This window comes from Streptomyces sp. NPDC058274, assembly GCF_042881375.1.
Lineage (GTDB): Bacteria > Actinomycetota > Actinomycetes > Streptomycetales > Streptomycetaceae > Streptomyces.
Window position 1 is genome coordinate 358,680 of sequence record NZ_JBHVXW010000006.1, and the last position, 56,667, is coordinate 415,346.

The window sequence follows — 56,667 nt, forward strand, 5'->3', positions numbered from 1 at the left end:
AGCAGTACTGGATGGGCCCGCGCGAGGGCCAGCCGCACGGCGGTGTCGACCTGTACGTCGGCGGCGCCGAGCACGCCGTGCTGCACCTGCTGTACGCGCGCTTCTGGTCGAAGGTGCTGTTCGACCTGGGGCACGTCTCCTCGGTGGAGCCGTTCCACAAGCTGTTCAACCAGGGCATGATCCAGGCCTTCGTGTACCGCGACAGCCGTGGCATCGCGGTGCCCGCCGCCGAGGTGGAGGAGCGCGACGGCGCGTACTACTACCAGGGCGAGAAGGTCTCCCGGCTGCTGGGCAAGATGGGCAAGTCCCTGAAGAACGCGGTGACTCCGGACGAGATCTGCGCCGAGTACGGCGCGGACACCCTGCGCCTGTACGAGATGGCGATGGGTCCCCTGGACGTGTCGCGGCCGTGGGACACGCGCGCGGTGGTGGGCCAGTACCGGCTGCTGCAGCGGCTGTGGCGCAATGTCGTCGACGAGACGACGGGTGCCCCGACGGTGGTCGACACCGAGCCGGACGAGGACACGCTGCGGGCCCTGCACAAGGCCATCGACGGCGTGCGCCAGGACCTGGAGGGCCTGCGCTTCAACACCGCCATCGCCAAGGTCACCGAGCTGAACAACCACCTGACCAAGGCGGGCGGCCCGGTCTCGCGCACGGTGGCCGATTCCCTGGTGCTGCTGGTCGCGCCGCTGGCCCCGCACATCGCCGAGGAGCTGTGGCGCCGGCTGGGGCACACCGACTCCGTCGTCCACCGGGACTTCCCGGTCGCCGATCCCGCGTACGTCGTGGACGAGGCCGTGACCTGCGTCGTGCAGATCAAGGGCAAGGTCAAGGCGCGCCTCGAGGTCTCGCCGTCCATCTCCGACGACGAGCTGGAGAAGGTGGCGCTGGCCGACGAGAAGGTCGTCGCCGCGCTGGGCGGCGCCGGAATCCGCAAGGTGATCGTGCGGGCGCCGAAGCTGGTGAACATCGTTCCGGCGTAGCGGTTCGCGCAGGGTCGGGCGCCGGTTCACGCCAGTTCGAGGGTCGGTCCGGCCCGGTACGGGTGCTCGGGGTAGTCCCCTACGGGCAGGTTCGGGGTTTTTCTGGAACTCCGAACCTGCCCTTTGCGTTTACCGTGGAAGAGCCGCGGCAACTCGCCGCGCCCGGCCGAGGAGGAGCGTGTGGACGTCGTGATCGCAGTGATGGCCCTGCTCTTCCTGCTCTTCGTGACCCTGGGGGTGTACGCCACGGTGAAGGTGATCGGCGCGGCCAAGCGCGGTGTGGACCGCACCATCTCCCAGGCGCGCCGGACGGTCGAGGACACCACCCTGCGCGCCAGGACCTTCGCCCAGCCGGGCCCGACCGGCGAGCTGGCCCAGCTCCGGCTGAAGCTGCGCACGTCGATGCGAGCCACCCAGGACGCACTGCACGCGGGCGTGCCGGAGGACGAGTCCCTCAAGGAGTCGCTGAGCCTGTTCGAGCGGCTCAGCGTGCACGGCCACGAACTCGACTACGAGCTCAAGCGTCTGGAGACCGAGCCCGACCGGAGCACCCTCGTCTCGCGGCTGCCCGGCCTGCGCGAGCGCACCGAGCGCATCACGCAGTCGGCGGACTCGCTGCGCTGGGCCGCACGCGACCGTGCCCGCCGGTTCGCGGACGACGACCTCGACTCGCTCAGCCAACAGATAGACGTGGAAGCGGGCGCCCTGCGGCACTGGACGACGACGGAGCCGGTGGCCACCCCGTCCTGGCCCGAAGCGCCGGCCTCCGAGGCCGCCGGCGGGCAGACCTGGCCGGAGACACCCGAGGCCCGTACGGCCGAGGAGCCGAGCCGCCCCGCCATCACCCCGCCGGGCCCGCGGCCCGTCTACCGTTGGCAGAAGAAGCCCCGCCCCGAGAGCACGACTTGATCCGGCCGCTCCGGCCGCAGGTGAGAGGGGCCGGGCTGCCGCTGACCCGCCCCGGCAGGTAACCTCCAGCTCATGTCCCGCCATGTCGCTATCGTCACCGATTCAACGGCCTACCTGCCGCCGCGGACGATGGAGCGGCACGGCATCACGGCGGTGCCGTTGACCGTGGTCCTCGGCGACCAGGCACTCGAAGAGGGCACCGAGATCTCGGCCCGCTCCCTCGCTCAGGCGCTGCAGAAGCGACGGTCCGTCACCACGTCCCGGCCCAGCCCCGAGGTCTTCGCCCAGACCTACCGCAAGGTCGCCGAGTCGGGCGCCGAGGGCATCGTCTCGCTTCATCTGTCCGCGGAGTTCTCGGGCACCTACGACGCCGCTGTCCTCGCCGCGCGCGAGGCGCCGGTGCCGGTCCGGGTGGTGGACACCGGGATGGTCGCGATGGCACTCGGCTTCTGCGCGCTGGCCGCGGCCGAGTCCGCGGAGGCGGGCGGCACGATCGACGATGCGGTCACGGCCGCGGAGAAACGGGCCGCGGGGACCTCCGCCTACTTCTACGTCGACACCCTCGACTATCTGCGCCGGGGCGGCCGGATCGGCGCCACGCAGGCACTGCTGGGGTCCGCCCTGGCCGTGAAGCCGCTGCTTCAGCTGGACGGCGGGCGTATCGAACTCCTGGAGAAGGTACGGACGGCGTCCAAGGCGATCGCCCGCCTGGAGGAGATCGTGGCCGATCGCGCCGGCAGCGCGCAGGTCGACATCGCTGTCCACCATCTCGCCGCTCCCGAGCGGGCGTCGGCCCTCGCGGACCGCCTGCGGGCGAGGGTCCCGGGCCTCGCGGACCTGCATGTGAGTGAGGTCGGCGCGGTGATCGGGGCGCATACGGGTCCGGGGTTGCTGGGAGTGGTTGTCTCTCCTCGGTGAGGCGGGTTGGTTGTCTTCGCACTGGCAAGGCTTGTTGCGCCCGTCTCGGTGAGGCTGGGGGAGCCTGTCGAGGGCGCTGCGTCGCATGTGACTCGTGTGGGTGACCGAGTTATCCACAACCAGGCGGTAATCCCCGGGAATTGAGCAAGATCATCGCGAGAGCGGTGGATTGCCCCATCCTCGCCGCATGGCACTTCGATCACCTTCACGCACAGCCGCCGCGACGAGCGGCCCGGGCCGCGGACCCGTCTCCGACGGGCGTACCCGCCATCGTCATGACCGCTTCCGCAGCCGCGCCGGACGCCGCCGCCAGGCTTCGGCTGAGGTCCTGCGCCGACGCGCGGAGGCGCTGTTCGCCGAACGCATCAAAGAACGGCGCGAGTTGGGGAACGGGCCGCCAGGGGTGGACCGGGAAGCGGAAGATCCGAGGGGCGCTCCGGATATGGGCTGGGGTGCGGTCGACGTGGGGCGACCCGTCAGGGGCGGGTCCGGTGGTGCCGATGCGAATGCGGATGCGGGTGAGGGCCCTGGTCCGGGTGCGGGCGGTGACCCGGGCGCGGGCGGTGGCGGTGGCCGTGGCGGTCGTGCTCGTACGGGGCTCGGGGGCGGTGGAAGCGCACCGGTGACGGAAGGGCCGCCCGTGGTGGCGGCGCGTGGCGTCGACCACGGACTCGGGCACGGGCTTGGGCGCGAGCTTGGGCGCAGAGGTCCTGTCAGGGCCACGGAACTTGGCGTCGCCGCTGCCCGGGTGGGCGCGCGCCACGAGCTCGGACCGTCGCTCGCGGACGCGGACACCCGTGTCGGTGTTCCCGTCGGCGATGCAGAGCGGCGCCATGACCTGCGTGTGGGCGCGACACCGGATGACGACGGTGCCGTGGGAAGGGCGCTGGGGACGTGGCGGGAGCGGGCGGGACTTGCGGTACGGGAGCGGATGCCGCTGTGGCTGCAGTCGCGGTGTGGGCTGGAGCGCCGAAGCGTGGCCGCGCTCACCGTCCTGCTCGTCGTGGCCGCGGTCTTCGCCGCGCAGCACTTCTGGTCCGGCCGTACCCAGCCGGTGCGGGCACCCGAAGTGGTGCGGGCGTCGACTCCGTACGGCGGACAGGGCGGGCGAGAGGCCGCGGGATCGGGCGGTTCGGGGGATACGCCGGTGTCGTCGAGTGCTACCGCGGCCGCCGTCGTCGTGGACGTCAGTGGCAAGGTCCGCAGCCCGGGGCTCCAGCGGCTGCCGGCCGGTTCGCGGGTGGCGGACGCCCTGCGGGCGGCGGGCGGAGTGCGTCCGGGCACCAGCACGGAGGGCCTCAACCGCGCCCGCCTCCTCGTGGACGGCGAACAGGTGGTCGTCGGCGGGCCCGCACCGGCGGCCGGCCCAGGCCCCGGCGCCGCGGGGAGTTCCGGCGCCGCCGGGTCCGCCGGCGGAGCCGCTCCCACCGCGCCGGTCTCGCTCAACGCGGCCACACCGGACCAGCTCGACGCGCTGCCCGGCGTCGGCCCCGTCCTGGCCCAGCACATCCTCGACTACCGCACTCAGCACGGCGGCTTCCGCTCGGTCGACGAGCTTCGTGAGGTCAACGGCATCGGCGACCGCCGCTTCGCCGATCTACGGAATCTCGTACGGCCATGAACGGGGCGGGGAGCAGGGGGACGCGCACCGCAGGAGCCGGAAATCCTGACCGCCGGTCCGTGCACGTGGCCTCCGGCCGGCGGCTGGGGGCAGCGAACCCACGCCAGGAAGGGCCGACGGATCTCCGGTTGGTCCCGCCCGCTCTGGCGGCCTGGGCGACGGCGGCGTTGACGGTGGACGCCTCCCCTGGGTGGGTCACGGGCGTGGTGGTGGTCTGCCTGGTCGTGGCGGGTGGACTGTTGGCGGTGCGCCGGAGGCCGGCGGGGGGACGGGGGCGTGCCGCATGGCCGCGGGTCTCCGTCGCCGCCGTGCTGCTCTGCGTGGCCGCGGCGGCCATGTCCGCCGGGGTGCACGGAGCGGACCTGCGCCGGGGCCCGGTCCCCGCTCTGGCACGCCAGTACGCGCACGTGACCGCCGAAGTGGAGGTCACCTCCGATCCACGGCTCACCCGTCCCCGCATCAGAGGAGATCACGCCAATCCGGCTGCCGTGCTGATGGACGCGGAGGTGCGGCGGCTGAGGAAGTCGGACGGGACGGTCGTGGCGACCCGTACGCCGGTGCTCGTGATCGTCGACGCGAGTGCGCTGAAGGAGCCGGGCGGGCCGGGGCATTCGCCGTGGCTGGAGCTGCTGCCCTCCACGCGCGTGCGGGTGTCCGCACAGCTCGTCCCCGCGCTGACCGGCGGGGACCGGGTCGCGGGCGTCCTGCGGGTGCGGAGCGGTGCGCCGCCCGAAGTGGTGGGCGAGGCGTCAGGGGTGCAGCGGTTCGCGGGGCGACTGCGTGGGGGATTGCGGGAGGCGACGGAGGGGCTGGCCCCGGACGCGCGGGCGCTGCTTCCAGGACTGGTGGTGGGGGACACCTCGCGAGTGACGCCCGAGCTGGACGCCGCTTTCAAGGAGACCGACCTCACGCATCTGCTCGCGGTCAGCGGAGGCAACCTCGCGATTCTGCTCGTCCTGTTCATCGGACCACCCGGACTGGCCCAGCGCGTCGAGCGGCGCGGTCTCGCGGCCCGGCTCGGCATCTCCTTGCGGGCAACCGCACTGATCGGCGGCGTACTGACGCTCGGTTTCGTGATCGTGTGCCGACCGGACCCGAGTGTGCTGCGGGCCGCGGCCTGCGGGGCGATCGTGCTGCTCGCCATCGCGACGGGCCGTCGCCGATCCCTGATTCCCGCGCTGGCCACCGCCGTGCTGGTGCTGGTGCTCTACGACCCCTGGCTGGCGCGGAGTTACGGCTTCCTGCTCTCCGTGCTGGCGACCGGGGCACTGCTCACCGTTGCCCCACGGTGGAGCGCCGCGCTCCGGCGGCGCGGGGTCCCGCCGCGGATGGCCGAGGCACTCGCGGCCGCGGCCGCCGCGCAGGCTCTGTGCGCACCGGTCGTCGCCGTGCTGTCGGCCCGGGTGAGCCTGGTCGCGGTGCCGTGCAATCTGCTCGCGGAGTTCGCTGTCGCGCCGGCCACGGTGCTGGGCTTCGCGGCCCTGGCGACGGCGCCGTTGGCGATGCCGGTCGCCAAGGTCCTTTCGTGGTGCGCGAGTTGGCCGGCCGGCTGGATCGCGGACATCGCCCGTACCGGCGCGGCGCTGCCCGGCGGGGGAGTGGACTGGCCGGGCAGCTGGACGGGTGCCTTGTTGCTGGCCCTGGTGACGGCGGTCGTCGTGCTCGTGGGCCGAAGGGTGGTGAGGTACCCGTGGTTGTGCGGTGCGTGTGTCGTGGTGTTCCTGCTGGTCGTGGTCCAGCCGCCGCCGCTGGCCAGGGTGATCACGGGCTGGCCGCCGCCCGGCTGGCGGTTCGCGATGTGTGACGTCGGACAGGGCGACGCGACGGTGCTCGCAGCGGGTGACGGTACGGGGGTGGTGGTGGACGCGGGGCCCGACCCGGTGCTGGTGGACCGGTGCCTGAGCGCGCTCGGCATCACCCGGATTCCGCTCGTCGTGCTGACGCACTTCCACGCCGATCATGTGGCGGGACTGCCGGGTGTACTGCGTGGGCGTTCGGTGGGCGCGATCGAGACGACGGGCTTGGAGGAACCGCCGGAGCAGGCGGAATTCGTGCGGGCCCAGGCCGCCGCGCGGAACATTCCGGTGACCCGGGCCCTGGCGGGGGAGCGGCGGCGCACGGGAACGCTCGACTGGCGGGTGCTGTGGCCGGCGCCGGGTCCGCTGCCGACGCCGGACGGTCCGAACGACGCCAGCGTCGCCCTGCTCGTACGGTCGGCCGGGCTGTCCCTGCTCCTGCTCGGAGACCTGGAACCGCCCGCCCAGCAGGCGCTGTTGAGATCACCTGCCGCGGCGGAGCTGGGTCCCGTGGACGTGCTCAAGGTCGCTCACCACGGATCGGCGTACCAGGATCCGGAACTCATACGCAGGGTGACTCCACGGCTCGCGCTGATTTCCTGCGGCGAGGACAACCCCTACGGTCACCCGGCACCGAGCACGGTCGCGGCGCTGAGGGCCGGGGGAGCCGTGGTGATGCGCACGGACGAGGACGGGGCGATCGCGGTCGCCGGTACGGGCAGAGGTCTTCGGGTGGCGGCGGACTGAGACGGAGGCGGGCGGGTGACGCGTGTGTGGGGGTGGGACGCGCGATGGGGGCGTGTGTGGGGGTGGGACTCGTGATGGGGGCGTGGTGTGGGGGTGGGACGCGCAATGCGGGCGTGTGTGGGGGTGGGACGCGCAATGCGGGCGGGTCTGGGGATGGGACGCGCGATGCGGGCGGGTCCGGGGGTGGGACGCGCGATGCGGGCGGGTCCGGGGGTGGGACTCGTGATGCGGGCGGGTGAGGACCTGAGCTGCCGGCGGGCGGGAGACTGGGGGGATGAACTCCGCACAGGTTGATGCCTATCTCCGTCGTATCGGGGTCGAGCACCCCGCGTGGCCCACTGCCGATGTACTGCGTGAGCTCCACCTCCACCATCTGCGGGCCGTGCCGTTCGAGAACCTGTCGATTCACCTCGGTGACGAGATCGTGCTGGAGGAGAAGCGGCTGCTGGACAAGGTGGTGGGGGCCCGCAGGGGCGGCTTCTGCTACGAACTGAACGGGGCATTCGGCACGTTGCTGGCAGCCCTCGGCTTCGATGTGACGCTGCTGGCGGGCCGGGTGTACGGGGAGGAGGGACGGCTCGGGATTCCGTACGACCATCTCGCCCTGCGGGTGCGGACGGTGGATGGGGGTGACTGGCTGGCCGACGTCGGCTTCGGGGCGCACAGTCACTGGCCGTTGGCCTTCGGGGAGCGGGGTGAGCAGGTGGATCCGGGGGGCACGTTCCGGGTGATCGAGGCGGGTGACCCGAGCGGGAGCGGCTTCTCGGAGTACGGGGACCTCGATGTGCTGCGGAACGGGAAGCCCGAGTACCGGCTGGAGGCGCGAGGGCGTCTGCTCGGGGACTTCGCCGCGGGCACCTGGTGGCACAGCACCTCTCCGGCGTCGCACTTCACGCAGTCGCTGGTGTGTTCGCGGGTCACCGAGGAGGGCGGGAGGATCACGCTGAGCGGCCGCAGCCTCACGGTGACTTCCCCCGACGGGACGAAGGAGGTGTCGGAGCTGGGCACGGACGAGGAGGTGCTGGGGGCGTATCGGGAGCGGTTCGGGATCGAGTTGGACCGGGTTCCGGTGGTGCGGGGAGCTTGAGGTGGCCGTGACAGAGGTTGTCCGGGAGCCGGCCTCGGGCCCTGAGCGGCTGGGGCGCTCGGGTTGAGGGTCTCGGCGGGCGGGGCCCACCCTGTCGTCGGCCGTGTCGGGCGTAGCGGAAAATGTCTCCGTGAGTGATGTGAGACATGTGCTGGTGCTGCCCGACCGTGATGCCGCCGAAGAGGCGGTGGAGGCGCTCGGGGAGCGGTTCGGGCTGGCCGAGGAGCCGCAGCTCGTACGGGATGCGCTGGCCGGCGAGGACGATGCCGAGGACGCGCAGTGGCTGGTCGTACTGCTGGACACCGAGAAGCGGCTCGACCCCAGGGAACTGGACGAGTTCGCGGGCGAGTGGGACGGCTGGCGCGAGGAGCCGTAGGCGGGTGCGGGGAGCTGTCGAGAGGGCGCCGGCGCCGTCTGGGACAGCGGTGCCCTGTCCCTGGGAGTGAGCCGACCGTGTGGGGGTACTGGCGCCCCGTTCCGGGAGCGCGCGGTTTGGGGTACCGGCGCCCCGTTCCGGGAGCACGCCGTCTGGGTACCGGCGCCTTGTGCAGGGAGCCGATCCCGGCTCGGGCGCCTGCGCCTCGTCCTGCGAGCCGATCCCGTCTCGGCCCAACACGTCCCGGGAGCGGCCCAGTCCGGGGCACCGGCGCCCGTCCCGATGACCGCCCCCGTCTCCGGCACAACAGATCCGCGCCCCCGGCCCGGCTGAGGCCTCGCGCAGGTATGCCCGGTACTCCCGTGCCCCGGGAGTCCGGCTGCTCCGGTGCCCCTTCCCCGGTGCGCCCCGGCCCCGCCCGCTCCCGCCGCTGGAAGCCGGGGTGTCAGTGGCGCGTGGGATGCTTGGCGCGATGGCCAGGAAGAGTGCACAAGACGACCCGCTTGCCCCCGTGACGATTGCCGTGGGTCAGGAGGATCTGCTGCTCGACCGTGCTGTGCGGGAGGTGGTGACCGCTGCCCGGGCGGCCGACGCCGACACGGATGTACGGGATCTGACCCCGGACAAGTTGCAGCCGGGCACGCTGGCCGAGCTGACGAGCCCGTCGCTCTTCGCCGAGCGCAAGGTAGTGGTCGTACGCGACGCGCATGATCTGTCGGCGGACACGATCAAGGATGTGAAGGCGTACTTCGGGGCGCCGGCCGAGGAGATCACCCTGGTGCTGTTGCACGCGGGTGGGGCCAAGGGCAAGGGGCTGCTCGATGCCGCGCGCAAGGTGGGGGCGCGGGAGGTGGCGTGCCCCAAGATGACGAAGCCGGCGGACCGGCTGGCGTTTGTGCGTGGTGAGTTCCGGACGCTGGGGAGGTCGGCCACGCCCGAGGCGTGCCAGGCGCTGGTGGACTCCATCGGGAGCGATCTGCGGGAGCTGGCGTCCGCGGTGTCCCAGCTGACGGCGGATGTCGAGGGGACGATCGACGAGGCCGTGGTCGGGCGGTACTACACCGGGCGGGCCGAGGCGTCGAGCTTCACCGTGGCCGACCGGGCGGTGGAGGGGCGGGCCGCGGAGGCGTTGGAGGCGTTGCGGTGGTCCCTGTCGACCGGGGTGGCTCCGGTGTTGATCACGAGTGCGCTGGCGCAGGGTGTGCGGGCCATCGGCAAGTTGTCCTCCGCGCGTGGGGGGCGGCCCGCCGATCTCGCGCGTGAGCTGGGGATGCCTCCCTGGAAGATCGACCGGGTCCGGCAGCAGATGCGGGGGTGGACTCCGGACGGGGTGGCGTTTGCCCTGCGGGCGGTTGCCGAGGCCGACGCCGGGGTGAAGGGCGGCGGCGACGACCCTGAGTACGCGCTGGAGAAGGCTGTCGTCGCGATTGCTCGGGCGGCTCGGTCCGGACGGGGCTAGGGGTTCTGCCAACGCACTTCACGCCAAAAACCCCGTCCCTCCTGGGGAAGGAGGGAGCGGGGCTCTGGATGAAGAGGGTGGGCCCGTGCCCGCGTGGCGAACGCAGGTCGTGCACGGATCCGGGGTGTCGGTCGGGAGCGGGTAGAGGGACCGCTTGGTCCCGTCCGACGGTCAAGTCAGGGCATGAGCCCGCAGGGGCTCAGCCGACTCAGCCCTTGAGGCCGGCGACCTTCGAAGCAAGCGCCGACTTCTTGTTGGCGGCCTGGTTCTTGTGGATGACGCCCTTCGAGACAGCCTTGTCGAGCGCGCGCGACGCGTCGCGCGTGTACTCGGTGGCCTTCTCGACGTCACCCGCGGCAGCGGCCTCGCGGGCCTTGCGGATCGCGGTCTTGAGGGAGGACTTCACGGCCTTGTTGCGCAGCCGAGCCTTCTCGTTGGTCTTGATCCGCTTGATCTGGGACTTGATGTTCGCCACGAATGAGCCTTTTCAGGTTCAGGCACGCGAGGGCAAGCCGCACGCGCCGGTGATTGATCTTCGAGTAACCCGCCGGTGAACCGGCGTAGTCGTTGCCCCTCCGGTCACCCGGTGAGGCCGATGCCCCGCTGGTCTCCCGGCGAAGCCGACGCTCCTCCGGTGACCCGGGGAAGCCGCGTGCCTCCTGCAGAGAGGGCATGAGACACAGCCACCCAGGCTACCAGCCGTCGTCCGACCGGCCCAATCCGGTCCCCGCCCCTTGCCGACCCCCTCGAACCAGCCTTCCGAGGGCCCGCGCCCGGCGTCCGTGAGCGGGCCACCGAAGCCCGCCCTTGCAGGCCCGCGCCCCGCGTCCGAAGCCCGCCCCCCGAAGCCCGCGCCCCGCGTCCGGCACCGGGCCGCCGAAGCCCGCCCCCGAAGCCCGCGCCCCGCGTCCGGCACCGGGCCCCCGAAACCCGCCCCCGAAGGCCCGCGCCCCGCGACCGGCACCGGGCCACCGAAGCCCGCCCCCGAAGGCCCCCAGCGCCCCCGCCGAAGCCCAAACCGGTCGCAGTCCCCCGCCCGTGGGACCATGGAGCCTACGTATCGATCCGACCCGAGGCGACAGGCGCCTCAAGAGACAGGACCCTGCGTGCCCGCGACCCCTAACCATGTGCCCGAGCCGAGCCGTACCGACCCGGCGCTGCTCCGCAATTTCTGCATCATCGCGCACATCGACCACGGCAAGTCCACGCTCGCCGACCGCATGCTCCAGCTGACCGGGGTGGTGGACCAGCGGCAGATGCGTGCTCAGTACCTCGACCGTATGGACATCGAGCGCGAGCGTGGCATCACGATCAAGTCCCAGGCGGTCCGGCTGCCCTGGGCGCCCAGCGAGGACCCGGGCAACACCCACATCCTCAACATGATCGACACCCCTGGGCACGTCGACTTCACGTATGAGGTGTCGCGGTCCCTCGCGGCCTGTGAGGGCACGGTCCTTCTCGTGGACGCCGCCCAGGGCATCGAGGCGCAGACCCTCGCCAATCTCTACCTGGCGATGGAGAACGACCTCAAGATCATCCCCGTACTGAACAAGATCGACCTGCCGGCCGCCCAGCCGGAGAAGTTCTCCGAGGAGCTGGCCAATCTCATCGGCTGCGACCCCGAGGACGTGCTGAAGGTCTCCGCCAAGACCGGTGTCGGGGTCGAGGCGCTGCTCGACCGGGTCGTCAGGGAGGTCCCGGCGCCGGTGGGTGTCGCCGACGCCCCGGCCCGCGCGATGATCTTCGACTCGGTCTACGACTCCTACCGCGGTGTCGTGACGTACGTCCGTGTCATCGACGGTCAGCTCAACAGGCGTGAGCGGATCCGGATGATGTCCACCAACGCGACCCATGAACTGCTGGAGATCGGCGTCTCGTCCCCCGAGATGACGCCGGCCGACGGACTGGGCGTCGGTGAGGTGGGCTACATCATCACCGGTGTGAAGGACGTCCGGCAGTCCAAGGTGGGTGACACGATCACCACGCTGAACAAGGGTGCGACCGAGGCGCTCGGCGGGTACAAGGACCCCAAGCCCATGGTCTTCTCGGGCCTGTATCCGCTGGACGGGTCCGACTACCCGGAGCTGCGCGACGCGCTGGACAAGCTCCAGCTCAACGACGCCGCGCTCGTCTACGAGCCGGAGACCTCGGCCGCGCTGGGCTTCGGCTTCCGCGTCGGCTTCCTGGGGCTGCTGCACCTGGACGTCATCCGTGAGCGGCTGGAGCGCGAGTTCGGACTCGACCTCATCGCCACCGCTCCGAACGTGGTGTACCGGGTCCTGATGGAGGACGGCGCCGAGCACACGGTCACCAATCCGAGCGAGTTCCCCGAGGGGAAGCTCAGTGAGGTGTACGAGCCCGTCGTCCGCGCGACGATCCTCGCGCCGTCGGAGTTCATCGGCTCGATCATGGAGCTGTGCCAGACCCGGCGCGGCACCCTGCTCGGCATGGACTACCTGTCCGAGGACCGGGTCGAGATCCGCTACACGCTGCCGCTCGCGGAGATCGTCTTCGACTTCTTCGACCAGCTGAAGTCCAAGACCAGGGGCTATGCCTCGCTGGACTACGAGCCCACCGGCGAGCAGGCCTCCAGCCTGGTGAAGGTCGACATCCTGCTGCACGGCGACAAGGTGGACGCGTTCTCGGCGATCACGCACAAGGACGCGGCGTACGCGTACGGCGTGCGGCTGGTCGCCAAGCTGCGCGAGCTCATCCCGCGGCAGGCCTTCGAGGTGCCCATCCAGGCGGCCATCGGCTCCCGGGTCATCGCCCGCGAGACCATCCGCGCCATCCGCAAGGACGTCCTCGCCAAGTGCTACGGCGGTGACATCTCGCGTAAGCGCAAGCTGCTGGAGAAGCAGAAGGAAGGCAAGAAGCGGATGAAGATGGTGGGCTCTGTGGAGGTTCCGCAAGAGGCCTTCATCGCCGTCCTGTCCAGTGACGACAGCGGTGGCTCGGCCAAGGGCAAGAAGTAGCGGCCCGGACCGAAAGATAGCTGCCCGATACACGGACAACGCCCGGAAATCACCTGGGCGACAGGGGCCCGTCCCGCTCGCGCGAGGCGGGTCCCTGCGCATGCGTACGGTTGCGCTCTGTAGGAAGTGACAGGCCGCCGCCTCTTACGTACCGGACGGTCGGGCCTTACTCTGATCTCTGCTCGACTAGTTACTCGCGAGTTAAACAAGGTCGCCTGAGTGACGAAAACACAGCCGCAACCAGCCAGCCGCACAGCAGTCGATCGAGCCAGTCGCACGCACTGCCGCGGGCCCCGGAGGATGTCGTGAGCGACACACAGACCCTGATCGAGAACCGTCCGCCGTCCGTGGCGGCCCTCTTCCTGGAGCGCGTGGCGGCCACGCCGGACGCCGAGGCCTACCGTTACCCCGTACCACCGGCCGCCGGTGAGGGCCCCGACCAGTGGAAGTCGCTGAGCTGGGCGGAGGCGGCCGAGCGGGTCTTCGCCATCGCGGCCGGCCTGATCGAGCTGGGTGTGCAGCCGGAGCAGCGCGTCGCCCTCGCCTCCTCCACCCGGGTCGAGTGGATCCTGGCCGACCTGGGCATCCTGTGCGCGGGCGCGGCCACGACGACCGTGTATCCGCAGACGAACGCCGAGGAGTCCGCGTTCATCCTTTCGGACTCGGAGAGCCGGATCCTGATCGCGGAGGACGCGGCCCAGCTCGCCAAGGCGCGCGAGAAGCGGGCCGAGCTGCCCGAGCTGAGCCACGTCGTGGTCATCGACGCCACAGGAGTCGAGTCCGCGGAGGGCGAGGGTGACTGGGTGCTCTCGCTCGCCGAGCTGGAGACCCGCGGCGCCGCGTACCTGGAGAAGAACCCCCACCTGATCAAGGAGAAGGTCGGCGCGATCACCGCCGACCAGCTCGCCACGCTCATCTACACCTCCGGTACCACCGGCCGCCCCAAGGGTGTCCGTCTCCCGCACGACAACTGGTCGTACATGGCGAAGGCCATCGCCGCGACCGGTCTGGTCAGTGGTGACGACGTCCAGTACCTGTGGCTGCCGCTCGCGCACGTCTTCGGCAAGGTGCTCACCTCCGGCCAGATCGAGGTCGGGCACGTCACCGCCGTCGACGGCAGGGTGGACAAGATCATCGAGAATCTGCCGGTGGTGCAGCCGACGTACATGGCCGCCGTGCCGCGCATCTTCGAGAAGGTCTACAACGGGGTCGCGGCCAAGGCACGGGCCGGCGGCGGCGCCAAGTACAAGATCTTCCAGTGGGCGGCCGAGGTCGCGCGCGAGTACGCGAAGGTCAGCCAGGACAACTTCCGCCGCACCGGCAACGCGTCCGTGCCCTTCGGGCTCGGCGCCAAGCACAAGGTCGCGGACGCACTCGTCTTCGCCAAGATCCGCGAGGCCTTCGGCGGCAACCTGCGCGCCTGCGTCTCCGGCAGCGCGGCGCTCGCCCCCGAGATCGGTTACTTCTTCGCGGGAGCCGGCATCCACATCCTGGAGGGGTACGGCCTGACGGAGACCTCCGCGGCCTCCTTCGTGAACCCCGGCGAGGCCTACCGCACCGGCACGGTCGGCAAGCCGCTGCCCGGCTGCGAGGTGCGCATCGCGGACGACGGCGAGATCCTGCTGCGCGGCCCCGGCGTCATGGAGGGCTACCACGGGCTGCCCGAGAAGACCGCCGAGGTCCTGGAGGCGGACGGCTGGTTCCACACCGGTGACATCGGTGAGCTCTCGCCCGACGGCTATCTGCGGATCACGGACCGCAAGAAGGACCTCATCAAAACGTCCGGCGGCAAGTACATCGCGCCCGCCGAGGTCGAGGGCCAGTTCAAGGCCGTGTGCCCGTACGTCTCCAACATCCTCGTGCACGGAGCCGACCGGAACTTCTGCACCGCCCTGATCGCCCTCGACGAGCCGTCCATCCTGGACTGGGCGAAGGACAACGGCCTGGAGGGCAGGTCGTACGCCGAGGTCGTCGCGGCCCCGGCCACGGTCGCCCTGGTCGAGGGCTACGTCAAGGAGCTCAACCAGGGCCTCCAGCGCTGGCAGACCATCAAGAAGTTCCGGCTGCTGCCGCGCGACCTCGACATCGAGCACGGCGAGATCACGCCCAGCCTGAAGCTGAAGCGCCCGGTGGTCGAGCGCGAGTACCGCCACCTGATCGACGAGATGTACGCGGGGACGCGCGAGGGCTGACCCGACGGCGCGGGCCGGCCGGGGCATCCCGGCCGGCGTACGGGGCGGTGTACGGCAGGGCTCGCGGCAGAGCTCTACAGGCCCCGCCCCCGGCGCATCTCCTTGAGCAGCTCCTCCATCTGCCGTACCTGGTGGCGCAGTTCGAGGACGTCCTGAGGGGTGGCTGCCGCCAGCTGGGTCTCGATCTTCCTGAGGCGCGCGGCGAGGTCGTCGAACCGCTCCTGCTCGCGGGCGAGCACCTGCTCCAACTGCCGGTTCTTGCGGTGCAGATCGAGGAAGACGGCCACCTTGGCGCGCAGCACCCAGGGGTCGAAGGGTTTCGTCAGATAGTCGGCGGCCCCGGTCGCGTACCCGCGGAACGCGTAGCCGGCGTCGGCGTCCGTGCCGGTCAGGAAGATGATCGGGACGTCCTTGGTCTGGTCGAGCCGCTTGATGTTCGCGGCGGTCTCGAAGCCGTCCATGCCCGGCATCCGGATGTCGAGCAGCACGACGGCAAACCGCTGCCGTAACAGCGCCTTCATCGCCTCCTCGCCCGAACGCGCGCGCACCAGTGGCTCGTTGAGGGACCCCAGGACGGCCTCCAGGGCGACCAGGTTGTCCTCCATGTCGTCGACAAGGAGGATGCCGGCGCGCTCGTCGGTCGTTGCCTCAGCGCTCATGGTGACGATTGCCTCTCCAACTCCCGGCGGACACGCTGCACTTCCGAGTTGAAGTGCAGATTGCGGTCCATGATCTGGTTGAAGACCGTGCCCAGCTCGGCGGCCAACCCGTCCGATGTCTCGGGCACCTTGGTGAAGTTGCCGTCCCGCGCGGCGGTCATCGCGGCGAGCAGCGGACGCAGATCCGATGCTCGAATCCGTCCGTCTTCGAGCACACGCGTAGCACTGTTCTCACTCATGGCGGCCCACTTCGGTAACTCGGCGCTTATGGGCGCGGCCAGTCTGTCAGCCTGTCCGCATTGACCGAGGCCTATTCGTCCGAACTGCTCAGGGAGTGGCAAGTGGGGGCCATACCGACGCAACGGGAGACCGCGTCGCGTGCTCGCGGCGCGCCCACGCGCCAGGGTGCGGGGCGGCGACCGGTGGCCCGCACGAGGCTGCCCGGCAGCCCTCTGGCACCCGGCGCCGCCCGCCGTTTCGTGCGGGCAGCGCTCGCGGAGTGGACCGACCGCGCGCTGCCCGGCGCCGCGTCCCTCACCGACCGGCTCGCCGACGACGCCGCGGTGGTCGTCAGCGAGTTGGTCACCAATGCCGTGGTGCACGCCGGCACGGACATCGAGCTGCTGTGCCGTATGGATCACGCCGGCACGGACCATTCCGGCACGGATGATCACGCCGGTGCGGATCACGCCGGCACGGACCACCCCGGCACGGACCCCGCGGTCGCCGCCGGGGATGACCCCGTGAGCCGTAATGGGGATGACCCCGTGAGCCGCAACGGGGACGGCTCCACGAGCCGCACCGCGGACGGTGGGGAGGCGACGCGCCTCGGGGCGGCCCTCGCCGGGGCGGACGTGTCGAACGGCACCGGAGCGACCGCCTCCACCGGTCCCATTGCGCCGGTCTCCACCGGACCCGTGGCGGACCCGCCCGCCGACGCCGACGCGTACCCGCCCGCCGACGCCGAATCGGACCCGCCCGCCGGCCTCGTCGTCGAGGTCTCCGACCACCACCCCTCCCGTGGCGTGCGCGAGGGCGGCTCCGAACTCCCTTACGGAACCCCGGAGTACGGGCGCGGACTGCGGCTCGTCTCCGCGCTGTCCACCGAGTGGGGAGTCACGTACCGCACCGGCGTCAAGACCGTCTGGGCGCGGCTGCCCGTCGACGGGGCAGTGGCCGCCGAGCAGACGACCGAGACGTACGCCGGTGAGCCCGCCCTCGAGCACGGCGCCACGGTCGCCGAACTGTTCGCCCCCGAACCGCGGCGGAGCCTCCCGCAGGACCACGACTGGGTGGGCCGCGGTGCCCTCTCCTTCCTCGCCGAGGCCTCCGACCTGCTCGCCGGACAGCTCGACGAGGACCTGGTCGCCGCGCTCGCCGGCCAGCTCCTCGTCCCCCGGATCGCCGACTGGTGCGCGGTCTGGCTGGAGGACGAGGCCAGCGGCTGGCGCGGGTCCGAGCGGGCGGGCAGCGCCGCGGGCCCACGCCTCGCCCGCGTCTGGCACGGCAGCGAGAACCGCATCGAGGAGCTGCGCCGAGCCCTGGAGAAGGACCCGCCGCGGCTGCCCGACTCGGTGCGCTCCCGGGCCGTGCCCGTGCCCTGGCCCGGGGAGGCGCTGGGCGCGCACGGGGCGAGCGGGGCGGCACTCGCGTACCGGCTGATCGCCGGCGGGCGGCCGCTGGGCACCCTGGTCATCGGACGGGCCGGGCTGCCGGCCTTCTCGGACGAGGTCAGCGGGCTCGTCGAGGACCTCAGCCGGCGCGTGGCCCTCGCCATCGGCGCGGCCCGTCAGTACGCGCGCCAGGCCACCATCAGTCAGGTCCTCCAGCGCGGTCTGCTGCCCGGAGCCGTCGCCGAGATCCCCAAGGTGCGCAGCGCGCTCGTGTACGAGCCGTGCGACAAGGGCGGACCGAGCGGCGACTTCTACGACCTGTTCCCGGCCGGCGACGGGCGCTGGTGCTTCGCGGTCGGCGACGTCCAGGGCAAGGGGCCCGAGGCCGCCGTCGTCATCGGGCTCGCCCGCCCCTGGGTGCGGCTGCTGGCCCGCGAGGGTTACCAGGTCGCGGACGTCCTCGACCGCCTCAACCAGCTGCTCCTCGACGACGCGACCGAGGCGGCGGACGCGGCGGCCCGCGCGCTGGTCGCGGCCGGCGGGCCGGGCCTCGCCGACCCCGATGGCCCGCAGACCCGCTTCCTGTCCATGCTCTACGGCGAACTGGTGCCCTTCGACGGAGGAGTGCGCTGCACGCTGGCCTCCGCCGGGCACCCGCTGCCGCTGCTCCTGGGCCCTGACGGCGGCGTGCGGGAGGTGGCCCGCCCGCAGACCCTCCTCGGGGTCGTGGAGGATGCGACGTACACCTCCGAGGCCTTCGAGCTGCACCCCGGTGACAGCCTCCTGTGCGTCACCGACGGGGTCACCGAGCGGCGCGACGGCCCCCGCCAGTTCGACGACGGCGACGGTCTCGCGACGGCCCTCGCCGGCTGCGCCGGAATGGGCGCGGAGCTGATCGCGGAACGCATCCGGCGGCTGGTGCACGAGTTCGGCGGCCGGCCGCCGGAGGACGATCTGGCGCTGCTGGTGCTCCAGGCGGAATGAGCGGCAGCGGGCCGAGCCGAAGCGGGGGCCAGGAGGGGAGAGGGCGCGGGGAAAGCGGGGTCCCGTGGGCCGGGACGGGGATGCGCGCCGGTGCTGGACAGGGTGCGCGCCGGTGCTGGGCAGGGGATGGGCGCCGGTGCTGGACAATGGAAGGCATGCCTTCCGCACTCCCCGACGGTGAGCCCGTCCCCGACGACGGCGCGTTGCCCGCGCAGGCCCTGGCCGGAGCCGCCGAGCGCCCCCTCGGGTTCTACCTCCACGTGCCGTACTGCGCGACCCGCTGCGGCTACTGCGACTTCAACACCTACACGGCCACCGAGCTGCGGGGCACCGGAGGCGTGCTCGCCTCCCGCGACAACTACGCGTCGACCCTGACCGACGAGGTCCGCCTGGCCCGCAAGGTGCTCGGCGACGACCCGCGCCCCGTCCGCACGGTCTTCGTCGGCGGCGGTACGCCCACGCTGCTGGCCGCCGACGACCTCGTACGGATGCTGGCGGCGGTCCGTGAGGAGTTCGGGCTCGCGGACGACGCGGAGATCACCACGGAGGCGAATCCGGAGTCGGTCGACCCGGCGTATCTGGCGACCCTCCGGGCCGGGGGCTTCAACCGGATCTCCTTCGGCATGCAGAGCGCCCGGCAGCACGTGCTCAAGGTCCTCGACCGCACGCACACCCCGGGCCGCCCCGAGGCCTGTGTCGCCGAGGCCCGCGCGGCCGGCTTCGACCACGTGAACCTGGACCTGATCTACGGCACGCCGGGTGAGTCCGACGACGACTGGCGCGCCTCGCTGGAGGCCGCGCTCGGCGCCGGTCCCGACCATGTCTCGGCCTACGCCCTCATCGTGGAGGAAGGCACCCAGCTCGCCCGGCGCATCCGCCGCGGTGAGGTCCCGATGACGGACGACGACGTCCACGCGGACCGCTATCTGATCGCCGACGAGGTGCTCTCCGCGGCCGGTTTCGACTGGTACGAGGTGTCCAACTGGGCCACGTCCGACGCCGGGCGATGCCTCCACAACGAGCTGTACTGGCGCGGTGCCGACTGGTGGGGGGCCGGGCCCGGAGCCCACAGCCATGTGGGCGGGGTGCGGTGGTGGAACGTGAAGCATCCCGGGGCGTATGCCGGGGCGCTGGCTGCCGGGAAGTCTCCCGGGGCGGGGCGCGAGGTCCTCTCCGAGGAGGACCGGCGGGTGGAGCGGATCCTTCTGGAGCTGCGGCTTCGGGAAGGCTGTCCGTTGGCGCTGCTGCGCCCGGACGGGCTCGCGGCGTCCCGGCGGGCGCTGTCCGACGGGCTCCTCGAGCCCGGCCCCTACGAGGCCGGGCTCGCCGTCCTCACCCTGCGTGGGCGGTTGCTCGCGGACGCGGTGGTCCGCGACCTGGTGGACTGAGGGGTTTCCCCGCCCCCGCCGCCCCTACCCGTCCCGTACGTGGGGCTCCGCCCCAGACCCCCGTATCGCGCTGACGCGCTCGTCCGCAAACGCCGGACGGGCTGAATTCAGCCCCTCCTACTCCGGGGCCGTCACGAAGTCGATGAGTTCCTCGACGCGGCCCAGGAGCTCCGGCTCCAGGTCCTTGTAGGAGCGGACGCGGGACAGGATGTGCTGCCAGGCCGCGCCGGTGTTCTCCGGCCAGCCGAGAGCGCGGCACACGCCGGTCTTCCAGTCCTGGCCGCGGGGGACGCGCGGCCACCCCGGAATGCCGACGGACGACGGCTTCACGGCCTCCCAGATGTCGATGTACGGGTGACCGACGACGAGCGCGTGCTCGCTGGTGACGGCAGCCGCGATGCGGGACTCCTTCGAGCCGGGGACGAGATGGTCGACGAGGACGCCGAGCCGCGCGTCGGGACCGGGCGAGAAGCCGTCGACGATCGAGGGAAGGTCGTCGACGCCCTCCAGGTACTCGACGACGACACCCTCGATGCGCAGGTCGTCGCCCCAGACCCGCTCGACGAGCTCGGCGTCGTGCCGGCCCTCCACGTAGATGCGCCCGGCCCGGGCCACCCGGGCGCGCGCGCCGGGCACGGCGACCGAACCGGATGCCGTACGGGTGGGACGTACCGAAATGGCGGACGGGCGGACGAGGGTGACCACCCTGCCCTCCAGGAGGAAGCCGCGCGGCTCCAGCGGGAACACCCGGTGCTTGCCGAAGCGGTCCTCCAGCGTCACCGTGCCCGCCTCGCAGCGGATCACCGCGCCGCAGAAGCCGGTGCCGGGCTCCTCGACCACGAGCCCGGGCTCCGCCGGGACCTCGGGCGCGGGCTTGGGCTTCTTCCACGGGGGCGTGAGGTCCGGAGAGTACTGGCGCATTCGGATGACGATAGGAGAAGGCGGACCGCGGCGCCGTACGGCCTTCTACGACACGCCGAAGCGCGTCGCCAGCGCGTCCCGCTGGGCCCGGACAAACGCCGCATTCACCGCGCCCCCGTGCCCGGGCACGTACACCGCGTCCTCGCCGCCCAGACCGAGCAGCCGGTCCAGGGCGGCCGGCCAGCGGGCGGGAACGGCGTCCGGTCCGGCCTGGGGCTCGCCGGACTCCTCCACCAGGTCGCCGCAGAAGACGATTTCCGGACAGTCGGCGCCCGGCACCAGCACCACCAGGTCGTGACGGGTGTGGCCGGGACCCACGTTCGCCAGCAGGACTTGTACGCCGCCGCCGAGATCCAGGGTCCACTCGCCGGACACGGAGTGGTCCGGGCGGGCGAGCAGCCGCGCGGCCTCGGCCGCCTCGTCCGGGTCGAGACCGCCTCGCACGGCGTCCGCCCGGAGCTCCTCGCGGCCCGACGCCGAGGTGAGGGCGGTGTCCACGCCCACCGCGCCGAACACCTCCACCTCGGCGAAGGCGCTCGTGCCGAAGACGTGGTCGAAATGGGGATGCGTGAGCGCGAGATGGGTCACACGGCACCGGGTGCCGAGGAGCCGTTGCGCCGCGGCACGCAACCGTGCGCCTTCGGCCCGGCTCGACCCCGCGTCGATCATGAGGGCCGCGCCCTCGCCCACCACGAGCCCGGCGGTGCAGTCCCAGACCGGCAGGCGCCGCCGCCCCACGCGGGGTGCGAGTTCCTCCCACCCCAGCTCTTCCCAAGTCAGCTTCATACCGTGACGCTAACGGCGGGGCAGTGCGACGGCACGACATCACAGGACACGTCCGTACACGCGGCGCGGTGTCCTGGGGCCGCCCTTGCCGGGGCCGTACCTCCCCGCCGTACACTGGCTCGGGGAACGCTGGCACTCGCACGCGCTGAGTGCCAGGACGAAGGTCCACGCAGACCACGGTGCCGACTTCAGGAGGTGTGCGCGATGCTCAGTGAACGCAGGCTGGAAGTGCTGCGCGCCATCGTCCAGGACTATGTCGGGACCGAGGAGCCGGTCGGCTCCAAGGCGCTGACCGAGCGGCACCGGCTGGGCGTCTCCCCGGCCACCGTCCGCAACGACATGGCGGCCCTGGAGGACGAGGGGTACATCGCGCAGCCGCACACCAGCGCAGGGCGCATCCCCACCGACAAGGGCTACCGGCTCTTCGTCGACAAGCTGGCCGGCGTCAAGCCGATGACGGCGCCCGAGCGCCGCGCCATCCAGAACTTCCTCGACGGAGCCGTCGACCTGGACGACGTCGTGGGCCGCACGGTGCGGCTGCTCGCGCAGCTGACCCGGCAGGTCGCCGTCGTTCAGTACCCCTCGCTGACCCGCTCGACCGTGCGGCACGTGGAGTTGCTCTCGCTCGCCCCCGCGCGCGTGATGCTCGTGCTCATCACGGACACCGGCCGGGTCGAGCAGCGGATGATCGACTGCCCGGCGCCCTTCGGCGAGACGTCATTGGCGGATCTGCGCGCGCGGCTCAACAGCCGGATCGCGGGCCGCCGTTTCGCGGATGTGCCGCAATTGGTGCAGGATCTTCCGGACGCCTTCGAGACGGAGGACCGGGGTACGGTCGCGACGGTGCTCTCCACCCTGCTGGAGGCACTCGTCGAGGAGAACGAGGAGCGGCTGATGATCGGCGGGACCGCCAATCTCACCCGCTTCGGACATGACTTTCCCCTCACCATCCGGCCGGTCCTCGAGGCTCTCGAGGAGCAGGTCGTGCTCCTCAAGTTGCTTGGGGAGTCGACGGATTCGGGCATGACCGTACGGATCGGTCACGAGAACGTCCACGAGGGACTCAACTCCACGTCCGTGGTCTCGGTCGGCTACGGTTCGGGCGTCGAAGCAGTAGCGAAACTTGGCGTGGTCGGACCGACCCGCATGGATTATCCGGGAACGATGGGAGCGGTACGCGCAGTGGCACGGTACGTCGGACAGATCCTGGCGGAGTCGTAAGTGGCCACGGACTACTACGCCGTACTCGGCGTGCGCCGCGACGCTTCCCAGGACGAGATCAAGAAGGCGTTCCGGAGGCTCGCGCGCGAGCTGCATCCGGACGTCAATCCCGATCCGAAGACGCAGGAGCGCTTCAAGGAGATCAACGCCGCCTACGAGGTGCTGTCGGACCCGCAGAAGAAGCAGGTCTACGACCTCGGCGGCGACCCGCTCTCGCAGAGCGGCGGCGCGGGTGCGGGCGGCTTCGGCGCCGGCGGGTTCGGGAACTTCTCGGACATCATGGACGCGTTCTTCGGCACGGCGTCGCAGCGTGGCCCGCGGTCGCGCACGCGCCGTGGCCAGGACGCCATGATCCGGCTGGAGATCGACCTCGACGAGGCCGCCTTCGGCACGACCAAGGACATCCAGGTCGACACGGCCGTGGTGTGCACCACCTGTAGCGGTGAGGGTGCCGCGCCGGGGACCTCCGCGCAGACCTGTGACATGTGCCGCGGTCGCGGTGAGGTGTCCCAGGTGACGCGGTCCTTCCTCGGCCAGGTCATGACGTCCCGCCCCTGCCCCCAGTGCCAGGGTTTCGGGACCGTCGTCCCGACCCCGTGCCCGGAGTGCGCGGGCGACGGGCGTGTGCGTTCCCGGCGGACCCTGACCGTGAAGATCCCGGCCGGTGTGGACAACGGCACGCGGATCCAGCTCGCGGGCGAGGGCGAGGTCGGCCCTGGCGGCGGCCCCGCCGGTGACCTCTACGTCGAGATCCACGAGCTGCCGCACTCGACCTTCCAGCGCCGCGGCGACGATCTGCACTGCACGGTCACGATCCCGATGACCGCGGCCTCCCTCGGCACGAAGGTGCCGCTGGAGACCCTCGACGGTCTGGAGGAGGTCGACATCCGCCCGGGCACCCAGTCCGGCCAGTCGATCCCGCTGCACGGCCGCGGCATCACGCATCTGCGCGGCGGCGGTCGCGGTGACCTCATCGTGCACGTCGAGGTCACCACCCCCACGAAACTCGACCCTGAGCAGGAGCGGCTGCTTCGGGAGCTCGCGGTCCTGCGCGGTGAGGAGCGCCCCACGGGCCAGTTTCAACCTGGGCAGCAGGGACTCTTCTCTCGGCTGAAGGATGCGTTCAACGGGCGCTGAGGCCCGTACGCGGGGGATGCGGAACCAGGACGGCATGGCCGTCCACACCCCCTGAGCGGCCGGATTCGGACTTGTTCGGAGGACGTGACAACATGCCGTCATGTCCTCCGCACTGACCGATCTCTTCCGGTATCCGATCGTGCAGGCCCCCATGGCGGGCGGTGTCTCCGTGCCGCGGCTGGCCGCTGCCGTCTCCGAGGCGGGCGGGCTCGGATTCCTTGCCGGCGGGTACAAGACGGCCGACGGTGTGTACCAGGAGATCAAGCAGCTGCGCGGGCTCACGGGCCGTCCCTTCGGTGTGAACCTCTTCATGCCGCAGCCGGAGTACGCGGACCCCGCGGCCGTGGCGGTGTACGCGCATCAGCTCGCCGGTGAGGCCGCCTGGTACGACACCGAGCTGGGCGACCCGGAGAGCGGACGCGACGACGGCTACGAGGCCAAGCTCGCCGTACTCCTCGACAACCCCGTGCCGGTGGTCTCCTTCCACTTCGGCTGCCCGGCCCCCGAGGTCCTTCAGGCGCTGTCCCGGGCCGGTACCCGGACCGTGGTCACCGCGACCACGGTCGACGAGGCGCTGGCCGTCCAGCGGGCGGGCGCCGACGCGGTGCTCGTGCAGGGCGTGGAGGCGGGCGGCCACCAGGGCACCCACCGCGACATCCCGGAGGTGGACGGCGCCGGCATCGGACTGCTCTCCCTTCTCGCCCAGGTCCGCGAGAGCGTGCACCTCCCGATCGTGGCGGCCGGCGGCATCATGCGCGGCAGCCAGATCGCCGCGGTGCTCGCCGCCGGCGCGAGCGCGGCCCAGCTCGGCACGGCGTTCCTCGCCACCCACGAGTCGGGCGCCCATGCGGTGCACAAGGAGGCGCTGACCAACCCGCTCTTCGTCCGTACGGAACTGACGCGGGCGTTCTCCGGACGCCCGGCCCGCGGCCTGGTCAACCGCTTCCTGCGCGAGCACGGCCCGTACGCGCCCGCCGCGTACCCCGAGATCCACCACCTCACCTCCCCGCTGCGCAAGGCCGCGGCCAAGGCCGGCGACCCGCAGGGCATGGCGCTGTGGGCCGGCCAGGGGCACCGCATGGCCCGCGAACTGCCCGCCGGGCAGCTGGTGGAGGTGCTGGCCGCCGAACTCGAAGCGACGATGACAGCGTTGTCGTCGTTCCCGGCGGGCGGTGCGGCCCGATGACCGCGCCGGTCTTCGTGGTGGAGCACTTCCGCGCGGGCAGCGGCGGACGCTATGTCCTCGACGGCGCCGAAGGACGGCACGCCGTCTCCGTGAAGCGGCTGCGGCCCGGCGAGGACGTCGTCCTCACGGACGGGGCCGGCCGCTGGGCGGAGTGCGTCGTCACGGACACCGAGGGCAAGGACCGGCTGATCGTCCAGCTGGACTCGGTCGCCGAGGAACCGCCCGAGGAACCCCGTATCACCGTCGTCCAGGCCCTCCCCAAGGGCGACCGCGGTGAGCTCGCCGTCGAGACCATGACGGAGACCGGCGTGGACGCGATCGTGCCCTGGGCCGCCGCCCGCTGCATCACGCAGTGGAAGGGCGACCGGGGCCTGAAGGCCCTCGCCAAATGGCGGGCCACGGCCCGGGAGGCCGGCAAGCAGTCCCGCCGGGTCCGCTTCCCGGAGGTCGCGGACGCGATGACCACCCAGCAGGTTGCCGCACTTCTCGCCAAAGCCGACCTGGCCGCGGTGCTCCACGAGGACCGGGAGTACGGCAGCGCGGCGCTCGCCACCGCGGACCTCCCCTCCGCCGGGGAGATCGTGCTGGTCGTCGGCCCCGAAGGGGGCGTTTCCCCCGAGGAGCTGGCGCTCTTCTCCGAGGCCGGCGCGAAGGCGTACCGGCTGGGGCGTAGCGTGCTGCGTACATCGACCGCCGGGACCGCGGCCGCGGCCCTGCTGCTCGGCCGCACCGGCCGCTGGTCCTGACCGAACCCGACCTCCAAGGGGGACTGGTGGAACTCGCACAAGTACGGCTGCTGGTCTCGGACTTCGCCGCCTGCTACCGCTTCTACGCCGAAGTCCTCGACCTCAAGCCCCAGTCGGGCGCGACGGAGGGACCGTACGAGAAGTTCAGCCCCATCACCGGGTCGGCCGGCATCGCCCTCCAGGACCGCGCCATGATGGCCGAAGTCCTCGGTGAGCTGGGCGATTCGGCGACGGGCCACCGCTCCCTCGTCGTGCTGCGCGTCGACGACCTGGACAGCTACTGCGCCGCCGTCACAGCCCGCGGCGCGACCCTCCTCCACGGCCCGGCCCCCATGACGGAGCGCATGCGCGTCGCCCACCTCAAGGACCCCGAGGGCAACCTGGTCGAACTCCAGGAATGGCTGCTGCTGCTCAGCTGACGCCGGCCTCGAACAGCGCAGCGGTGGGTCACCCGTGCCGGGGAGTGGCCGCATGCGGTCTACCGCCGCGCCCGCTCCGGTGGCACCCTGCCGTGCATGGGGGCTTTGAGGCGTATACGGCGCCCGACGGGCCGTAGGAGAGTGCTCGCCGCGGTCGCGCTGGGCGCGGCCGGGGTGTTCGGGACGGTCGCGTGCGAACCGGGGGACGGACTGAGTTCCGCCGCGGTGGCGTACACCACGGACCAGACGGGGACCAAGGAACTGGAGCGCCGGGGCGCCGACGTGCAGTGGCTGAGCTGCACGGCGAACTACGGCGACGGGAACAAGGCGTTCACGCCCGGCAAGACGCCCTCGTCCAGCGCGCACACGGTGGCGAACGTGGACTGCCAGGGCCAGACCAAGGACGGCCGGGAGATCACCATCAAGGGGAAGGTCACCCGCGAGATCGACGGCAAGTGCGTGCGCGGGGACCTCACCGCCGAGGTCGGCGGCAAGCGCTGGTTCCGGCTGGACGTGCTGGGCAACTGCAACGCCGCGAGTACGCCCACGTACACCCCGCCCGTCACCTACGCACCCGGTCAGCCGCGCCCCACCGTGACGGTCACCGTCACCGAGACCATCTGGTGCCAGGGCGACCCCACCTGCCGGCCCGTAGAGGGCAAGTAGGTGCACAGGCGGGGCCGGGCCGCCGCGGATCAAGTGATCGAAACCACTGACCGGCCGTCCGGTCGCTGCATAGGGTGATCGGGTGACACAGCCCGTATCCAGTGCGCCCACGGCGCCCGCTGCGTACCTCCGCTTCCCGCACCTGCAGGGCGACCTGGTCGCCTTCACCGCCGAGGACGACGTCTGGGTCGCCCCGCTCGACGGCGGCGGCCGCGCCTGGCGGGTCAGCGCCGACAACGTACCGGTGAACCATCCGCGCATCTCCCCGGACGGCACCGCCGTGGCCTGGACCTCCACCCGGGACGGCGCCCCCGAGGTGCAGGTCGCCCCGCTCGACGGCGGAGCGGCCAAGCGGCTGACGTACTGGGGCAGTTCGCGGACCCAGGTGCGCGGCTGGACCCCGGACGGACACGTCCTCGCCCTCAGTACCCAGGGGCAGCCCTCATTGCGCCGCAGCTGGGCCCACGCGGTCCCGCTCGACGGCGGACCCGCGGCCACCCTGCCGTACGGGCCGGTCGGCGATGTCGCGTACGGCGGCCCCGGGGTCCTCCTGCTGTCCGCTCCGATGGGCCGCGAGGCCGCCTGGTGGAAGCGGTACCGCGGAGGCACGGCGGGCAAGCTGTGGATCGACCGGGAGGGCGAGGGAGAGTTCGTACGGCTGCACGAGGAGCTGGACGGGAACATCGAGTACCCCTTCTGGGTGGGCGAGCGGGTCGCCTTCCTCTCCGACCACGAGGGCGTCGGCGCGCTCTACTCCTCCTTCGCCGACGGGTCCGACCTGCGCCGGCACACGGGAGCCGGAGACGGGGACGAGGCCGGCAGCGGCGGCGGGTTCTACGCCCGGCACGCGGCCACCGACGGCACCCGGGTCGTGTACTCCTCCGCCGGTGAGCTGTGGCTGCTCGACGACCTGGACGGCGCCGAGCCGCGCCGTCTCGACATCCGGCTCGGCGGACAGCGCGTCGACCTCCGGCCGCACCCCGTGAGCGCGGCCCGCTGGTTCGGCGCCGGCGCGCCCGACCACACCGGACGCGGCAGCGCGATCGCCGTGCGCGGCGCCGTCCACTGGGTCACCCACCGCTCGGGCCCGGCCCGCGCGCTCGCCGCCGAACACGGTGTGCGCGCCCGACTGCCCCGCACCTTCCGCGCCGACGGCGAGGAGTACGTGGTGTGGGTGACCGACGCCGAGGGCGACGACGCGCTGGAGTTCGCGCCCGCCACCGGCGTCGGGCCCGGCGCGACCCCGCGCCGGCTCGCCGCCGGACAGCTGGGACGGGTCCTCGGACTCGCCATGGCACCCGACGGCAGCCGCGCCGCCGTCGCCACACACGACGGACGCGTCCTGCTCGTCGAGCGGGAGACGGGCGAGGTCCGGGAGGTCGACCGCAGCGAGGACGGCGAGGTCTCCGGCCTCGTCTTCGCGCCCGACTCCGCCTGGCTCGCCTGGTCGCACCCCGGCCCGCGCCCGCTGCGCCAGCTCAAGCTCGCCAACACCGCCGACCTGTCGGTGACCGAGGCGACACCGCTGCGTTTCCGGGACTACGCACCGGCGTTCACCCTCGACGGCAAGCACCTCGCGTTCCTGTCGGCGCGCTCCTTCGACCCCGTTTACGACGAGCACGTCTTCGACCTCGCGTTCGTCGGCGGCTCGCGGCCGCACCTCATCACGCTGGCCGCGACCACGCCCTCGCCCTTCGGACCGCAGCGCCACGGCCGCCCCTTCGAGGCACCCGACAAGGACGAGACCCCCGACAGCGAGGGCACCCCGACGACCCGCATCGACCTCGACGGGCTCGGCGACCGCATCGTGCCGTTCCCCGTCGAGGCCGCCCGCTACTCCGGGCTGCGGGCCGCCAAGGACGGAGTGCTGTGGCTGCGGCACCCGGTCACCGGTGTGCTCGGCGCCTCCCGCGCGACCCCGGACGACCCGGACCCGCGCACCGAGCTGGAGCGTTACGACCTCGCCCAGCGCCGCATCGAGCATCTCGTCGCGGACGCAGACCACTTCGCGGTCAGTGGCGACGGCAAGCGGATCCTGCTGTGGACCGACGGCAAGCTCAAGGTCGTACCCAGCGACCGCCGCGCCTCGAACGACGACGAGAGCGACTCCAACATCACCGTCGACCTGTCGCGGGTGCACCAGACCGTCGATCCGGCCGCCGAGTGGCGGCAGATGTACGAGGAGACGGGCCGCCTCATGCGGGACAACTTCTGGCGGCCCGACCTGGGCGGGGTCGACTGGGACGGGGTGCTCGACCGGTACCGCCCTGTGCTGGACCGGGTCGCCACCCATGACGACCTGGTGGACCTGCTGTGGGAGGTGCAGGGCGAGCTCGGCACCTCGCACGCGTACGTCAGCCCGCGCGGCGGACGGCGCGGCGGCGACCGGGCACAGGGGCTGCTCGGAGCCGACATCTCCCGTCACGAGGACGGCAGTTGGCGCATCGACCGGATCCTTCCCTCGGAGACCTCCGACCCCGACGCGCAGGCACCGCTGGCCGCGCCCGGGGTCGCGGTGCGTGCCGGTGACGCGATCGTCGCGGTCGGCGGGCGGCCGGTGGACCCGGTGACCGGCCCCGGACCGCTGCTCGTCGGGACGGCGGGCCGACCGGTGGAGCTCACCATCTCCCCGTCCGGCGGCGGTGATCACCGGCACGCGGTGGTCGTCCCGATCGCCGACGAGGAGCCGCTGCGCTACCACGCCTGGGTCGCGGACCGGCGGGCCTACGTCCACGAGAAGTCCGCCGGGCGTCTCGGCTATCTGCACGTGCCGGACATGCAGGCGCCCGGCTGGGCCCAGATCCACCGCGACCTGCGCGTCGAGGTGGCCCGCGACGGACTGGTCGTCGATGTCCGCGAGAACCGCGGCGGGCATACGTCGCAGCTGGTCATCGAGAAGCTCGCGCGCCGCATCGTCGGCTGGGACGTGCCACGCGGGCAGCGGCCCTACAGCTACCCGGAGGACGCGCCGCGCGGCCCCGTCGTCGCCGTCGCCAACGAGTTCTCCGGATCGGACGGCGACATCGTCAACGCGGCGATCAAGGCGCTCGGCATCGGTCCCGTGGTCGGGACCCGGACCTGGGGCGGGGTCATCGGCATCGACAGCCGCTACCGCCTCGTCGACGGCACGCTCGTCACCCAGCCCAAGTACGCGATCTGGCTGGAGGGTTACGAGTGGGGCGTCGAGAACCACGGCGTCGATCCCGACGTCGAGGTCGTCCCGACCCCCCAGGACCACGCGGCCGGCCGTGACGTCCAGCTGGACGAGGCGATCCGTATCGCGCTGGCCGCCCTCACCGAGAACCCGCCGAAGGCCGCGCCCGCTCTGCCCGAGCTGTGATCGGGCGGGCCGCCACCGGTGATGAGCCCCTCGGGAGGGAGAGCACCGGGGCCGGGACGGATACGATGCGGGCGTCAGTGATCAGTGGGCGCGAGGAGGCACACGCATGTCGGGAGAGCCGCAGGACGACTGCCTGTTCTGCAAGATCATCGCGGGGCAGATCCCGGCGACCGTGGTGCACGAGACGGAGACCACCTTCGCCTTCCGGGACATCAACCCGCAGGCACCCACCCATGTGCTGGTGATTCCCCGGGCCCACCACGCCGACGCGGCCGCACTCGCCGCCGCCGAACCCGCCCTCGCCGCGGACGTGCTGCGCGAGGCCGGTGAGATCGCCCGCGCCGAAAAACTGGACAGCTACCGGATCGTGTTCAACACCGGCGCCGGCGCCGGACAGACCGTCTTCCACGCGCACGCCCACGTCCTGGGCGGGCGCGGGCTGCAGTGGCCGCCCGGATAACCGGACGTGTCCGTACGCGAATTGGTGGTCCTCGGCACCGCCAGCCAGGTCCCCACCCGGCACCGCAACCACAACGGCTATCTGCTGCGCTGGGACGGCCAGGGCCTCCTCTTCGATCCCGGTGAGGGCACTCAGCGGCAGATGCTGCGCGCCGGGGTCGCCGCGCACGATCTGCACCGGATCTGCGTCACGCACTTCCACGGCGACCACTCACTCGGGCTCGCCGGGGTGATCCAGCGCATCAACCTCGACCGGGTGCCGCACGCGGTGACCGCCCACTATCCGCGCTCCGGTCAGCGGTTCTTCGACCGCCTCCGGTACGCGACGGCGTACCGCGAGACCGTCGCGCTCACCGAGGCCCCGGTCGACACCGACGGCGTGCTCGCCACCACCGACGCGTACACCCTGGAGGCCCGGCAGCTCTCCCATCCCGTCGAGTCGTACGGCTACCGGCTGGTCGAGCCCGACGGCCGGCGCATACTGCCGCGGCTGCTCGCCGAGCACGGCGTCCGGGGACCCGATGTCGGGCGCGTCCAGCGGGAGGGCTCGCTGCGCGGGGTGAGCCTCGAGGACGTCAGCGAGCCGCGGCGCGGGCAGCGGTTCGCCTTCGTCATGGACACCCGGCTGTGCGACGGCGTGTACGCGCTCGCCGAGGGCTGCGACATGCTCGTCATCGAGTCGACGTTCCTCGACGAGGATGTGCAACTCGCCTCCGACCACGGCCATCTGACGGCCGGTCAGGCAGGGCGGGTCGCGAAGGACGCGGGCGTACGGCACCTGGTGCTCACCCACTTCAGCCAGCGGTACTCCGAACCGGACGAGTTCGAGCGGCAGGCCCGGGCGGCCGGCTTCGAGGGCGAGCTGACCGTGGCGCTCGACCTGATCCGGGTGCCGCTGCCGAAGCGGGGGTGAGGCCGCCGCCCGGAGACCGCGCGGTCGGTGACCCTTGCCGGGGTCTCGGCGACCCGTGCCGGGTGCGGGGCGCCGGTTTTCGGAGGGGTGGGGGATCGACCGTACGATGCTTCGATGCCCCTCCCCAAAGCTGAGCTGCACCTGCACATCGAAGGCACCCTGGAGCCTGAGCTTGCCTTCGCGCTGGCCGCGCGCAACGGCGTCCCGCTGCCGTACGCCACCACCGAAGAGCTCCGCAAGGCGTATCTCTTCGACGATCTCCAGTCGTTCCTGAACCTGTACTACGAGCTCATGGCCGTGCTCAGGACGGAACAGGACTTCGCCGACCTCGCCGACGCGTATCTCGCGCGGGCCGCCGCGCAGGGCGTGCGGCACGCGGAGATCTTCTTCGACCCGCAGGCGCACATCGCGCGCGGTGTGCCGATCGGCACCGTCGTCGAGGGGCTCGCGCGAGCGCTGGACGCTGCTGTCGAGACGCACGGCATCTCCACGCAGCTGATCATGTGCTTCCTGCGGGACGAGTCCGCCGAGTCGGCACTGGAGACGCTGGAGGCGGCCCGGCCGTATCTCGACCGGATCGTCGGCATCGGGCTCGACTCCGCCGAGGTCGGGCACCCGCCCGCCAAGTTCCGTGAGGTGTACGAGGCCGCCGCCGCGCTCGGGCTGCGGCGCGTGGCGCACGCCGGCGAGGAGGGGCCGCCGGCGTACATCACCGAGGCGCTGGACGTGCTCGGCGTCGAGCGCGTCGACCACGGGCTGCGCTGCATGGAGGACCCGGAGCTCGTCGAGCGGCTCGTCCGCGAACGGGTGCCGCTGACGCTGTGCCCGCTGTCCAACGTCCGGCTGCGCGCCGTGGACGTCCTGGAGGACCACCCACTGCCCGCGATGATGGACGCCGGGCTGCTGTGCACCGTCAACTCCGACGACCCCGCCTACTTCGGCGGGTACGTCGGCGACACCTTCCACGCCGTCCATGAGGCGCTCGGGCTCGGCCGGGAGCGGCTGCGGGAGCTCGCCCGCAACTCGTTCGTCGCCTCCTTCCTGGAGCACGACGAGGAGCTGCGGAGCCGGTATCTCGCCGAGGTCGAGGCATACGAGTTCGAGTAGCCCCGCCGTCCCGGCCGCGGCCCGGCTGCGGGCCGTCCCGGGTCAGCGCCAGTGGGGGGAGCCCGCCGCGGTCAAGGGGGCGGCCTCGATCTTGGCCCGGGTTTCGCGCATCACCGCGACGATCCGCTCCTCATGTGCGGCAGTCAGCCGCACCACCGGCACGGAACAGCTGATCGCGTCCTGGGCTGGAGCGTCGTACCGCAGGGCGAAGCCGAACCCGACGATGCCGAGGACGCCCTCCTCGCGGTCGACGGAGTAGCCGCGGGCGCGGGTCGCGGCCAGATCCGCCGCGAGGGACGCGCGGTCGGTGTGGGTGTGGGGGGTGGCGGCGACGTAGGGGCCCGCGGGCAGGACGTCGTCCGGGCGCTCGGCCAGCAGGGCCTTGCCGAGCGCGCCCACATGGGCCGGCAGCCGCCGGCCGACCCGGCTGATCGTGCGCAGGTACTCGTGCGACTCGCGCGTCGCCAGATACGCCACGTCCCAGCCGTCCAGCCGCCCCAGATGAAGCGTTTCGCCCAGCGCCTGGGACGCCTCGTCGAGGTGGGGACGGGCGGCACGCACCCGCGGGTCCGTGTCGAGATAGCTCGTGCCGGTCAGCAGGGCGTGGATGCCGATGCCGTAGAGGGACCCGGTGACGTCCGTACGGACCCAGCCGCGGCGGATCAGGGTCTGCAGCAGGGCGTACATCGAGCTGCGGGGGACCCCGAGCTCGTCCGCGAGCTCCTGCAGACGTGCCGGACGGTCCCCGCGCGCGGCCAGCAGTTCCAGCAGCCCGACCGTGCGCGCGGCGGACTTCACCTCGCGCACTCCGCGCTCGTCCATGGGTTCCGGCATGTGCCCGATCGTAAAGCGGAAGGCACCGGACCATTGACGCGCTTCGTTCGCCTATCTAATCTTTATCTTCATACGTAGATGTCATCCACATACGGAGATGGGGTCAGGTCGGGATGGGGATGCGCAACAGCTCGGACACGGACGGAGACGGCGGAGCGGGGGGAGTCGGGCAGGGCCTCGTCGGGCGGCTGCGCCGGGGGATGGCCCACGGCGTGCTGTCCTTCCCGCTCACCAGCTTCCACGACGACGGCTCCCTCGACCTCGACGGCTTCCGCGCGCACCTCGAAGCGCAGCTCGCCACCGGCCCCGGAGCCGTCTTCCCGGCCTGCGGCACCGGAGAGTTCTTCTCGCTGGACGAGGAGGAGTACGGGCAGGTGATCACCGCCGCCGTCGAGGTGACCGCCGGCCGCGTCCCCGTGGTCGCCGGGACCGGATACGGCTGGGCCCAGGCCGCCCGCTTCGCGCGGATCGCCGAGCAGGCCGGCGCCGACGCCCTGCTCGTCCTGCCGCACTACCTCGTCGCCGCGCCCCAGGACGGGCTCGTCGGCCAGCTGGAGCAGCTGGCGGCCCGCACACGGCTGCCGCTCATCGCCTACCAGCGCGGTCAAGTCGCCTTCGACACCGACTCGTTGCGGCGCATCGTCCGCATCCCCGGGGTCATCGGACTCAAGGACGGGCACAGCGACCTCGACCGGCTGCAGCGGCTCACACTCGCCGCGCCCGACGGCTTCCTGTTCTTCAACGGCGCCTCCACCGCGGAGATCCAAGCCCGCGCGTACGCCGCCGTCGGCGTGCCCGCCTACTCGTCGGCCGTGCACGCCTTCGCGCCCGAGATCGCGGACGCCTTCTTCGCGGCCCACGCGCGCGGTGACGACGCCGCGATGGACCGCCTGCTGCGCGAGTTCTACGTCCCCTTCGTCGAACTCCGCGACCGGCGGCCCGGATACGCCGTATCCCTGGTGAAGGCCGCCGCCCGGCTGCGCGGGCGCCCCGTCGGACCCGTCCGCGCCCCGCTCACCGACCCCTCGGCCGCCGACCTCGCCGACCTGGAGGCGCTGCTCGCCACCGGCCTCGACCTGGCGTCCGACCTCGTCCCCGTAGGAGCCGCCCTGTGACCCGCGATCTGACCATCACCGAGGTCCGGCTGACCCCGATCCTGGTCGCCGACCCGCCGCTGCTCAACACCCAGGGAGTGCACCAGCCGTACACCCCCCGGCTGATCGTCGAAGTCGTCACCGCGGACGGCGTGACGGGCATCGGCGAGACCTACGGCGACAGCAAGTACCTGGAGCTGGCCCAGCCCTTCGCCACCAGACTGCTCGGGCGCCAGGTCTCCGACCTGAACGGGCTGTTCGCCATCGCCGACGACGTCGCCGTCGACCAGGGACGGGTCGACCACCAGGTCGACGTGAGCGGCCTGCGCGGCGTCCAGACCGCCGACAAGCTGCGGCTGTCCGTCGTCTCCGGCTTCGAAGTGGCCTGTCTGGACGCCCTCGGCAAGGCCCTCGGACTCCCCGTGCACGCACTGCTCGGCGGCAAGGTGCGCGACGCCGTGGAGTACAGCGCGTATCTCTTCTACAAGTGGGCCGGCCACCCGGAGGGCGTCACCGGCGAAAAGGACGACTGGGGGCCCGCGCTCGACCCGGCCGGAGTCGTCGAGCAGGCCCGGAAGTTCACCGAGCGCTACGGGTTCACCTCGTTCAAGCTCAAGGGCGGTGTCTTTCCCCCCGAGGAGGAGATCGCCGCCGTACGGGCCCTGGCAGCGGCTTTTCCCGGACATCCACTGCGCCTCGACCCCAATGGCGCCTGGTCCGTGCCGACCTCGCTCAAGGTCGCGGCGGAACTGGGAGACGTACTCGAATACCTGGAGGACCCCGCCCTCGGCACGCCCGCCATGGCGGAGGTGGCCGCGAAGACGGACGTACCGCTCGCCACCAACATGTGCGTGACCACCTTCGCGGAGATCCAGGAGGCCTTCACCAAGGGGGCCGTACAGGTCGTCCTGTCCGACCACCACTACTGGGGCGGACTGCGCAACACCCGTGAACTGGCCGCGATCTGCCGCACGTTCGGGGTCGCGGTGTCGATGCACTCCAACACCCACCTCGGGATCTCCCTCGCCGCGATGACCCACGTCGCGTCGACCGTCCCCGATCTGCACCACGCCTGCGACTCCCACTACCCCTGGCAGTCCGAGGACGTACTGACCGAACGCCTCACCTTCGAGGGCGGCTCGGTCACGGTGTCCGACGCGCCCGGTCTCGGCGTCGCACTCGACCACGACAAGCTGGCCTTCCTGCACCGGCGCTGGCTCGACGACGACGGCTCCCTGCGCGACCGCGACGACGCGGCCGCCATGCGCGCCGCCGACCCCGAGTGGACCACTCCCCCCGTCCCCCGCTGGTAGCAACGACGCGACGACCGGACCCGGAGACGGCCCGCGCGGCCGCTCCGGCGCCGAGGGCGACACCGGGTGCGGCAGGGGCCGTACGACCCGGGGGCGCGTGAAAAGTGGTGGCACACTGGCCTGAATCCGCACCACGCCAGGGAGCCCACCGTGATCGCGTCCGACGGAGAGGGACCGTACTGCCCCGCCCGGGTCGACCCGCTCGACGGGCTGCGCACCCCCGGGGACCCGCCCTGGGACGTCTACCTCACGGGGACCGTCTTCCTCGACATCATCTTCACCGGGCTCGACTCCGCCCCGGTGCGCGGGACCGAGTCCTGGGCCCGAGGAATGGGTTCCAGCCCCGGCGGGGTGGCGAACATGGCGACCGCACTGGCCCGGCTCGGACTGCGGACCTCCCTCGCGGCGGCCTTCGGGGACGACCACTACGGGGAGTACTGCTGGGACGCGCTCGCCCGCGGCGAGGGCATCGACCTCTCGCCGTCGCGCACCGTGCCCGACTGGCACTCGCCGGTCACCGTGTCGATGGCGTACGAGGGCGAGCGGACGATGGTCAGCCACGGCCACGAACCGCCGCCGGAGGAACCGGCACCGGAACACGCTCCCCGCGCGCGTGCCGCCGTCGCCTCGCTGACACCCGGCACGCGCGCGCCGTGGATCGCCGAGGCGGCCCGGGCGGGCACCCGGATCTTCGCCGACGTCGGCTGGGACGACACCGGCCGCTGGGACCTGGCCGGGCTCGCCGATCTGGAGTACTGCGAGGCGTTCCTGCCGAACGCCGAGGAAGCCATGCGCTACACCGGCGCCGACTGCCCCAAGGCGGCCGCCCACGCACTGACCGATCACGTACCGCTGGCCGTCGTCACCCTCGGCGCCGAGGGCGCGTACGCCGTCGACGGGCGGACCGGGGAGAGCGCCGAGGTCCCGGCGATCGCCGTCGAGGCCATGGACCCCACCGGCGCGGGCGACGTGTTCGTCGCCGGCTTCGTGATGGGCACGCTGGCCGACTGGCCGCTCGCCGACCGGCTCGCCTTCGCGGGGCTGACCGCCGCGCTCTCCGTCCAGGAGTTCGGCGGCTCCCTGTCGGCCCCCGGCTGGTCCGAGATCTCCGCCTGGTGGCGCCGTGTGCAGTCGGTCGAGGACCAGGATCCGGCGGCACTGGCCCGGTACGCGTTCCTGGAGGGCCTGATCCCCGAGGAGAGCCGGCCGTGGCCCCTGCGGCGGGCGGTTCCCACGATCGGCTTCGGCCGCTCGGCGTGAGACCTGCCGGGGGCTCGTTCCCCCGCTCGGCGTGAGACCCGCCGGGGGTTCGTTCCCCGAGTGCCGGCCGAGTGCCGGTCTCCCGATGCGGGAGACCCCGGTGCGGGAGTGGTCGCAGGGGCGTACGAAAAGCCCTACGGCGATGTCAGTGCCGCGACGTACCCTTGGCAGTGCCAAGCCGGCCCCGCGCCGGCGCCCCCGTTCTAGGAGGACGAGCAAGGCCTACAGAGCCGGCCCATGACTGACACACCCACAGTGCACAGCCCCGCGCAGGGGCAGGCAAGAGCGCAGTTCACCGTTCCGGCCGCGCACCCCATGGTGACCGTGCTGGGTTCTGGGGACGCGCTCCTGCGCGTGATCGAGAAGGCCTTCCCGGCGGCCGACATCCACGTCCGGGGCAATGAGATCAACGCGGTCGGCGACGCCGGTGAAGTCGCTCTCGTCCAGCGTCTGTTCGACGAGATGATGCTCGTGCTCCGCACGGGACAGCCCATGACGGAGGACGCAGTGGAACGCTCGATCGCCATGCTCCGGGCGAGCGGGAACGGGGAGGGTGACGGCCAGGAGACCCCGGCCGAGGTGCTCACACAGAACATCCTGTCCTCGCGCGGCCGCACGATCCGCCCCAAGACGCTCAACCAGAAGCGGTACGTCGACGCGATCGACAAGCACACGATCGTCTTCGGCATCGGACCCGCCGGCACCGGCAAGACCTACCTCGCCATGGCCAAGGCCGTGCAGGCCCTGCAGTCCAAGCAGGTCAACCGCATCATCCTCACCCGCCCGGCCGTGGAGGCCGGCGAGCGCCTCGGCTTCCTGCCCGGCACGCTCTACGAGAAGATCGACCCGTATCTGCGCCCGCTGTACGACGCGCTGCACGACATGCTCGACCCCGACTCCATCCCGAAGCTGATGGCCTCGGGCACGATCGAGGTCGCGCCGCTGGCATATATGAGGGGCCGAACCCTCAATGACGCCTTCATCATCCTGGACGAGGCTCAGAACACGAGCGCCGAGCAGATGAAGATGTTCCTCACCCGGCTCGGTTTCGACTCGAAGATCGTGATCACGGGTGATGTGACGCAGGTCGACCTCCCCAGCGGTACGAAGTCCGGTCTGCGCCAGGTCCAGGACATCCTGGAGGGCCTCGACGACGTCCACTTCTCGCGGCTCACGTCCCAGGATGTCGTTCGGCACAAGCTGGTCGGCCGTATCGTCGACGCGTACGAGAAGTACGACAGCGAGAACGGCACCGAGAACGGCTCCCACAAGGGCCGCGGCAAAGCCGGCAACCGAGGGAAGTAGACCAGCACGCCCATGTCGATCGACGTCAACAACGAATCCGGAACCGAGGTCGACGAGCAGGCGATCCTCGACATCGCCCGCTACGCGCTCGCGCGGATGCGCATCCACCCGCTCTCCGAGCTCTCGGTGATCGTCGTGGACACCGACGCCATGGAGCAGCTGCACATCCAGTGGATGGACCTGCCCGGTCCGACGGACGTCATGTCCTTCCCGATGGACGAGCTGCGTCCGCCGATGAAGGACGACGACGAGCCGCCGCAGGGCCTGCTCGGCGACATCGTGCTCTGCCCGGAGGTCGCCGAGCAGCAGGGCAAGGACGCCCCGACGCAGCACTCCATGGACGAGGAGCTCCAACTGCTCACCGTCCACGGAGTGCTGCACCTGCTCGGTTACGACCACGAGGTGCCCGACGAGAAGGCCGAGATGTTCGGTCTGCAGGCGGCCATCGTGGACGGCTGGCGCGCGGAGCAGGGGCTGACCGGCCCCTCACCTGCCCCGACCGTCGCCTAGCAGTCGGAGCCGAGTACCTATGAGTCCCCAGCTCGTCATCGGTGCCATCGCGCTGGTCGTGGTCGCCTGGCTCGCCGCCTGCGCGGAGGCGGGCCTCGCCCGCGTCTCCAGCTTCCGGGCGGAGGAGGCCGTACGCGGCGGACGGCGCGGCAGCGCCAAGCTCGCGCAGGTCGCCGCCGACCCGACCCGCTATCTCAACGTGGCCCTCCTGGTGCGCGTCAGCTGCGAGATGGCCGCCGCCGCGCTCGTCACCTACGCCTGCCTGAACGAGTTCGACAGGACCTGGCAGGCCCTCGCGGTCGCCATCGGCGTGATGATCCTCGTGTCGTACGTCGCCGTCGGTGTCTCCCCGCGCACCATCGGCCGCCAGCACCCGCTGAACACGGCGACGGCGGCCGCGTACGTGCTGCTCCCGCTGGCGCGCGTCATGGGCCCGATCCCGCCCCTGCTGATCCTCATCGGCAACGCGCTCACCCCCGGCAAGGGCTTCCGCCGCGGCCCGTTCGCCTCCGAGGCCGAGCTGCGCGCGCTGGTCGACCTCGCGGAGAAGGAGTCCCTCATCGAGGACGACGAGCGCCGTATGGTGCACTCCGTCTTCGAACTGGGCGACACCCTGGTGCGCGAGGTGATGGTGCCGCGGACCGACCTCGTCGTCATCGAGCGCTACAAGACCATCCGCCAGGCGCTGACGCTCGCCCTGCGCTCCGGCTTCTCCCGCATCCCCGTCACCGGGGAGAGCGAGGACGACATCGTCGGCATCGTGTATCTGAAGGACCTGGCCCGCAAGACGCACATCAGCCGGGACGCCGAGAGCGAGCTGGTGTCGACGGCGATGCGGCCCGCCACCTTCGTCCCCGACACGAAGAACGCGGGGGATCTGCTGCGCGAGATGCAGCAGGAGCGCAACCACGTCGCCGTCGTCATCGACGAGTACGGCGGCACGGCCGGGATCGTCACCATCGAGGACATCCTGGAGGAGATCGTCGGCGAGATCACCGACGAGTACGACCGTGAGCTGCCGCCGATCGAGGACCTCGGCGATGACCGCTTCCGGGTGACGGCCCGGCTGGACATCGGCGACCTCGGCGAGCTGTACGGCTTCGAGGCGTACGACGACGAGGACGTGGAGACGGTCGGCGGGCTCCTGGCGAAGGCGCTCGGCCGGGTGCCGATCGCCGGTGCCTCCTCGGCCGTGCAGCTCCCCGACGGCCGGGAGCTGCGGCTGACCGCGGAGGCCGCCGCGGGGCGCCGCAACAAGATCGTGACGGTCCTGGTGGAGCCGACGGGGCCGGCCCAGGAGGAGGGCGAGGAGGCGAAGCCGGAGTGACACCCGACCAACTGCGTGCCTGCTGTCTGTCCTTCAACGCGGCTGTCGAGGACTTTCCCTTCAATCCGGACACCTCGGTGTTCAAGGTGCTCGGCAAGGTGTTCGCGCTGAGTCATCTGGGCGGGCGGCCGCTGACGGTGAATCTGAAGTGTGATCCGGAGGACGCGGTGCGGCTGCGCGAGGAGTACCCCGGGCTGATCGTGCCCGGGTGGCACATGAACAAGCGGCACTGGAACACGGTGACGGTGGACGGTTCGCTGCCCGGGCGTCTCGTCCGGGAGCTGGTCGAGGACTCGTACGACCTGGTGGTCGCGGGGCTTCCTCGGGCGGAGCGGCTTCGGCTGGACCGGCCGTAGTACGGGCCGAGGGGAACGGGCCGTAGTACGGGCCGAGAAGAACGGGCTGGGAATCAGCCCCGCCTCAGGCCGAAGGCGACCAGGATCGACGCCGCCAGGACGATCGCCGCGTCGAGGAGCAGGACCGTGTGGACGCCGGAGAGCAGGTCGGTGGACGTGGTGGCGAGGACGCCCAGCAGTGGGATGCCGATGGTGAGGCCGACCTGCTGGGTCGAGGTCACCAGGCCCGTGGCCAGGCCCTGTTCGGCGTCGGGGACGCCCGAGGTGACGGTCAGGCCGTACGAGATGATCGCGCCGAGATGGCACATGCTGGCCAGTGAGACGGCCGCGGTGGCGAGCCACACCGAGCCGCCGCCCTCACCGACGCCGAGCAGCGCGCCGATGAACAGACCCTGACCGGCGAGCGAGCCGACCAGCGTGCGGCGGGCGCCGAAGCGGCCGATGACCTTCGGGGCGTACACACCGGCGACGGCCGACATGACGCCCTGGACGCCGAAGACGAGACCCGCCCGGAAGGCGGAGAGCCCCAGGGTCTCCTGGAGGTACAGGGTCAGGACGAAGACCACCGTCGACATCATCGAGAAGGTGACCAGGCCGCCCAGATTGCCCCACGCCACCGTGCGCCGGCCCAGCATGGGCAGGCTGACCAGCGGAGACGCGGTGCGCGACTCGACGTACACGAAGGCGGCGAGCAGCAGGACGCCGGCGATCAGCGTCGCGACGACGTCCGCGCCGCCGAAGCCGCGCTCGGCCGCCGTCGACAGGGCGTAGATCAGCGAGAGCAGACCGCCGGTGACGGTGACCGCACCCGGTACGTCCAGCCGCGGTCGGTCCGGTTCGGGGGAGCCGTCCGTGGCCCCGGCGTCGCGGGGGCCGGAGCCGGGCAGCAGGCCCGGGGCCAGCGGCAGCACGATCAGGGCGAAGAGCGAGAGCAGACCCATCGTGGAGCGCCAGGTCAGCAGGTCCGTCAGGACTCCACCGGCCACCATGCCGACGGTGAAGCCGAGCGACAGGAGCGTCCCGGAGATGCCGAGGGCGCGGTCGCGGGCGGGGCCCTCCGCGAAGGTCGTGGTCAGCAGGGACATGCCCGTCGGCACGATGGCCGCCGCGCCCAGGCCCTGCAGGGCCCGCCCGGCCAGGAACGACCCAGGGTCCCAGGCGAAGGTCGCCAGCAGCGAGGCCGCGCCGAAGACGGCGAGGCCGGTCAGGAACAGCCGGCGGCGGCCGTACAGATCGCCCATCCGGCCGAAGAGCAGCAGGAAGCCGCCGGAGGGCAGCGCGAACGCCGTGACGGCCCACTGGAGTCCGGCCTGGCTCATGCCCAGGTCCTCGCCGAGCACGGGCAGCGCCACATTCAGTACGGAGAAGTCGAGTGCCACCATGAACTGGGCCGCGCACAGCACGAAGAGGACCAGCTTGTCGCGTGTCGAGAGCCGGCTCCCGGCCGGGGTCGTCGGTGGGGGAGCGGAGGGGGTGAGGGTCGTGTCGGTCGCCATGGGCAAGAGCATCCAGCGGCCGGAATAACCGTGGGGAGCGGGAACTTATGCTGGTGGTGGCACCACCAGTCACCCGGAGGGGGATTCGTACCGTGGCCGAGGACGCGCTCAAGGCCCATCGGCTGCGCGAGCTGCGCGAGTTCCTGATGAGCCGGCGGGCCCGGGTCTCCCCGGCCGAGGCGGGACTCCCCGGCGGCGGTGCCCGGCGCCGCACACCCGGCCTGCGCCGCGAGGAGGTCGCCGTCCTCGCGGGCGTCGGCGCGTCCTGGTACCAGTGGCTGGAGCAGGGGCGGGACATCTCCGTCTCGCCGCAGGTGCTCGACGCGGTCGCCCGCGTACTGCGGCTCAGCAACGCCGAGCGCCGCCATCTGTACGTACTGGCCGGGCTGAACCCGCCCGCGCCCGAAGTCGCCCCCGAGGACCGGGACATGTGCGACGGACTGCGGCGGCTGATCGACACGTGGATGCCGTTTCCGGCGCACATCATGGACCCGTACTACAACTGCGTGATGTACAACGAAGCCGCCGGCATGACCCTGGGCATGCGTCCCGAGAACTCGCAGAACTGCCTCGTCGACTTCTTCACCGACCCGCTCTACCGGGGCCGGTCCCGGACCTGGGAGGTGAACGCCCGCACGGTCGTCGCGCAGTTCCGTGCCTCCTGCGCGGCCGCCCCCGAGGATGAGGGCTTCCAGGCGCTGTTGGCCCAACTCCACGAGGTCAGCGCCGAGTTCGGGGCGCTGTGGGACCGCCGGGACATCGAGCACGCGGGCCAGATCCGCAAGGAGCTCGACCATCCGCTGGTCGGTCTGCTGAGCCTGGAGTCCACCGCGATGAAGGTGCCGGCGCGGCCGGATCTCACCATCGTGCTGCACACGCCGCTGCCGGAGGCCAACACCGCCGCCAAGCTGGAGTGGCTGGCCTCGCCCGAGGGGCGGCGGGGGTCGATGTACCCGGTGGCCGGATAGTGGCGGACCGCTGACCGCCGTGGACCGCTGGTCGGCGTGGATCACTGGTGGCCGTGGACCGCTGACCGCTGTGGATCACTGGTGGCCGTGGACCGCTGCGCGGAGCCCGGCGGGTTCTTCGTATGCTCGGGGCATGACCGACAGCAGCGCGCTCGACCCCGAGGACCGCAAGATCGTCACCCTGGCCCGTTCCGTGCGGGCCCGTAACGGTGTGCCCGAGGGGGCGGCGGTACGGGATGAGACCGGACGTACGTATGCGGCCGGGACCGTTGCTCTCGACTCGCTGAAGCTGAGTGCGCTGCAGACCGCGGTGGCCATGGCGGTGGCGTCCGGGGCGACGTCCCTGGAGGCGGCGGCGGTGGTTTCCGAGTCGGGGACCGCGGCTGCGGCTGATCTTGCGGCGGTTCGGGATCTTGGGGGGCCCGCCACGCCGGTGCTCGTCGCGGGGCCCGACGGGACCTTGCGCGCCACCTTGACCGCGGGCTGAGGGGCCCTACGGGGTTTTCGCCCCCGCCGCCCCTGCCCGTCCCGTACCTGGGGGCTTCGCCCCCAGACCCCCGTGTCGCGCTGACGCGCTCGTCCTCAATCGCCGGACGGGCTGAAACTCAGCCGGAGAGGGCGAAACACGGCTGTTCCGCACGGCCAACTTCGGCCACTTTCGGGGACCCCGTGGCTATCTCTTGCAATCCCAGGCCGCTCGCGCATCAATGGAACCGGTAATTCCGACGGACCGTCAGATCGTCGCCGCACAGCGTGCCGCACCCACGCGTGGCACGGCCGCGCACACAACTCCCCCCGCCCGCACCGGCGTCCCGGTGCCGGTCCCGTATGCCCGGCCGACGGCCGGCGGCTGTCCCCCCCCCACATGGCAATTCCCGTACAAGGGAAGGTAATCCAATGACTCGCACCCGCTTGGGCATCGGCGCGGCGTTAGCTGCCGGCACCCTGGCCGTAACCGGCCTGGCGTTCGCGCCGACCGCCGCGGCCGTCACCCCGCAGTCGGCGACCATCAACGCGACCTGCAGCATCGGCGGCTCCGGAGCGGCCACGCTCACGGCCACCCAGACCGGCACCGCGGCCACCATCACCCTGACCTCGACCGAGATCACCGCCCCGCTCTCGGTGGGCCAGGACTCCATCGCCTCCACCCTGACGCTGATGAAGGCCGGCGGCGGGACCTCGGTCTTCACTGGCCAGAAGAACCCCGCGATCCCCGCGGGCGGCGGGGTCACCGTAGGGCCGCTGGACGGCACCGTCGCCGCCGGGGACAGCCTGGAGGCGTTCGGCGGCGACCTGAAGATGGTGGTCTTCGGGATCACCATCACCTGTACCGCGGGCGGGCCGCAGTCCCCGGGCCCCTTCGTGTTCGAGTAGAGCTCGGGGCAAGCCCGCAGCCCAGGGCCGGTGTCGCGCGTGCGCGGCACCGGTTCCTGCGGTGCGGCCGGACGGTGAGGTCCGGTTCCCCGCGGTGATGTCAGAGCGCGTCGGGCCCGCGCTCGCCCGTCCGCACCCGCACGACCGTCTCCACCGGTACTGCCCAGACCTTCCCGTCGCCGATCTTCCCTGTGTACGCGGCCCTGACGACCGCGTCGATCACGGCGTCCGCGTCGGTGTCCCCGACGACGACCTCGATGCGGACCTTCGGGACGAGGTCGACCCGGTACTCGGCGCCGCGGTACACCTCGGTGTGGCCGCGCTGACGGCCGTACCCGCTGGCCTCGGTGACGGTCAGCCCGTGCACGCCGAGTTCCTGGAGGGCGGTCTTGACCTCGTCGAGGCGGTACGGCTTGACGATGGCGGTGATGAGCTTCATGCCTGGGTCTTGACCTTCTGCGCGGTGGGGAGGGACGAGGAGACCGGGGCGCCATGGCCCAGGACCCCGTGATCGTAGGCGCTCTCGGCGTGCACCGTAAGGTCCAGACCCGTCTGCTCCTGCTCCTCATCCGCCCGGAAGCCCATGAGCCGGTCGAGCAGCTTCCCGAGGCCGTACGTGACGACGAAGGCGTACGCCCCCACGGCCACGACGGCGACCAGCTGCTTGCCGAGCTGGGCGAGTCCGCCGCCGTACAGGACGCCCTCGGCCCCGCCCGTCATCGCCTCCGTCGCGAAGACGCCGATGAGCAGCGTGCCGATGATGCCGCCGACCAGATGGACACCGACGACGTCCAGCGAGTCGTCGTAGTTCAGCTTGAACTTCCAGCCCACGGCGTACGAGCAGACGACACCGGCGGCGAGACCGACGACCAGCGCGCCGATCAGTGACACCGAGCCGCAGGACGGGGTGATGGCGACGAGGCCCGCGACCGCGCCGGACGCCGCGCCCAGGGTGGTGGGGTGGCCGCGCCGCTGCTCCACGAAGAGCCAGCCGAGCAGGCCGGTGCAGCCGGCGGTGAGGGTGTTGAGGAAGGCGGCGGCGGCGAGGCCGTTGGCGCCGAGGGCCGAGCCGGCGTTGAACCCGAACCAGCCGAACCACAGCAGGCCGGCGCCCAGCATCACCATCGGCAGGTTGTGCGGGCGCATGGCGTCCTTCTTGAAGCCGAGCCGCGGGCCGAGGACCAGGCACAGGGCGAGTCCTGAGGCACCCGAGGTGATCTCGACCGGCAGACCGCCGGCGAAGTCCAGTGCGCCCAGCCTGTCCAGGATCCAGCCGCCGGGACCCCACACCCAGTGGGCGACGGGAACGTATACGAGCAGCGCCCAGAGCGGCACGAAGACCAGCCATGCCCCGAACTTCGCGCGGTCCGCGATCGCGCCGCTGACCAGCGCGGCCGTGATGATCGCGAAGGTCAGCTGGAAGGTCGCGAAGAGCAGGGTGGGCACGGTGCCCTGGACGCTGTCCGGGCCGAGGCCCGCCATCCCGGCGTGCCGCAGGTCGCCGACGAGTCCGCCGAAGGCGTCGTCGCCGAACGCGAGGGAGTAGCCGGCGGCCAGCCAGACGACCGTGACCAGGGCGATCGACACGAAGCTCATCATCAGCATGTTGAGGACGCTCTTCGTGCGGACCATGCCGCCGTAGAAGAGGGCCAGGCCCGGGGTCATCAGCAGGACGAGCGCGGTGGCGGCGAGCAGCCAGGCGGTGTCGCCGGTGTCGATGCGAGCGGCGGCCAGGGTCACGGTCTCCACGGACGGATCTCCTCGGTGCGGGGGCGTCCGTCAGAGGGTCACCGGCCCGCGTTTCGGGCGGCGCACACCCGCGTTTCCGGCGTGTTTCGTGTTGCGGGGGCGTTTCCGGAAGCTCACCGCGGCGCTTCGGGGCGCACGGCGTGCACCGGGCCTCCGACGATCAGGGACAATGGGCGCCATGAGCGTTCGTACCCAGTCCTCCGAGCCGCCGGAATCTTCGGGGGCACCCCACCGCGCCGGCTTCGCCTGCTTCGTGGGCCGCCCCAACGCGGGCAAGTCCACCCTCACGAATGCTCTGGTCGGCCAGAAGGTGGCGATCACCGCGAACCAGCCGCAGACCACGCGGCACACGGTCCGGGGCATCGTGCACCGCCCCGACGCCCAGCTGATCCTGGTGGACACGCCTGGACTGCACAAGCCGCGCACCCTGCTCGGCGAGCGGCTCAACGACATCGTCCGCACCACCTGGGCCGAGGTCGACGTCATCGGCTTCTGCCTGCCCGCCAACGAGAAGCTGGGCCCCGGCGACCGCTTCATCGCGAAGGAGCTGGCGTCGATCAAGAAGACGCCGAAGATCGCGATCGTCACGAAGACCGACCTCGTGGACGGCAGGACGCTCGCCGAGCAGCTCATCGCGATCGACCAGCTCGGTACGGAGCTCGGCTTCGAGTGGGCCGAGATCGTGCCGGTGTCCGCGGTCGGCGACGAGCAGGTGGACCTGCTGGCCGACCTGATCGTCCCGCTGCTGCCGGAGGGGCCCGCGCTCTACCCCGAGGGCGACCTCACGGACGAGCCCGAGCAGGTGATGGTGGCCGAGCTGATCCGTGAGGCGGCCCTGGAGGGAGTGCGGGACGAACTGCCGCACTCCATCGCCGTCGTCGTCGAGGAGATGCTGCCGCGCGAGGACCGGCCCGCCGACAAGCCCCTGCTCGACATCCACGCCTTCGTCTACATCGAGCGGCCCAGCCAGAAGGGCATCATCATCGGGCCCAAGGGCAAGCGGCTGAAGGAGGTCGGCATCAAGTCCCGTAAGCAGATCGAGGCGCTGCTGGGTACGCCGGTCTTCCTCGACCTCCATGTGAAGGTCGCCAAGGACTGGCAGCGCGACCCCCGCCAGCTGCGCAAGCTGGGCTTCTGAGGTCCAGGTCCTGGGGGCCTCGGGCCTGACTCGGTGTCATGTCCCGCAGGCCCACCACCCGCAGGAACCGAAGCCGCTCCGGAACTACTCCGGGGGCTCCGCGATGAGCGCCGTGGCGACCCGCCGGAACCCGAGGCGGGCGTAGATGCGGGCCACGTCGTCGTCCCCGGCGGACAGGAACACCGTCCGGACACCGCGAGCGGTCGCGTCGGCCACCAGGGCGGCCGTGACGGCGAGGCCCAGACCGCGGCGACGGGCGGACGGCAGTGTGCCGACGCCCGCGATCTCGGTCACGTCGCCGACGGGCAGATGCATCCCGGAGCACAGCGCGCCGCCGTCCTCGACCGCCGCGGCCAGCACCGTGCGGCCCGCCCGGATGCGGTCGGCGGCGGCGGGCACATCGGCGGCGCGGGCGGCGGTCTCGGCGGTCAGTTCGGCGGGGCCGGCCTCGCCCAGCGCGGTGCCGGGTGCCGCGAAGGCCAGATGCGGCACCGCCAACGCGCTTGCCAGCAAAGGGTCGTCGGGGCCGAGCAGGCGGACGAGGGGATGCGGGCCGGGCAGCGGCGCGTCCTCGTCCCGGACCATCAGTGGATGCTCGTGCACCCGCAGTCCCGACGCCTCGACGGCTCCCCGCAGCCCGGGCGTCACCTCCGCCACCCACTCGAACGCCTCGGGCACCCCGAGCACCCGCTGCCGGGCCCTGACCCGGTCGACGTCCTCGGCGGTGGCCGCCGGGCCCGGCCGGCCCGGCGTGGGCCGCGCGTAGTACGGCCAGCCGGGCGTCTCGCGGACGAAGAGGGTGAGCGGGCCGAAGTCCTCGGCCCGGGCCGAGGCGCGCGGTACCGCGTCGTAGTAGCGCTCGAGCCGGTCGAGAGAGGTGCGCGCAGTGGTCATGGAGGCCATCCAAGACGAACGACCCGTTCACGGCACCCGAATTGAGCCCCGGTGGCCGTTGCGCCGTCGGCTCGGGCCACCCCCCTTCGGCTCGGCGAGGGCCGGCGCCGGGGGTGGTGCCGGTTCCGTCGTCATCCCCGGGCCCGCAGGGCCTCCCGCAGCCAGGCGTACGACGCCTTCGGTGTCCGTTCCAGCGTGTCGTAGTCGACGTGGACCAGCCCGAAGCGCCGGGCGTACCCCTCCGCCCACTCGAAGTTGTCCAGCAGCGACCACACGAAGTAGCCGCGTACGTCGACGCCGGCCTCCCACGCCCGGTGCAGCGCCCGGACATGGCCGTCGAGGAACGCGATCCGCTCCTGGTCGTCCAGGCCTTCGTAGGAGCAGCCGTTCTCGGTGATGACCACCGGCGGGAGCCGGTCGCCGTAGCGGTCGCGGAAGCCGGTGAGCAGCTCCGTCAGCGCCTCCGGTACGACGGGCCAGCCGAAGTTGGTGACCGGATAGCCCGTCAGTTCCCTCACGGAGAAGGGGAGTTCGGCCGGGAGCGTGAGACCGGAGAACTCGATCTCCGCGCCTTCGGGGGCGCCGACCTTCGTCGGCTGGTAGTAGTTGATCCCGTACCAGTCCAGCGGTTCCGCGATGACCTTCAGGTCCGACTCGACGTCACCCGGCAGGAGTTCGGCGATGCCGTCCGGGTAGCGGCCCAGCAGCAGCGGGTCCGCGAACAGGCGGTTGAGGAGGAGGTCGTAGAAGTCGGCGGCCGCCACGTCCTCGGGCCGCTCCGACGCCGTCCAGGTCGGGCCGTGCGAGTTGGCGATCCCGAGGTCCCTGACGCCGGCCGCGCGCAGCGCCCGTACGCCGAGGCCGTGCGCCAGCAGCTGGTGGTGGGCCACCGGCAGCGCGTCGAACAGCAGCTGCTTGCCCGGTGCGTGCGCACCGAGGGCGTGACCCAACAGGGTGTGTTCCGCGGGCTCGTTGAGCGTGATCCACTTCCGCACGCGGTCGCCGAGGCGCTCGGCGACGACCGCGGCGTACTCGGCGAAGCGCTCCGCCGTATCGCGGTTCAGCCAGTCCAGGTCCGCCGGCAGGTCCCAGTGGAAGAGGGTCGGCACGGGCTGTACGCCCGCCGTGCACAGCTCGTCGACGAGGCGGTCGTAGAAGTCCAGGCCGCCGGGGGAGTTCACCCGGGGCCAGGAGACGGAGAAGCGGTACGCGTCCACGCCGAGGCCGGCCAGGAGCGCCACGTCCTCCCGATAGCGGTGGTAGTGGTCGCAGGCCACCGCCGCCGTCGAGCCGTCCTTGATCCGACCGGGTTCGGCGGTGAAGGCGTCCCAGACCGAGGGGCCGCGCAGGTCGGCGGCCCCCTCGATCTGGTGGGCCGAGGTGGACACGCCCCAGAGGAAGCCGGGCGGGAACTGCGGGAGAGGGTTCGTCGCCATGCGCGCGATCATCCTTACCCGCAGTAACGGAAGTCAACGGGGCGGTGCGGACTGGCCGATACGGGGTCGCCGGGCACCGTCGCCCTTTACGCCCCCTCCTTCAACACCCGTGAAATCAGGCTCCGTTGCTCCTCCGTCAGTCTCGGGTCGGCCGCGTACACCGTCTTCCCGTCCACCGTGATCTCGTAGCTGAAGCCGTCCGGGACGCCGATGGGGGCGGCGCCCCGGCCGGCGGCGAGCGCCTGCTCGGCCAGGGCGTGCCACTCGTGGGCATCGGGGCGTCCCGAGGTGTTCACCTCGCCGTGACGTTCGATGCCCGCGAATCCACCCGTGCGCCGTACCTGAATACGCATGGGTCCTGTCTAGTGCGAGTCGGGGCCGGCGGCTAGGAGGTGGGGACTCCGACCTGTTCCCATGCCTTCAGGACGGCCTGCAGTTCCTCGCCGTCGTTGAAGCGGGTGCGTGCCGCGGCGATCGTGAGCCTGGCGAAGTCCGTGAACAGGGCCTGCTGGCCCAGTTCGCCGCCGGTCAGCACGTCGTACCAGATCTGGCCCGCCCGCTCCCAGGCATGACCGCCGAGGGCGGTGGCGGCCAGGTAGAAGGCGTGGTTGGGGATGCCCGAGTTGATGTGCACGCCGCCGTTGTCGCGGCCGGTGCGGACGAAGTCGTCCATGGTCGCCGGCTGCGGGTCCTTGCCGAGCACGTCGTCGTCGTACGCGGTGCCCGGCTCCTTCATGGAGCGCAGTGCCGTGCCGGTGACGCGCGGGGCGAGCAGGCCCGCGCCGATCAGCCAGTCGGCCTCGGCCGCGGTCTGGCCGAGCGTGTACTGCTTGATGAGCGAGCCGAAGACGTCGGACATCGACTCGTTGAGGGCGCCCGGCTGGCCGAAGTACGTGAGGTTCGCGGTGTACTGCGTGACGCCGTGGGTCAGTTCGTGTCCGATGACGTCGACCGGGATGGTGAAGTCGAGGAAGATCTCGCCGTCACCGTCGCCGAACACCATCTGCTCGCCGTTCCAGAAGGCGTTGTTGTAGTCCCGGTCGAAGTGCACGGTGGCGTTCAGCGGCAGGCCCTCGCCGTTGATCGAGTTGCGGGCGTACGCCTTCAGATAGAGCTCGAAGGTGGCACCGAGGCCGGCGTAGGCGCGGTTGACCGTGGCGTCCTTGCCGGGCTTGTCGCCCTCGCCGCGGACCTTCTTGCCCGGCAGCTCCTGATGGTGGCGGGCGTCGTACAGGGTGCGGTGCGGCTTGTCCTCGGCCGCGTCCCGGGGCGCGGCGACGGCGGGCGCGCCGAGCACCGTGGTCAGCCGGCGGTGGGTGCGCTCCAGGGCGTCGCGCTCCAGGGTGCGGCGCGCGGGACCGGCGAGCGCGGGGTCCTCGTGCCGGGCGAGTGTGTCGAGGACGTGGGGCGGGACGATGGTGCAGAAGACGGGCTCGAAGCCCCCGTTGGTGGTCATGCCCGGCACCCTTGCACTGAGTCATATGCCTGTCACTACCTGCAACCATGATTGGTGAAATGCGGCGATAAGGAACGTCGCGCTCCGCCCGAAAGTGGTATGGCGCACTTTTTATCCGGATTGTGCCGGCGGTCCCGCATACTGATACGGGTCCCGCGCATCCGGCGCGGCTCCGCTAGGCTGCGGAGCATCATGCGTTTCGGGCTGCTTCTCCTTAGCTGCCGCGGCGAGGGCCTGTAGTCGTAGGCCGACCCCCTCCCCGCGGAGTCTGGCGTTGCGCCGTCGGCCGTCCTTTCGGACACCTTCGAGGAGCCCTCGCATCATGCCGAACCGCCAGCAGCCCACCTCCCTGCCGATCCACCGGTACCGCCCGTACGACCAGGTCGACATCCCCGACCGCACGTGGCCGGACCAGCGGATCACCGCCGCTCCCCGCTGGCTCTCCACCGACCTGCGGGACGGCAACCAAGCGCTGATCGACCCCATGTCGCCCGCCCGCAAGCGCGAGATGTTCGACCTGCTGGTGAAGCTGGGCTACAAGGAGATCGAGGTCGGGTTCCCCGCCTCCGGCCAGACCGACTTCGATTTCGTCCGCTCGATCATCGAGGACGAGACGGCGATCCCCGACGACGTCACCATCTCCGTACTGACCCAGGCCCGCGAGGACCTGATCGAGCGCACGGTGGAGTCCCTGGTCGGTGCCAAGCGCGCCACGGTCCACCTGTACAACGCCACGGCCCCCGTCTTCCGCCGGGTCGTCTTCCGCGGCTCCAAGGACCAGATCAAGCAGATCGCCGTCGACGGCACCCGGCTGGTCATGGAGTACGCCGAGAAGCTGCTGGACGAGCGGACCGCCTTCGGCTACCAGTACAGCCCGGAGATCTTCACGGACACCGAGATCGACTTCGCCCTGGAGGTCTGCGAGGCGGTCATGGACGTCTGGCAGCCCGGCCCGGACCGCGAGATCATCCTCAACCTGCCTGCCACGGTGGAGCGTTCGACCCCGTCCACGCACGCGGACCGATTCGAGTGGATGAGCCGCAACCTGTCCCGCCGCGAGTACGTCTGCCTGTCCGTCCACCCGCACAACGACCGCGGTACGGCGGTGGCGGCCGCCGAGCTGGCGCTGATGGCCGGCGCCGACCGCATCGAGGGCTGTCTGTTCGGGCAGGGCGAGCGCACCGGCAACGTCGACCTGGTCACCCTGGGCATGAACCTGTTCAGCCAGGGCGTGGACCCGCAGATCGACTTCTCCCAGATCGACGAGATCCGCCGCACCGCCGAGTACTGCAACCAGATGGAGGTCCACCCGCGCCACCCGTACGTGGGCGACCTGGTCTACACCTCCTTCTCCGGCTCCCACCAGGACGCCATCAAGAAGGGCTTCGACGCGATGGAGGCCGACGCGGCCGCCGGCGGTGTCACGGTCGACGACATCGAGTGGGCCGTCCCGTACCTGCCGATCGACCCGAAGGACGTCGGCCGCTCGTACGAGGCCGTCATCCGCGTCAACTCGCAGTCCGGCAAGGGCGGTATCGCCTACGTCCTGAAGAACGACCACAAGCTGGACCTGCCGCGCCGGATGCAGATCGAGTTCTCGAAGATCATCCAGGCGAAGACGGACGCCGAGGGCGGCGAGGTCACCCCGAAGGACATCTGGGCGATCTTCCAGGACGAGTACCTGCCCAACCCCGGCAACGCCTGGGGCCGGGTCCAGGTCAAGACCGGGCAGACGACGACGGACCGCGACGGCATCGACTCGCTGACCGTCGAGGCGTCGGTGGACGGCCAGGACACGGTCCTGACCGGTACCGGCAACGGCCCGATCTCCGCGTTCTTCGACGCCCTGCAGTCCATCGGCATCGACGTACGGCTGCTGGACTACCAGGAGCACACGATGAGCGAGGGCGCGTCCGCGCAGGCCGCCTCGTACATCGAGTGCGCGATCGACGGCCAGGTTCTGTGGGGAATCGGTATCGACGCGAATACGACACGTGCCTCGCTGAAGGCCGTGGTCTCCGCGGTCAACCGCGCGGCTCGCTGACCAGCCTGACCGGCGCTTTTGTGGCCCCGTCCGCCTTTTGAGGCGGACGGGGCCACGTCGTTTACCGGCCAATCACCGGTGAAGGCTCCGTGAGGTCTCGCCCTGGGTACTGACTCCGCGTCGACAATGTGGCTAACATCACGCCAACGCGGCGATGTTGCCGTGGGGTTACGGAGGTGCGACGTGCTGCCAGAATGGGGACGGAACGACCGTAATGTCCGTGTTGGTCGTGTGTCCCGTGTTCTAGGCATCCGCACCGCGTGGACCACCGTCGGCGACGGCGAGTTCTTCTGCCCCGGCTGCGGGGGCGACCGCAACTACCAGCGCCTGACCGGCCGGCGCCGCTTCACGGTGCTCGGCGTCCCGGTCCTGTCGCGCGGCGACACCGGGCCCGTCGTCGAATGCGCCGCCTGCCGCCGCCACTTCGGCGCCGACGTTCTCGACCACCCGACCACGACCCGCTTCTCGGCGATGCTGCGCGACGCCGTGCACACGGTCGCGCTCGCGGTGCTCGCCGCGGGCGGCACCTGCGCCCGTGCCGCGCTGGAGACGGCCGCCGCGGCCGTCCGCGCCGCGGGCTTCGACGACTGCACGGAGGAACAGCTGGACGCCCTCGTCGAGGCCCTCGCCGCCGACACCGGCCGCATCTTCGGGGAGCCGTGCGGCGCCGGTCTCGCCATAGAGCTCCATGAGGCGCTGGACCCGCTGGCACCGCACCTCGCCCCGACGGGCCGCGAGGCGATCCTCCTGCAGGGCGCGCGGATCGCCCTGGCCGACGGGCCCTACACACCCGCCGAGCGGGACGTGCTCGCCACGGTGGGCGCGGCGCTGACGATCTGCACGGACGATGTGACGCGGCTGCTGGCGGCGGCGCGGACGCCTTCCTGAACCGGCGCGTCGCACGGGGTGTGCGCTGCTGCCGCGCGCACGCCGTCGGGTACGGATCCGCACCCCGGCACGCGCTGCCCGGTCCGCGTACTCCGGGGGAGCAGTCCGGATCCCCGTCACCCTCCGCAGTAGCCCCGAACTCGGATCCGGACCCGGGCGCCCACGGCTGGACGCGACCTCGGCGTCCGCGGTTGGACGCGACCCGGGCGTCCGCGGTTGTACGTGACCTTGGCGTCCGCGGTTGTACGCGACCTCGGGTCCGCGGTTGGACCGGCTCCCGGCGCCGCACCGTCGCCGGGCCGCTCGGGCCCGATGCGTCGGCGCGCGAGTCGGGGCCGCGGTGCGGGCGGCGTCAACAGCAGCCGTGGCGGCGCGACATGAGCCTCGCCGGGCCACTCGGGCCCCATTCGTCGGGGGCGCGAGTCGGGGCCGCGGTGCGGACGGCGTCAACAGCAGCCGTAGTGGCGCGACATGAGCCTCGCCGGGCTGGTCACCCCGGCGGTCGGGCCGGTGGCGCGGCAGACTCGCTTCCGGCGCCGGAGTGGTGCGCGGGAGGCGCGTCCTGGGGGTGGACCGTCCTCATCCCGGGCAGGTTCGCCTTGCGCACCGCCCTGCCGACGACCCATGCCGACGGAACCGGGCCGTGATGCCGGGAATCCGTGCTCACGGGCTGGTTGTCGCCCAGGACGACCACGTGACCGGCGGGCACCGGTGCACCCGGCTCCCCGCCCGGCACGTCCGCGGGCAGGGCATCGCCGGGCAGGGCCGCGATCCGTTTGATCGTCAGCCGGCCCACCATCGTGTGACCCTCGGGTGCCTGACCGGTCGGCGGCATGTCCACGATCACCACATCGCCGCGGCGCAGCCGCGTCGCCGCCACGCGCCGGCCCACCACCCAGTCGCCCGGCAGATAGGCCGGACTCATGCTCCGGCCGTGCACCAGCACCAGAACGACGGTCCGGCGGACCCAGGCCAGTGTCGTCCGAGCGGCGGCAAGGAACACCACGGCCAGCGCCACGGCAGCGAGGAGCCAGATCACCTTCCCGCCTCCACGGGCTGTCCCGGAACGTTCGCCAACGGGCCGGCAGTTTCGGACCGGTAGCCCTCGGCCTGCGCCGCGAACATCCCCGCGTACAGCCCTCCGTACGCGATCAGCTCGTCGTGCGTCCCCCGCTCGGCCACCTCGCCGCCGTCGACGACCAGCAGCTCGTCCGCCTCCCGTACCGATCCCAGCCGGTGCGAGATCAGCACGCTCGTGCGGCTTCCGCGGTACTCACGCAACTGGCGATGGATCCTGGCCTCGGTCTCGGCGTCCAGGCCGGAGCTGGGTTCGTCCAGGATCAGCAGGTCCTGGCGTCCGCGCAGATACGCCCGCGCGATGGCCAGCCGCTGCCACTGCCCGCCCGACAGCGTCACGCCCCGGTCGCTGTCACCGTCCTCCTCGTCGCCCTGGAAGAAGATCCGGGAGAGCAAGGTGTCGTACCCGCGCGGCAGTTCCCGGACGAAGGCGTCCGCGCCCGAGCGCTGCGCCGCCTCCGTCACCCGCTCGAGCGAGGCGTTCGGCAGATCGCCCAGCGCGATGTTCTCGTAGGCGCTGAGGTCGTACGTCATGTAGTCCTGGAACACCGCGCCGATCCGGCGTCGCAGCTCCGCCGGGTTCATGTCCCGCAGGTCCACGCCGTCCCACAGGACAGCGCCCCGCTCGGGGTCGTACATGCGGCAGAGCAGCTTCACGATCGTGCTCTTGCCCGCGCCGTTGCGTCCGACCAGTCCGAGGGAACGGCCGTGGCCGACACGGAAACTGACGCCCCGCAGCACCCACGGATGTTCGGGGGAGTAGCGGAACCACACATCCCGGAACTCGATGCCCGAGGACAGCACGGGGACCGGCGACGGCTTCTGCGGCACCGGAAGATCCGTCTCACCGTCGACGATGGACAAGTAGTGCCGGAACATGAGCAGTTGCTGATGGGACTTGGCGATGTCCCGCATGAGCCCGGATCCCGCGGACTGGACTCCGGCCACGGACGCGATCATCAGCGATACGTCCCCCAGGGAGATCCGCCCGTTCAGTGCCGCGAGCACCGCCCAGATGACAGCCGCACCCGCGCTGCTCGCGGTGATGAGACCTGCCAGTGTCTGAGCCGCCAGCTCCTGCCGGTCGAGCCTCGCCCTGACGGAGTTGGCCTTCAGCTTCTCGCGTGTCATCCGCGCGGAGAGCTGCTCGCCTGTGTCGAACAGCCTTATCTCCTTGGCCGCCTGAAGGTTCGTCAGCAATTCCCGGTAGAAGATCTCACGTCGTTCCGTCGGGCCGATCTGCCAGTAGGCACTCACCCTGCGCTTCGCGAGCCACATCTCCGACGCCAGCACCGGTATGACGGACACGACGACGACCGCCGGCAGCCACCAGGCGAGCAGCACCAGTGAGCCCAGGAATCCGCCGGCCATGGCCACCGCGCGCACCACGGACAGCACCGTGGCCACCAGCACGCCGGGAGTGGCGCCGCCGTGCTGCTGCGCGAGCCGCAGGCGGTCCACGAACGCCGGGTCCTCGAACCGGGCCAGTCCCACGAGCCGGCCGGTCGCCTCGTAGAGCTGCTGCTGTGCCAGCAGG

At 71.7% G+C, this 56,667-nt stretch carries 50 protein-coding genes and 1 pseudogene (2 of these 51 running past the window's edge); 35 read left to right on the top strand and 16 right to left on the bottom strand.

Annotated elements, in window-relative coordinates; translation table 11 throughout:
• The 3 genes from leuS to ACFVYF_RS15760 form a co-directional block, all read left to right on the top strand.
• A protein-coding gene (leuS, locus tag ACFVYF_RS15750) for a leucine--tRNA ligase (RefSeq protein ID WP_389455756.1) crosses the window boundary here: on the top strand, window positions 1-986 show its final stretch. It extends 1,924 nt beyond the left edge of the window; the window shows 986 of its 2,910 coding nt (coding positions 1,925-2,910); its start codon lies beyond the left edge, outside the window; the stop codon is at window positions 984-986.
• Between the two features lie 180 nt (window positions 987-1,166).
• A complete protein-coding gene (locus ACFVYF_RS15755; RefSeq protein WP_389455757.1) occupies window positions 1,167-1,895 on the top strand; it encodes a hypothetical protein in 729 nt (242 codons plus the stop codon).
• 72 nt (window positions 1,896-1,967) lie between these two features.
• Window positions 1,968-2,813, top strand: coding sequence for a DegV family protein (locus ACFVYF_RS15760; protein ID WP_389455758.1), 846 nt, complete (start codon window positions 1,968-1,970; stop codon window positions 2,811-2,813).
• Window positions 2,814-3,018: 205 nt separating this feature from the next.
• Here ACFVYF_RS15760 and ACFVYF_RS15765 read toward each other — a convergent pair whose 3' ends face one another.
• The gene (locus ACFVYF_RS15765) at window positions 3,019-3,648 is read right to left on the bottom strand and encodes a hypothetical protein (RefSeq protein WP_389455820.1); all 630 of its coding nucleotides are present in this window, start codon (window positions 3,646-3,648) and stop codon (window positions 3,019-3,021) included.
• Between ACFVYF_RS15765 and ACFVYF_RS15770 the strand changes: the two genes are divergently transcribed.
• The 5 genes from ACFVYF_RS15770 (at window position 3,562) to holA (ending at window position 9,899) form a co-directional block, all read left to right on the top strand.
• Window positions 3,562-4,434 carry a helix-hairpin-helix domain-containing protein gene (locus tag ACFVYF_RS15770; RefSeq protein WP_389455759.1) on the top strand — a complete coding sequence of 291 codons (873 nt, stop codon included), beginning with the start codon at window positions 3,562-3,564 and terminating at the stop codon, window positions 4,432-4,434. The genes ACFVYF_RS15765 and ACFVYF_RS15770 overlap by 87 nt on opposite strands.
• The gene (locus tag ACFVYF_RS15775) at window positions 4,431-6,977 is read left to right on the top strand and encodes a ComEC/Rec2 family competence protein (protein ID WP_389455760.1); all 2,547 of its coding nucleotides are present in this window, start codon (window positions 4,431-4,433) and stop codon (window positions 6,975-6,977) included. The genes ACFVYF_RS15770 and ACFVYF_RS15775 overlap by 4 nt, the downstream gene beginning before the upstream one ends.
• A gap of 274 nt (window positions 6,978-7,251) precedes the next feature.
• Window positions 7,252-8,064, top strand: coding sequence for an arylamine N-acetyltransferase (locus ACFVYF_RS15780; protein WP_389455761.1), 813 nt, complete (start codon window positions 7,252-7,254; stop codon window positions 8,062-8,064).
• 130 nt (window positions 8,065-8,194) lie between these two features.
• Entirely contained in the window at window positions 8,195-8,440 is a 246-nt protein-coding gene (locus tag ACFVYF_RS15785) for a hypothetical protein (protein ID WP_389455762.1), read from the top strand.
• Between the two features lie 472 nt (window positions 8,441-8,912).
• On the top strand, window positions 8,913-9,899 hold the full coding sequence (holA, locus tag ACFVYF_RS15790) for a DNA polymerase III subunit delta (RefSeq protein WP_389455763.1): 987 nt from the start codon (window positions 8,913-8,915) through the stop codon (window positions 9,897-9,899).
• Between the two features lie 208 nt (window positions 9,900-10,107).
• Here holA and rpsT read toward each other — a convergent pair whose 3' ends face one another.
• Complete coding sequence (gene rpsT, locus ACFVYF_RS15795) at window positions 10,108-10,374, bottom strand: 30S ribosomal protein S20 (protein WP_389455764.1); 267 nt, start codon at window positions 10,372-10,374, stop codon at window positions 10,108-10,110.
• Between the two features lie 631 nt (window positions 10,375-11,005).
• On the opposite strand from rpsT, the gene lepA reads away from it, so the two are divergent.
• Both lepA and ACFVYF_RS15805 read left to right on the top strand, forming a co-directional pair.
• Complete coding sequence (lepA, locus tag ACFVYF_RS15800; protein ID WP_389455765.1) at window positions 11,006-12,874, top strand: translation elongation factor 4; 1,869 nt, start codon at window positions 11,006-11,008, stop codon at window positions 12,872-12,874.
• 305 nt (window positions 12,875-13,179) lie between these two features.
• The gene (locus tag ACFVYF_RS15805) at window positions 13,180-15,066 is read left to right on the top strand and encodes an AMP-dependent synthetase/ligase (protein WP_389455766.1); all 1,887 of its coding nucleotides are present in this window, start codon (window positions 13,180-13,182) and stop codon (window positions 15,064-15,066) included.
• A gap of 74 nt (window positions 15,067-15,140) precedes the next feature.
• On the opposite strand, the gene ACFVYF_RS15810 is transcribed toward ACFVYF_RS15805, so the two are convergent.
• Together ACFVYF_RS15810 and ACFVYF_RS15815 are read right to left on the bottom strand one after the other, a co-directional pair.
• Window positions 15,141-15,725, bottom strand: coding sequence for a two-component system response regulator (locus ACFVYF_RS15810; protein ID WP_389455767.1), 585 nt, complete (start codon window positions 15,723-15,725; stop codon window positions 15,141-15,143).
• An 11-nt stretch (window positions 15,726-15,736) separates the two neighbouring features.
• Window positions 15,737-15,964 (bottom strand): annotated as a pseudogene (locus ACFVYF_RS15815) (hypothetical protein); the annotation flags it as partial.
• 102 nt (window positions 15,965-16,066) lie between these two features.
• Between ACFVYF_RS15815 and ACFVYF_RS15820 the strand changes: the two are divergent.
• Both ACFVYF_RS15820 and hemW read left to right on the top strand, forming a co-directional pair.
• A complete protein-coding gene (locus tag ACFVYF_RS15820) occupies window positions 16,067-18,322 on the top strand; it encodes a SpoIIE family protein phosphatase (protein ID WP_389455768.1) in 2,256 nt (751 codons plus the stop codon).
• Between the two features lie 155 nt (window positions 18,323-18,477).
• The gene (gene hemW / locus ACFVYF_RS15825; protein ID WP_389455769.1) at window positions 18,478-19,710 is read left to right on the top strand and encodes a radical SAM family heme chaperone HemW; all 1,233 of its coding nucleotides are present in this window, start codon (window positions 18,478-18,480) and stop codon (window positions 19,708-19,710) included.
• A gap of 117 nt (window positions 19,711-19,827) precedes the next feature.
• Here the strand turns inward: hemW and ACFVYF_RS15830 are convergent, their stop codons facing one another.
• Both ACFVYF_RS15830 and ACFVYF_RS15835 read right to left on the bottom strand, forming a co-directional pair.
• Window positions 19,828-20,631: a DUF3097 domain-containing protein gene (locus ACFVYF_RS15830; RefSeq protein ID WP_389455770.1), complete on the bottom strand. Its 804-nt coding sequence runs from the start codon at window positions 20,629-20,631 to the stop codon at window positions 19,828-19,830.
• Window positions 20,632-20,676: 45 nt separating this feature from the next.
• On the bottom strand, window positions 20,677-21,417 hold the full coding sequence (locus ACFVYF_RS15835; protein WP_389455771.1) for an MBL fold metallo-hydrolase: 741 nt from the start codon (window positions 21,415-21,417) through the stop codon (window positions 20,677-20,679).
• 204 nt (window positions 21,418-21,621) lie between these two features.
• On the opposite strand from ACFVYF_RS15835, the gene hrcA reads away from it, so the two are divergent.
• From hrcA to ACFVYF_RS15885, 10 genes are all read left to right on the top strand, one after another.
• Window positions 21,622-22,638, top strand: a complete 1,017-nt coding sequence (gene hrcA, locus ACFVYF_RS15840) for a heat-inducible transcriptional repressor HrcA (protein ID WP_389455772.1) — start codon at window positions 21,622-21,624, stop codon at window positions 22,636-22,638.
• On the top strand, window positions 22,639-23,775 hold the full coding sequence (dnaJ, locus tag ACFVYF_RS15845) for a molecular chaperone DnaJ (RefSeq protein ID WP_389455773.1): 1,137 nt from the start codon (window positions 22,639-22,641) through the stop codon (window positions 23,773-23,775).
• Between the two features lie 100 nt (window positions 23,776-23,875).
• Window positions 23,876-24,961: a nitronate monooxygenase gene (locus tag ACFVYF_RS15850; protein ID WP_389455774.1), complete on the top strand. Its 1,086-nt coding sequence runs from the start codon at window positions 23,876-23,878 to the stop codon at window positions 24,959-24,961.
• Window positions 24,958-25,707 (top strand): 16S rRNA (uracil(1498)-N(3))-methyltransferase, encoded by a 750-nt coding sequence (locus tag ACFVYF_RS15855; RefSeq protein ID WP_389455775.1) that lies wholly within the window; start codon window positions 24,958-24,960, stop codon window positions 25,705-25,707. The genes ACFVYF_RS15850 and ACFVYF_RS15855 overlap by 4 nt, the downstream gene beginning before the upstream one ends.
• A 26-nt stretch (window positions 25,708-25,733) precedes the next feature.
• Window positions 25,734-26,126 (top strand): VOC family protein, encoded by a 393-nt coding sequence (locus tag ACFVYF_RS15860; protein WP_389455776.1) that lies wholly within the window; start codon window positions 25,734-25,736, stop codon window positions 26,124-26,126.
• Between the two features lie 96 nt (window positions 26,127-26,222).
• Window positions 26,223-26,792 carry a hypothetical protein gene (locus ACFVYF_RS15865; protein ID WP_389455777.1) on the top strand — a complete coding sequence of 190 codons (570 nt, stop codon included), beginning with the start codon at window positions 26,223-26,225 and terminating at the stop codon, window positions 26,790-26,792.
• An 82-nt stretch (window positions 26,793-26,874) separates the two neighbouring features.
• On the top strand, window positions 26,875-30,132 hold the full coding sequence (locus ACFVYF_RS15870; RefSeq protein ID WP_389455778.1) for a S41 family peptidase: 3,258 nt from the start codon (window positions 26,875-26,877) through the stop codon (window positions 30,130-30,132).
• Window positions 30,133-30,238: 106 nt separating this feature from the next.
• On the top strand, window positions 30,239-30,592 hold the full coding sequence (locus tag ACFVYF_RS15875) for a histidine triad nucleotide-binding protein (RefSeq protein WP_389455779.1): 354 nt from the start codon (window positions 30,239-30,241) through the stop codon (window positions 30,590-30,592).
• 6 nt (window positions 30,593-30,598) lie between these two features.
• On the top strand, window positions 30,599-31,504 hold the full coding sequence (locus ACFVYF_RS15880) for a ribonuclease Z (protein ID WP_389455780.1): 906 nt from the start codon (window positions 30,599-30,601) through the stop codon (window positions 31,502-31,504).
• Between the two features lie 114 nt (window positions 31,505-31,618).
• Complete coding sequence (locus ACFVYF_RS15885) at window positions 31,619-32,611, top strand: adenosine deaminase (protein WP_389455781.1); 993 nt, start codon at window positions 31,619-31,621, stop codon at window positions 32,609-32,611.
• Window positions 32,612-32,653: 42 nt separating this feature from the next.
• On the opposite strand, the gene ACFVYF_RS15890 is transcribed toward ACFVYF_RS15885, so the two are convergent.
• Entirely contained in the window at window positions 32,654-33,445 is a 792-nt protein-coding gene (locus ACFVYF_RS15890) for an IclR family transcriptional regulator (protein ID WP_389455782.1), read from the bottom strand.
• 119 nt (window positions 33,446-33,564) lie between these two features.
• Between ACFVYF_RS15890 and ACFVYF_RS15895 the strand changes: the two genes are divergently transcribed.
• The 7 genes from ACFVYF_RS15895 (at window position 33,565) to ACFVYF_RS15925 (ending at window position 40,610) form a co-directional block, all read left to right on the top strand.
• Complete coding sequence (locus ACFVYF_RS15895; protein WP_389455783.1) at window positions 33,565-34,560, top strand: 5-dehydro-4-deoxyglucarate dehydratase; 996 nt, start codon at window positions 33,565-33,567, stop codon at window positions 34,558-34,560.
• Window positions 34,557-35,852, top strand: coding sequence for a glucarate dehydratase family protein (locus ACFVYF_RS15900; RefSeq protein ID WP_389455784.1), 1,296 nt, complete (start codon window positions 34,557-34,559; stop codon window positions 35,850-35,852). Before ACFVYF_RS15895 ends, ACFVYF_RS15900 begins: the two co-directional genes overlap by 4 nt.
• Window positions 35,853-36,002: 150 nt before the next feature.
• On the top strand, window positions 36,003-37,112 hold the full coding sequence (locus ACFVYF_RS15905; protein ID WP_389455785.1) for a carbohydrate kinase family protein: 1,110 nt from the start codon (window positions 36,003-36,005) through the stop codon (window positions 37,110-37,112).
• Window positions 37,113-37,349: 237 nt separating this feature from the next.
• Window positions 37,350-38,417: a PhoH family protein gene (locus ACFVYF_RS15910; RefSeq protein ID WP_389455786.1), complete on the top strand. Its 1,068-nt coding sequence runs from the start codon at window positions 37,350-37,352 to the stop codon at window positions 38,415-38,417.
• 12 nt (window positions 38,418-38,429) lie between these two features.
• Window positions 38,430-38,927 carry an rRNA maturation RNase YbeY gene (gene ybeY, locus ACFVYF_RS15915; RefSeq protein ID WP_389455787.1) on the top strand — a complete coding sequence of 166 codons (498 nt, stop codon included), beginning with the start codon at window positions 38,430-38,432 and terminating at the stop codon, window positions 38,925-38,927.
• Window positions 38,928-38,946: 19 nt separating this feature from the next.
• On the top strand, window positions 38,947-40,254 hold the full coding sequence (locus ACFVYF_RS15920) for a hemolysin family protein (protein ID WP_389455788.1): 1,308 nt from the start codon (window positions 38,947-38,949) through the stop codon (window positions 40,252-40,254).
• Window positions 40,251-40,610, top strand: a complete 360-nt coding sequence (locus ACFVYF_RS15925; protein WP_389455789.1) for an MmcQ/YjbR family DNA-binding protein — start codon at window positions 40,251-40,253, stop codon at window positions 40,608-40,610. The genes ACFVYF_RS15920 and ACFVYF_RS15925 overlap by 4 nt, the downstream gene beginning before the upstream one ends.
• A 53-nt stretch (window positions 40,611-40,663) precedes the next feature.
• Here the strand turns inward: ACFVYF_RS15925 and ACFVYF_RS15930 are convergent, their stop codons facing one another.
• Window positions 40,664-42,106 carry an MFS transporter gene (locus ACFVYF_RS15930; RefSeq protein WP_389455790.1) on the bottom strand — a complete coding sequence of 481 codons (1,443 nt, stop codon included), beginning with the start codon at window positions 42,104-42,106 and terminating at the stop codon, window positions 40,664-40,666.
• 47 nt (window positions 42,107-42,153) lie between these two features.
• Between ACFVYF_RS15930 and ACFVYF_RS15935 the strand changes: the two genes are divergently transcribed.
• From ACFVYF_RS15935 to ACFVYF_RS15945, 3 genes are all read left to right on the top strand, one after another.
• Window positions 42,154-43,074, top strand: coding sequence for a helix-turn-helix transcriptional regulator (locus ACFVYF_RS15935; RefSeq protein WP_389455791.1), 921 nt, complete (start codon window positions 42,154-42,156; stop codon window positions 43,072-43,074).
• 133 nt (window positions 43,075-43,207) lie between these two features.
• Window positions 43,208-43,561 (top strand): cytidine deaminase, encoded by a 354-nt coding sequence (locus ACFVYF_RS15940; protein ID WP_389455792.1) that lies wholly within the window; start codon window positions 43,208-43,210, stop codon window positions 43,559-43,561.
• 410 nt (window positions 43,562-43,971) lie between these two features.
• Window positions 43,972-44,448 carry a hypothetical protein gene (locus ACFVYF_RS15945; RefSeq protein WP_389455793.1) on the top strand — a complete coding sequence of 159 codons (477 nt, stop codon included), beginning with the start codon at window positions 43,972-43,974 and terminating at the stop codon, window positions 44,446-44,448.
• Window positions 44,449-44,548: 100 nt separating this feature from the next.
• Here the strand turns inward: ACFVYF_RS15945 and ACFVYF_RS15950 are convergent, their stop codons facing one another.
• A complete protein-coding gene (locus tag ACFVYF_RS15950) occupies window positions 44,549-44,887 on the bottom strand; it encodes a P-II family nitrogen regulator (RefSeq protein WP_389455794.1) in 339 nt (112 codons plus the stop codon).
• On the bottom strand, window positions 44,884-46,188 hold the full coding sequence (locus ACFVYF_RS15955; protein WP_389455818.1) for an ammonium transporter: 1,305 nt from the start codon (window positions 46,186-46,188) through the stop codon (window positions 44,884-44,886). Before ACFVYF_RS15955 ends, ACFVYF_RS15950 begins: the two co-directional genes overlap by 4 nt.
• A gap of 178 nt (window positions 46,189-46,366) precedes the next feature.
• Here ACFVYF_RS15955 and era point away from each other — a divergent pair, with 178 nt between their 5' ends.
• Complete coding sequence (gene era / locus ACFVYF_RS15960; protein ID WP_389455795.1) at window positions 46,367-47,335, top strand: GTPase Era; 969 nt, start codon at window positions 46,367-46,369, stop codon at window positions 47,333-47,335.
• 84 nt (window positions 47,336-47,419) lie between these two features.
• Here the strand turns inward: era and ACFVYF_RS15965 are convergent, their stop codons facing one another.
• The 4 genes from ACFVYF_RS15965 to ACFVYF_RS15980 all read right to left on the bottom strand — a co-directional run bounded on the left by ACFVYF_RS15965 (window position 47,420) and on the right by ACFVYF_RS15980 (window position 51,121).
• The gene (locus tag ACFVYF_RS15965) at window positions 47,420-48,229 is read right to left on the bottom strand and encodes a GNAT family N-acetyltransferase (protein WP_389455796.1); all 810 of its coding nucleotides are present in this window, start codon (window positions 48,227-48,229) and stop codon (window positions 47,420-47,422) included.
• A 131-nt stretch (window positions 48,230-48,360) separates the two neighbouring features.
• Window positions 48,361-49,677 (bottom strand): GH1 family beta-glucosidase, encoded by a 1,317-nt coding sequence (locus tag ACFVYF_RS15970; RefSeq protein ID WP_389455797.1) that lies wholly within the window; start codon window positions 49,675-49,677, stop codon window positions 48,361-48,363.
• 74 nt (window positions 49,678-49,751) lie between these two features.
• On the bottom strand, window positions 49,752-50,018 hold the full coding sequence (locus ACFVYF_RS15975; RefSeq protein WP_389455798.1) for a protealysin inhibitor emfourin: 267 nt from the start codon (window positions 50,016-50,018) through the stop codon (window positions 49,752-49,754).
• 32 nt (window positions 50,019-50,050) lie between these two features.
• The gene (locus ACFVYF_RS15980; RefSeq protein ID WP_389455799.1) at window positions 50,051-51,121 is read right to left on the bottom strand and encodes a M4 family metallopeptidase; all 1,071 of its coding nucleotides are present in this window, start codon (window positions 51,119-51,121) and stop codon (window positions 50,051-50,053) included.
• Between the two features lie 322 nt (window positions 51,122-51,443).
• Here ACFVYF_RS15980 and leuA point away from each other — a divergent pair, with 322 nt between their 5' ends.
• Window positions 51,444-53,165 carry a 2-isopropylmalate synthase gene (gene leuA, locus ACFVYF_RS15985; RefSeq protein ID WP_389455800.1) on the top strand — a complete coding sequence of 574 codons (1,722 nt, stop codon included), beginning with the start codon at window positions 51,444-51,446 and terminating at the stop codon, window positions 53,163-53,165.
• Window positions 53,166-53,348: 183 nt separating this feature from the next.
• Window positions 53,349-54,053 carry a TerB family tellurite resistance protein gene (locus ACFVYF_RS15990; RefSeq protein WP_389455801.1) on the top strand — a complete coding sequence of 235 codons (705 nt, stop codon included), beginning with the start codon at window positions 53,349-53,351 and terminating at the stop codon, window positions 54,051-54,053.
• A 490-nt stretch (window positions 54,054-54,543) separates the two neighbouring features.
• Here the strand turns inward: ACFVYF_RS15990 and ACFVYF_RS15995 are convergent, their stop codons facing one another.
• Both ACFVYF_RS15995 and ACFVYF_RS16000 read right to left on the bottom strand, forming a co-directional pair.
• Window positions 54,544-55,092, bottom strand: coding sequence for a S26 family signal peptidase (locus ACFVYF_RS15995; protein ID WP_389455802.1), 549 nt, complete (start codon window positions 55,090-55,092; stop codon window positions 54,544-54,546).
• Window positions 55,089-56,667: the 3' portion of an ABC transporter ATP-binding protein gene (locus tag ACFVYF_RS16000; RefSeq protein ID WP_389455803.1), read on the bottom strand. Its footprint extends 281 nt past the window's final position; the window shows 1,579 of its 1,860 coding nt (coding positions 282-1,860); the start codon falls outside the window, past its right edge; the stop codon is at window positions 55,089-55,091. The genes ACFVYF_RS15995 and ACFVYF_RS16000 overlap by 4 nt, the downstream gene beginning before the upstream one ends.

Excerpts from the sequence above, each read along its gene's own strand:
- ybeY (WP_389455787.1), top strand. The coding sequence starts at position 38,430 with ATGTCGATCGACGTCAACAACGAATCCGGAACCGAGGTCGACGAGCAG.
- ACFVYF_RS15765 (WP_389455820.1), bottom strand. The coding sequence starts at position 3,648 with ATGGCGCCGCTCTGCATCGCCGACGGGAACACCGACACGGGTGTCCGC.
- ACFVYF_RS15920 (WP_389455788.1), top strand. The coding sequence starts at position 38,947 with ATGAGTCCCCAGCTCGTCATCGGTGCCATCGCGCTGGTCGTGGTCGCC.
- holA (WP_389455763.1), top strand. The coding sequence starts at position 8,913 with ATGGCCAGGAAGAGTGCACAAGACGACCCGCTTGCCCCCGTGACGATT.
- ACFVYF_RS15945 (WP_389455793.1), top strand. The coding sequence starts at position 43,972 with ATGACTCGCACCCGCTTGGGCATCGGCGCGGCGTTAGCTGCCGGCACC.
- ACFVYF_RS15830 (WP_389455770.1), bottom strand. The coding sequence starts at position 20,631 with ATGCGCCAGTACTCTCCGGACCTCACGCCCCCGTGGAAGAAGCCCAAG.
- ACFVYF_RS15835 (WP_389455771.1), bottom strand. The coding sequence starts at position 21,417 with ATGAAGCTGACTTGGGAAGAGCTGGGGTGGGAGGAACTCGCACCCCGC.
- ACFVYF_RS15930 (WP_389455790.1), bottom strand. The coding sequence starts at position 42,106 with ATGGCGACCGACACGACCCTCACCCCCTCCGCTCCCCCACCGACGACC.
- ACFVYF_RS15940 (WP_389455792.1), top strand. The coding sequence starts at position 43,208 with ATGACCGACAGCAGCGCGCTCGACCCCGAGGACCGCAAGATCGTCACC.
- ACFVYF_RS15970 (WP_389455797.1), bottom strand. The coding sequence starts at position 49,677 with ATGATCGCGCGCATGGCGACGAACCCTCTCCCGCAGTTCCCGCCCGGC.
- ACFVYF_RS15865 (WP_389455777.1), top strand. The coding sequence starts at position 26,223 with ATGGGGGCTTTGAGGCGTATACGGCGCCCGACGGGCCGTAGGAGAGTG.
- ACFVYF_RS15935 (WP_389455791.1), top strand. The coding sequence starts at position 42,154 with ATGCTGGTGGTGGCACCACCAGTCACCCGGAGGGGGATTCGTACCGTG.
- ACFVYF_RS15910 (WP_389455786.1), top strand. The coding sequence starts at position 37,350 with ATGACTGACACACCCACAGTGCACAGCCCCGCGCAGGGGCAGGCAAGA.
- ACFVYF_RS15950 (WP_389455794.1), bottom strand. The coding sequence starts at position 44,887 with ATGAAGCTCATCACCGCCATCGTCAAGCCGTACCGCCTCGACGAGGTC.
- ACFVYF_RS15760 (WP_389455758.1), top strand. The coding sequence starts at position 1,968 with ATGTCCCGCCATGTCGCTATCGTCACCGATTCAACGGCCTACCTGCCG.
- ACFVYF_RS15975 (WP_389455798.1), bottom strand. The coding sequence starts at position 50,018 with ATGCGTATTCAGGTACGGCGCACGGGTGGATTCGCGGGCATCGAACGT.
- ACFVYF_RS15895 (WP_389455783.1), top strand. The coding sequence starts at position 33,565 with ATGCGCAACAGCTCGGACACGGACGGAGACGGCGGAGCGGGGGGAGTC.
- ACFVYF_RS15850 (WP_389455774.1), top strand. The coding sequence starts at position 23,876 with ATGTCCTCCGCACTGACCGATCTCTTCCGGTATCCGATCGTGCAGGCC.
- ACFVYF_RS15965 (WP_389455796.1), bottom strand. The coding sequence starts at position 48,229 with ATGACCACTGCGCGCACCTCTCTCGACCGGCTCGAGCGCTACTACGAC.
- ACFVYF_RS15775 (WP_389455760.1), top strand. The coding sequence starts at position 4,431 with ATGAACGGGGCGGGGAGCAGGGGGACGCGCACCGCAGGAGCCGGAAAT.
- era (WP_389455795.1), top strand. The coding sequence starts at position 46,367 with ATGGGCGCCATGAGCGTTCGTACCCAGTCCTCCGAGCCGCCGGAATCT.
- ACFVYF_RS15980 (WP_389455799.1), bottom strand. The coding sequence starts at position 51,121 with ATGACCACCAACGGGGGCTTCGAGCCCGTCTTCTGCACCATCGTCCCG.
- leuA (WP_389455800.1), top strand. The coding sequence starts at position 51,444 with ATGCCGAACCGCCAGCAGCCCACCTCCCTGCCGATCCACCGGTACCGC.
- hrcA (WP_389455772.1), top strand. The coding sequence starts at position 21,622 with ATGCTCAGTGAACGCAGGCTGGAAGTGCTGCGCGCCATCGTCCAGGAC.
- ACFVYF_RS15875 (WP_389455779.1), top strand. The coding sequence starts at position 30,239 with ATGTCGGGAGAGCCGCAGGACGACTGCCTGTTCTGCAAGATCATCGCG.
- ACFVYF_RS15855 (WP_389455775.1), top strand. The coding sequence starts at position 24,958 with ATGACCGCGCCGGTCTTCGTGGTGGAGCACTTCCGCGCGGGCAGCGGC.
- ACFVYF_RS15810 (WP_389455767.1), bottom strand. The coding sequence starts at position 15,725 with ATGAGCGCTGAGGCAACGACCGACGAGCGCGCCGGCATCCTCCTTGTC.
- ACFVYF_RS15890 (WP_389455782.1), bottom strand. The coding sequence starts at position 33,445 with ATGCCGGAACCCATGGACGAGCGCGGAGTGCGCGAGGTGAAGTCCGCC.
- ACFVYF_RS15885 (WP_389455781.1), top strand. The coding sequence starts at position 31,619 with ATGCCCCTCCCCAAAGCTGAGCTGCACCTGCACATCGAAGGCACCCTG.
- ACFVYF_RS15780 (WP_389455761.1), top strand. The coding sequence starts at position 7,252 with ATGAACTCCGCACAGGTTGATGCCTATCTCCGTCGTATCGGGGTCGAG.
- hemW (WP_389455769.1), top strand. The coding sequence starts at position 18,478 with ATGCCTTCCGCACTCCCCGACGGTGAGCCCGTCCCCGACGACGGCGCG.